We start from the raw sequence: 57,671 nt of genomic DNA on the forward strand, positions 1-57,671 counted from the left end.
GTGCTGCTCGTGATCGTGGGTGCGATCCGCAAACGCACGAGCTGATCGCAGATCCGCGGATCCAGTACGGCACGGCCGCTCATCTCGATGAGCGGCCGTTTTCTTTTGGCGAACCGCGACTGGCGGATTGCCGACTCATTGATGCTTCAACCAGGCATCGAGCATACGCCGACGATGGCCGTCAAGACTGGCCCGTCACATGGCCACGAACGTTGCCCGCTGCGAGTTCTACACGTTTTCGACGCAACCGGCGCGCTCGTATCCGATATCGCGGCCGTGCAAGCCTGCTCGCATCGACATGCGTCACATCGCTGATCGTGACATCGGAATACGCCCTCTTCCATTCGTCGTGGAATCGAATCCGTCGAACGACAACGGCATGCACCGATCCGGATCGGCAAAACCTCTTGAAGACTCTCTCGAACCCGTGCGCCACACGGGCGTCGAGCGCTTCACGCAAGCATCGCCGCCTCCGAAATAGATATGTGTTTTAGTACTAGTACTAAAACAAATCAATTCAAGTTCGAATTCGTCATATTCCACAAAATATGGGGTTATTCGACAATTCGTTCTGAATTCAGCCTCGTGCAGACCTCACTTCCCCTCCGGTCGGAATAAAGAGAATCGAAGCGGGCGATTTCAACCTCCCTCTACGTTAAGTATATTTAACAGTTAGGTATTCAAATGAACAAAACCATCATTTCAGCCGCACTGGCAGCAGCAAGCATCGTCGCAATGGCGCCGGCAGCACACGCGTTCGACGGCACGATCGACTTCACCGGTTCGATCGTTGCGACGACCTGCACGATCAACGGCGGCGGTAGCGCCAACAACTTCACGGTGGCCCTGCCACCCGTGTCGACCGACGCACTGAAAGCAGCGGGTTCGACGGCCGGCCGCACGCCGTTCCAGCTGAAATTGACGAATTGCCAGCCGGATACCGGCAAGGTTGCGACCTTCTTCGAAGCAGGTCCGACGATCAATACGGCTACCGGCCGCCTCATGGTCGACGCCGGTGGCGCCGAAGGCGTGGAAATCGGGCTGCTGAACGATTCGTTCCAGCACATCGCGGCAGGTGCGGCATACAACTCGCAGAACTCCCAGGTCGTGGACATCACGGGCGGCGCCGCCACGCTGAACTACTACGCGCAGTACGAATCGCTCGGCACCGCGTTGAAGGCCGGCCCCGCGAATTCGCGCGTGCAGTACACGATGAGCTATCAGTAAAGCGTAGCGTTCGGCGGTCGCTAAGTCAGGGCCGCCGTTCGACCGATGTTGGCTTGTCAAGCCGTCTCCGTGGTTCGCGAGTCGGCTTCGCAAGACAACGCATCGATCTATATCGAATTGGAGAAGGGATTCACATGAAATACCTCTGCCGAAAACTATTCGCCGCCACCGCCATCGCGGCCAGCCTGTTCGCCGCGAATGCACACGCAAGCATCGTGATCGCCGGCACGCGCGTGATCTTCCCCGCCAACGAGCGCGAAGTCACGATCAAGCTCACCAACGACGGACAGACGCCGGCCCTGGTTCAAACCTGGATCGACAAGGGCGACGCGAACACATCGCCGGAAAAGATCGACGCACCCTTTACGGTGACGCCTTCCATGTTCCGCCTCGATCCCGGCAACGGCCAGACCTTGCGACTGATCTACACGAAGGAGCCGCTCGCGCAGGACAAGGAGACGATGTTCTGGCTGAACGTGCTGGAAGTGCCGCCCAAGGCGGAAAACGGGGAAGACGCGAGTCGATTGCAGTTGGCGTTTCGCACGCGCATCAAGGTATTTTTTCGGCCGCAGAACCTGCCGGGCAAGGCGGACGACGCACCCGTGCAGACGAAATGGCAGGTGGTCCGCGACGGCAAGGGCTATGCACTGAAGGCCAGCAACCCGACGCCGTATTTCGTCAACCTGGGCAGCGTCACGCTTCGGACGGGCGGCAAGGAACTCGATGCCGGCGCCGGTTATATCAAGCCCGGCGACTCCGCGCTGTTTCCGGTCCAGGGCCTGACGGCTGGCGCGGAACCCGGCGCCGAGGTTGCCTATACGAGCATCAACGACTGGGGCGGCGGCATCAAGGCCACGCAGCCCGTGTCGTCCGGCAAACGCGCGCCCTGACAACACCGCGATCGCATCGCGTTTCCAGGCACCCGGCCCGCTGAAGTAATCGGTGGCGCGTTCGCGCCTTCTGCCGGCCGACTGCCCTTCCAAGGTTTGCCCGAATTCGTGCCTCCGACGAGGCCGCGACCGGAGGCCGATAAAGCCTCTGGCGGCATCCCTTCGCCCTGATTTTTGCCCCGACACATATCGACGGGCGCCTCGGAGTGTCATGCATGATTTCGAAACGGTCGAACCACGCTGCCTGCAGCACTGCGCCTCGCATCAAACCGCTGTGCGCGCTCCTGCTGTCGACGTTCGCCGCGTACCAGCTGGACGCGCAGGCCAACGACGCGCCCACTCGACCGACGAAGCTGGCTCAGGTCGAATTCGATCAGCATTTCTTCCCGCAGGGCGGCAGTCAAAGCGTGGACGTATCCCGCTTCGAAAAGGGCAATACCGTCTTGCCCGGCACGTACAGCGTCGACATCTACGTCAATCAGAACCGCGTCGCCCGAGGCGACGTGCCGTTCAAGGCCGTCGAGACGAACGTGGACGCGCAAGCCTGTTTCGACGCGAAGCTGCTCGAGCGCGTCGGCGTCGCCTGGAAGAAGCTGACTCCGGAACTGCTGGCCAGGATCTCGGGCGATGGCGCGTGCTTGCCGATCGACGAACTGGTCGACGGAGCGACGAGCCGCTTCGATTTCGGCGAGCAGCGTCTCGACCTGAGCATTCCGCAGGTTTCGCTCGCCCGCAACGCGCGCGGCTACGTGAGCCCCGAGCTGTGGGATTCGGGTATCAACGCGGCGATGCTGGGCTACAACTTCAATCTGTACGGCACCCACAACAGCGGCCAGGGCGGCGGCACGCAGACGCAGGGCTATCTCGGCGTAAACGGCGGCGTGAACCTGGGGAACTGGCACTTCCGCCACGACGGGTCGTTCATGTTCGACTCGCGCGGCAACCGTCAGTATCAGGACATCAACACCTACGTGCAGCGCGACCTGTCGTCGCTCGCCTCGCAATTGACGCTCGGCGAGGCCTACACCACCGGGGAGCTGTTCGACTCCACCGCGTTTCGCGGCGTGCGCGTGGCGACCGACGACCGCATGCTGCCCGACTCGCTGCGCGGGTACGCACCGACCGTGCGCGGCGTCGCGAACAGCAACGCGAAGGTCACGATTCGCCAGAACGGCATGGTCATCTATGAAACCAGTGTCGCGCCCGGCGCGTTCGAGATCAACGACCTGTACGCGACAGGCTATGGCGGCGACCTGGACGTTTCCGTCCAGGAGGCGGACGGCAGCACGCATTCGTTCTCGGTCGCGTATGCGGCCGTGCCGTTGTCGCTGCGCCCGGGCGTCAGCCGCTACAGCTTCGTCGTCGGCGCGCTGCGCGACACGCAGCTTTCGTCTCATCCGCTGTTCGCGCAAGGCACATGGCAACGCGGCTTGACGAATCTGCTGACCGGCTATGGCGGCGTCACGGTGTCGGCGGGCTATGTATCGGCGATGGTCGGCGGCGCGTTCAATACGCCGCTCGGCGCAATCGGCGCCGACGTCACGCAGGCAAGCACCGCGCTGCACGGGCGAGGCCGCCTCAGCGGCGCCAGCTTCCGCTTGAGCTACATGAAGGATATCGCGCAGACCGGCACCAACGTCGCGATCGCCGCGTACCGTTACTCGACCGGCGGCTTCCTCGGGCTGAACGACGCCATGCGCGCGCGCGATTTCGCCGCGCAAAACCTGTCGATCGAAAACGTGTGGCGCCAGCGCAGCCGTGCGTCGGTCACCATGAGCCAGCGGCTCGGCGATCGTTGGGGGCAATTGAACCTGACGGCGTCCACCGTCAATTACTGGAACCGCAGCGGATCGGATGTCAATTACAGCATCGGCTACAACAACACGTTCCGGAACGTCGGTTACAGCATTTCGGCCAATCGTCAGCGCAATGCCATTGGGACGGCGAACACGCTGTACTACGCGAGCGTCACGATTCCGCTGGGCAAGGCGAACCCGATGACGGTAACCGGGAATGTCACCCATGAGACCGGCGGCCGCACGCAGGCGCAAACCATGCTGTCGGGCTCGATTGGTACCGACAACAACCTGTCCTACGGCATCACCGCGAATCATGCGTCCGGCGGGATGGGCAGTTCGACCACCGGTGGCAGCGTAAACATGCTGTATCGCAGCCCGTATGCCGAGTTCAGCGGCACCGTCGGCACCGGTACCGGCTATTCGCAAGGGTCGATCGGCATTCGCGGCGCGATGGTCGCGCATCCGGGCGGCGTGACGTTGTCGCAGCCGCTGTCGGACACGATCGGCATCATCGAGGCGCCAGATGCCGAAGGTGCCCGCGTGCTCAATGCGTCGGGCGTGCGCGTGAACGGCAGCGGGTATGCGGTGGTGCCCTACCTTACGCCGTACAGCATGAACACCGTCGAAATCGATCCGAAGGGCTTGTCGACCGACGTCGAGCTTCAGGTGAGCAGCCAGCAGATTGCACCACGTGCCGGGTCCGTGGCGCTGCTGAAGTTTGCAACGGTATCGGGCCGCTCGGCACTGATTCGCGCGGCGCGATCCGACGGCACGCCGTTGCCGTTCGGCGCACAGGTGCTGGACGAGCATGGCACCCCGATCGGCTCAGTTGGCCAGGCAAGCAAGATCTTCGCGCGCGGATTGCAGGACCAGGGCGAGCTGACCGTCAAATGGGGCGAAGACGCTTCTTCGATTTGTAGCATCGCCTACGCACTGCCTGTGCGCGAGAAGGGTCGCAAGTCACGAGACTTGCTGCAGGTGGAAGGGACCTGCGCGGCTGAAGCGTTGCACGCTTCCCATGCACCCAACAGTAAAGCAGCAGCGTATTGGCTCGAGAATTGACTTCATGCGATCGAGTCAGCGATTCCCTGTTCGAATAACCCGACTCCATGACGCGCATGACAAGCGGCCGAGCGCAACGCTCCTTGCCGTGCGTGCATGGAGCAAGCATCGCAATACTTTACCGACGATGCCATCGCCATTATTGGAGAAAACCATGTTGAAATTTCTCGCTCTCGCGCGCCCCGATCCAGCACTCTTAATTTCAAAAATACATTTTAGATTTGCAATTGAGGCCAGAAAATACAAAATCAATAAAAAACGCCCAATTTATCTCTTTAATGATCACAAAAAAACAAGAAACCAAAAAAAATTTCTTTCTTTCTTTATTGCGTTGATTGCATCCGGGTCGTCCACAGCGTGGGCAGAATGCACGATACGCCAAACGGACGGAGCTGTGGTCCCGTATCTGAGAGTGGTCCTTCCCGCCTGGAATCCCCCGCCGTTCGACCCCACCGTTCCAGTCGGAACGGTGCTCTTTCGGGGTGTCGGAGGCGGGTCGGGGCTGGGGGGAATCGTGCGTTGTTCTGATGTACTGGGCACGGGAACTTACACCGGAACAGGCCCGGTGGGTAAGTACAGCACTTACGAAACCGGTATTTCCGGTGTGGGCGTTCGCATTCGAGGAGGCATCAACGTCAACGATTGGTGGCCGCAAAAAGGTTACTGGAACGTCAAGGAAAATGACTACGTTCCAGCATCGGAAATCACTATCGAATTGGTCAAAACAGGCCCTATCACCGCCGCAGGCTCAATGACCGGTGAAATCGGAAGGACTACGCTGGTCGATCAGAACCTGGTGGTTCGCCGCGTCTTTATTAATGGCTCGTTGAACATCCAACCACTGGTACCGACGTGCAAGGTTACGACGCCTTCGATCGCAGTATCGATGGGTAAAGTGATGACAAAAACGCTGACCGGCGTCGGTACGACTACGAGCGCCAGACCGTTCAACATCCAGTTGCGGTGCTCGGGAGGCACTTCAGGTTCGACTACCCGGATGTACACCACGTTGACCGATGCGAGCAATCCGGCCAATGTCTCCAACATGTTGTCTCTCGGTCCCGACTCCACCGCTTCAGGGGTAAGTATTCAGGTATTGCACGGCGACAACGACAAGTTGATCAGCTACGGCCCGGATTCGTCGCAAGCCGGTAATCCGAATCAATGGTTTGTCGGTGAATTCGGCAACGTCGACGTGACGATTCCGTTGAAAGCGCGCTATGTCCAGACGGCATCGGATGTCAAAGCGGGAACCGCAAACGGCAGGGCGACCTTTACGATGAGTTACCAATAGAGACATGCGGCCGATCTGTATATCCTGAAGGCCGCGCGGGATAATGCTTGACGTCTGGCCGCCCGACTTGACGACACTCTCGATGGTGAACGTCACCAAGGCGCGGCTGATCATCGTGGCGGGGCAGCACTCCGACTACTTTCGCGATGGCCGCCATCGGCGGCGTACCCCCGCGTGCACCCGCCTCCGCCTCGACAAGCCGCCGCTGGAAAGTAGCGGCTTTTTCTTTTTTGGCGAACGACACACGTGACTGTCGCTTCGTTGGCTCCGCACCGATGCATCGGTAAAACCAAGCACCCAACGGCGGTCTTCCTGCGCCCTGCCACCACCGGCAATACCCTGCCTTGCGCTCTCACAAATTTGAGATAAATTGATTGGAGGAATACGCGGTCGTTTGCGTATTCCCGCTATTTCCGGATTTTCACTCAAGAGGTTCGATGAAGTTGCCGTTTACGCATACAGCACCGCAGCGTTGACGGACTGCCATTCGAGCGGCCCCGCTGCGACGCGCTTCCTCTCTGGAGCCTGTCATGAAGCATCGCCTGTTCGCCGCCTCGTTCGCCCTGGCTGCCTCGCTTCTGGCCACGTCGTCTTCATTTGCCGCCGGCACGTCCGGCATCATCTACTTCACCGGCATGATCGTCGAGCCGCCCTGCTCGTTCGCGCTCGACGCGGCCGGCACCGCGCCCGCGCACGTGCGCGCCGACTGCCCGCGCCCCGCGACCGGTCAGATCGCGTTCGTCGATGCGGCGAGCATGCAGGCCGTGAAGACCACGACCTTTACCCAGGCTTCTCGCGCAATCGTTTTACCGAACCGTCCGGGCAACGACCACGCGCCGATGATCGCGGTCGTCACGTATCAGTAACGCCCGGCGCCGGTGCGGCATCGAGCGGTTTCGCGCCGCGGTCGGACGTGTGCGATCGCCGGTCAATCGCGATGGCAGGCGATCCAGTCGCTGAACGCGCGGATCTTCTGCTGGCTGCCGAGGTTCTCGGGGTAGACGAAGAAGTAGCGTGCGCCCGTTTCGAGCACGATGTCGAACGGCCGTTCGAGCCGGCGCGCGCTGACGTCGTCGTCGACGAGCGTCACGTCGCCGATCGCGACGCCGAAGCCCTGCATCGCCGCGTTCGTCGCGAGATCGAGCGTGTCGAACGTCGGCCCGCGCGCGGGATCCACACGACGCTCGCCCGCATGATCGAGCCATGCGCGCCAGTCGCGATGGTCGCGCGTCGGATGCAGCAGCGTATGGCGCGCGAGATCGCCGGTTGCGTCGAGCGGCGACGCCTGCCGCAGTTCGGGCGCGCATACGGGTGTCAGCCGTTCGTCGAACAGCGGCAGCGCGACGACGCCCGGGCCCGGCGACGTCCCGTAGACGATTGCCGCATCGAACGGCTCGCTCGAAAAATCGACGATGTGCTGCCACGCGGTCGTGATCTGCACGTGGAGATCGGGATGCTCGCCCTGGAAGCGCATGATGCGCGGCAGCATCCAGCGGATCACGCAGGTCGGCACCTTCAGCGCGAGATCGGTGCGCTGCCGCGTGAGCTTCATCGAGATGTCCTCGATGCGCGCGAAGCTCTCGTCGACCACCGGCAACAACTGCTCGCCCTCGGCCGTCAGCGTGAGGCCCTTCGCATGCCGCTTGAACAGCGGAAAACCGTAATGCGCCTCGAGCGTCTGGATCTGCCGGCTCACGGCGCCCTGAGTGAGACACAACTGTTCGGCCGCACGCGTGAAGCTGCGGTGGCGGGCCACCGTCGAGAAGATCTGCAGCGCGTGCAGGGGCGGAAGTCGGCGCATGGCGAACGGAAAACAGGAAACGGCGAGGAAAACGGCGCGGAAGGGCCGCGCGCCGACGCCGGCGCGCGCTGTTCGACACGATAAGCCAAACGCCGGCATTGCGCGAGATGCTGGATGCTCAGGCCGTCGCGGTCAGCGCGCCTGCCGCGATGCGCGCCGCCGCTGCGACGACATCCGCGCGCGCGGCGGCGGCGGCCTCCGGCTGCGTGAACGACACGGCCATCACGATCGGTGCGCGCGACGGCGGCCACAGCACCGCGATGTCCGTCGTCGTACCGAAGCCGCCGGTGCCGGCCTTGTCGGCAACGCGCCAGCCGGGCGGCACGCCCGCCGCGATGCCGGTCGCCCCGCGTGCGCCGCCGACCATCCATTCCGTCAGTTGCGCGCGCTGCGGCTCGCGCAGCGCGTCGCCGAGCAGCAACCGCTGCAGCGTGTCGACCATTGCGACCGGCGTCGACGTGTCGCGCTCGTCGCCGGGCGTCGCCTTGTTCAGTTCGGGTTCCCAGTGATCGAGGCGGAAGGTGGTGTCGCCGCTTTCGCGCGCGAACGCCGTGACGGCCTGCGGGCCGCCGAGCACGCCCATCAGCAGGTTGCCCGCGCCCTTGTCGCTCGACTGCAGCATCGCCGCGCACAGCTGCGCGATCGTCATGCCGGTGTCGACGTGGCTTTCCGTAATCGGCGAGCCGGACACGATTTCATAGCGGCGGTACAGGATGCGGCGCGGCAGCAGCGATGCGTCGAGCGAACCGCGCGCGAGCATCGCGGCGGCCGCCATGACCGCATACGTGCCGCACAGTGGGAAGCGCTCGCGCGCATGGTGCGCGATGCGCACGCCGTTCGACGTATCGAGCGCGGCGACGCCGAGCCGCCCGTTCGATGCTTTTTCGAGCGCGGCGAGTTCGGCTTGTGCGGTGTGGGCGCGCCCCTGGTCGGCGACCGGCGCGGACGTGCATGCGGCAACGAACGGCGCGGCAACGGCGGCGAGCAACAGCGAGCGGCGTGTCGGAGAGTATTCCATGAATGCGATCTGTTCTGTCGGAAACGGTGGCTCGAAGCAACGCGGCCGCGCCTCGGCGACGCGCGACCGCTCACGCCGACGGCCGGCCCGCGACGGCATTCGCCGCGCATCCCCGAAAGACGCCCGTCGGCCCCGCGCGAAGGCGGGATTCGAATGAACAGACCCTAGCGTAGCAGCGACCGCCGTCGCGTTCCAGCGAAACGGCCGCGCTTCACCCTTGCAACGAAGGCAGATACGGCATCGGATTCACCGGCTTGCCGTCGCGTCGCACCTCGAACAGCAGCGCGACGCGCGAATTGTCGAGATCGCCCATCTCGGCGATCGCATCGCCCTGATGCACGATGTCGCCGGTCTTCACGAGCAACTTGCGGTTGTGCGCATAGGCAGTCAGGAAATCGGCGTTGTGCTGGACGATGATCAGGCTGCCGTAATCGTTCAGGCCGGTGCCCGCATACATCACGCGGCCGTCGGCTGCGGCGCGAACCGGGTCGCCCGGTCGGCCGGCGATCTGAATGCCGCGGTTCTGCCCGGGCCGGAACCCTTCGACGATCTTGCCCGTTGCGGGCCACTTGAGCGCGACGCGGCCTGCATGACGCCTGGTTTCCTTGACGACCTCGCGATCGCTCGCGGTCGACGCGGCGGCTTGCGAATTGGCCTGCGCGGCGGCCTGGTTACCCACCGCCCCATTGCCCGCCACGGCCTGCGTGTCCGCCGCGCGCGCGGGCGGCAGCGGCTGCTGCCTGACGATGCGCAGCACCTGCCCCATACGCAGCCTGCCGTTGGCGGTCAGCTTGTTCCATGTGCGCAAGTCGGCCACGCTGCAACCGTTCGCGGATGCGATGCCCGTCAGCGTGTCGCCGCGTTTCACGACGTACTTTTGCGCGACGAGAATCGGCGCAGGCGGCATCGTGACGGCCGACGGCGCGGCAGGCGGGCTCGAATCGGAAGGCTGCCCCGCCAGCGTGTCGCTCGGCGGAACGGACGGGTTACTTGCACAACCGGCCATGACGAGCACAGCGGCCAGGCCCGACAGCCACGCCGCCTTGCGGTGAATCTCGCGCGTTTTCATGGACGATCCGACTCCGGTTTGACAATCTTTCAAGCATCTCAAAAACGGAACGGCCGACGTGTAACCGGATGCAAACAATGATGACAAACGATCACGGACCGGATGCCGGCCGGCATTCGCTACCGGTAATACGGTCCGATCCGGAAAAACTTGATGGTCTTTTCGCTGAAAAACGGAAGAATTTTCGTTGTTAAAAACTATGACTGGAATGTTTCAATAGGCATGAGCACGACATTCACCGCAACCATGCGACGAATTCGGCACACGCCCATGCGATGCCGATGCACAGGAACAGCAGGTGCAACGCGATCTTGAACGACACGCCCCAGGACGAATCGGTCTGCATGACAGGCTCCCCCGATGGATGTGCGTCCATCATCGGCCATCGATCGCGCCCCGAAAATGCGGAAGCGGCGAACCGGGTCTCAGGCGGCCCCTGAGACCGGCGCGGCGGTTCCTGCTAACTTATCGACCACTCTCACCCATCGCTTCGCCCATCATGCGCTTCGACCTGACCGACCTGCGGCTTTTCCTCAATATCTGCGAAGCCGGCACGATCACGAGCGGCGCCGAACGAACGCACATCACGCTGCAGGCGGCGAGCGAACGCATTCGCGGGATGGAGGACGAACTCGGCGTGCCGCTGCTGCACCGGACCAAGTCGGGCGCGCAGGCGACCGATGCGGGCCGCGCGCTCGAACATCACGCACGCACCGTGCTGCAGCAGATCGATCACATGCGCGGGGAGCTGCAGCAATACGGCCAGGGGCTGCGCGGCCATATCCGGCTGCTGTGCAACACCGCGTCGCTGAGCGAATACCTGCCGGACGCACTGGCCAAGTACCTGCCGCACCACCCGAAACTGTCGATCAGCGTCGAGGAGCGCTCGAGCCAGGAGATCGTGCATGCGATCCGCAACAAGACGGCCGAGGTCGGCATCGTCGCCGATTCGGTCGGGCTCGGCGGACTCGAACAGAAGCCGTTCCGCGAAGACTGGCTGATCGTCGTCGCGCCGGCCGCGCATCCGCTCGCGTCGCGCGACAAGGTCGCGTTCGACGACATCGCCGGCGAAGACTTCATCGGCCTCACCGACGGCAGCGCGCTGCAAGTGCATCTGGCCGACCAGGCGCGCGCGCTCGGCAAACGGATCCGCTATCGCGTGCAGTTGAAGAGCTTCGACGCGATCTGCCGCGTGATCGCGAGCGGCGTGGGCATCGGCATCGTGTCGCGGCACGCGGCCGAGCGCGCGATGCAGACGATGGACGTGCGGCTCGTCGAACTGTCCGATCCGTGGAGCCATCGGAAACTGACGCTCTGCGCGCGGTCGTTCGACGCACTGCCGAAGTACACGCGCGAGTTCGTCGCGTTTTTGTCGGGCGACGCGCCGCCGCGGTGACGCGCGCCGCACTCGACTCGCCCCATCGACATACGGAGACATCGCCATGACCGATATCGATCTCGCAACCCGTTATCGCGCGTATATCGACTGCCTGAACCGGCAGGACTGGGCGACGCTCGGCGAGTACGTGTCCGGCGACGTGATCCACAACGACCGGCCGCTCGGCCTCGCCGGTTACCGCGCGATGCTGGAACAGGATTTCCGCGACATCCCCGATCTCCGTTTCGAGATCCGGTTGCTCGCGTGCGACCCGCCGCACGTCGCGTGCCGCCTGCGCTTCGCGTGTTCGCCGAAAGGGACGTTCATGGGGCTCGCCGTCGACGGCCGCAAGGTCACGTTCGCCGAAAACGTGTTCTACGAGTTTCACGAAGGCAAGATCCGCCAGGTGTGGTCGGTGATCGACAAGGCGGCGATCGAAAAGCAGCTTTGAACGTCGTCGAAGCGGGGGCGTCGCCCGCGGCGGCCGGTGGGCAGCGGCGGCTCAATGCATTTCGATTCTTATGGATAACGTTTTCCCTCGTCATTCATCGAGAACCCCTTGCCATGCGATGCGCGCTTCCGCCGCTTCCAAGCCGGTTCATCGCGCGCGGTGAACACGAGATCATCAAGAAAAATCCCGACGATTTCGTGTAATCCCGATTCCATTCCGCCTCCTCCGCTCCCGCCATTCGGGTTTCTACCGGCGTCTCCGACGAGAAAGTTCATTGACATCACGCCGATCGATGCCTAAATTTGGAAAACGTTTTCCAATATCGAAGTGCGACGCCGGTCTCGGCCCGCGCAGGGGAAACGCTTGCCCGCTCGATTTGTGATTCAGGCCGTCCGTCTTCAGGGATCAGGGTTGCAAGGCGGAAGCCAGGTACGGGCATCGAGCGCGGCATCGGCCACACGTGCCCGTCCTTCACCACTATTCAAAACCGGAGACACCATGTATCAGCGCAGCAGATTCGCGCTCGGCGCCGCGCTCAGCGCCCTTTCCGTCGTGCTCGTCAGCGCGTGCGGCGGCAACGACGTGACCGATACGCCGCCGTCGCCCCCGCCGTCGTCCCCGCCGTCCACCCCGCCCGCGCTCGCATCGAACTCGCTGCAGGCGCTCGTCTATGGCGCGCCCGACACCAGCGTGCCGGCCGGCACGAACGTTCCGCTCACGATGATGGGGCAGATGCGTGCGCTGTTCGATCTGATCCGGAAATCGCCCGACTTCACGCAGGTCGTGATGGATCTCGGCGACGGCACGCCCGTCCACGTGCTCGACACGAATACCGGCGACAAATTCCTGCCCGGCAAGCTCGCGCTCGGCCTGTCGTACATCCTGATCGACATGAAGTCGAAGAACGACCCGCAATACGCGAGCTACCTCGCGACGTACCAGACGATCACGACCGCGATGATGGCGCAGTCGGGCAGCAACTACACGTATGCGAACACGTCGTGGGGCGAGTACTACTACCTCGTCGCGCTGAACAACCTGAAGGCGCACGGGATGCTCAACGAAGTCTTCAGCGATGCGATGCTCGCGACGCTGCAGCAGCGCCTCACCTTCTGCGACATGTTCGGCCCCGACGCGAGCGGCAAGACCACGACGTGCCCGGCCGCCGGCACGCCGATCGACATCGCGTCGCTCAACACCGCGCAGAACTACTATGCGGTGTCCTACGGAATCGCCGGACTGCGCCAGAAGCTCGGCTGGAGCAGCCCGTCGTTCGCGTCGAAGACCGATCCGGCGGTCGCGACGATGAGCGCGCGCGACGCGCTGCTGTACACGCTGACGAACCACATCCGCAACGACTCGTCGGGTGGCTTCTCCGACGAAGCATCGAACACGCACACGACCTACTACGATCAGGCGCGCTTCGACCGCTACAGCACGTTGCTGATCGGCGAAGTGGTCGAGCGCACGTTCGAAATGGGCAACGAAGCGAATCTCACGCCGGAACTGAAGGGTTATCTGCGCAAGTCGGTCGACCTGATCCTGCCGCAGCTGAACGCCGACGGCCAGGGCTTCAACTACGGCCGCTCGATCGGCCCGTACGGCGATTCCGCGTTCATGGAGGTACTGACGGCCGCGGCCAATGCCGGCGTGCTGACCGATCGCGAGAAACAGGTTGCGTATGCATTCATCTACCAGGCCGCGCGTCGTTTCGACACGTACTGGTACGACCCGTCGCTGCCGACGCCATCGGTCAACATGTGGGTCAAGGGCCGCGGCACCGACGCGTATCGCGGCAAGCCGCGCGTGATGGGCGAGAACTTCAGCCTGCTGCACCAGTACCTGTACGTGAACGCGTGGTGGAACAAGCTCGGCTTCGGCGGTCAGGCGCCGATGGCCGACGCGGACTACCGCGCGTGGCTCGACGCGCTGCCGCACTACACGCTCACCTGGTACAACCAGCCGGGCGACGCCGCGCATCCGTACAGCGCCGCGCTGCTCACCGTGCGCGACGGCCGGCGCGTGATCAACCTGAACCTCAGCCAGGCGCCCGACTACAACTCGTATACGCCGTATTACCCGGTGCCGTTCTCCGACAAGCTGATCTACGGCACGACCGACCTCGGCTATGCGCTGCTGCTCCCGCAGGTGACGTACAACGCGAAGACCTACATCCCCGTCACGTACTACAAGAACCTGAACGTGCAGCAAAGCAACGGCCAGGTGATCGTGTCCTTCGATACGACGAAGTTCCGCCTTGCGTCGAAGAACGCCGCTTACACGACGGATCTCGACCTGCAGGTGCACACGGTGCTGACGTTCGCGCATGGCATGGTCTCGCGCAGCGATACGCTCAGTTCGGGCACGCTCGCGGGCACCCTCGCGGTCGAAACGGACTTCACGTCGTTCGCGGATTTCGCGTCGACGCGGGCCAACGGGGACGGCGTGTCGGTGACGTACGCGAACAGCGCCGCGACCGGCTATGCGGCATCCGGGTTCGACAACTGCGCGCTGTCCGCCTTCGACACCGCAAACGGCACGACGAATCCGCTGTCGACGACGCCGATCGGGCAGTTGCATTCGAACTTCGCCTGCACGACGAAGCCGTTCGCACTCGGCGCGGGCGCGACCCGCACGGTCGGATGGACGCTGAGGTACGCCGATCCGGCGTAAGCGGCGCGACCGCGATCCCGAAGCCGGTTGCCGAAACCGGCTTCGGGATCATTCGGCGGCCGCACGCGCGCTCACCACCAGCCCGACCCCGCCATATACGCGCCGAGCGCAATCAGCCCGCCGAAGAAGCAGCGCTTGAACGTCTTCTCGCTCATCACGCGCCGCGCGTATTGCCCGCCGGCCATTCCAGCCAGGGCGGGCACGAGCGCGAGCGCCGACGCGCCGAGATCGACCGTCTGCAGTGCGCCCGTCATGCGCAACTGCAGGCCGAGCACGATCGTCGACGCGGTGAACGACAGCCCGAGCGCCTGAATCAGATCGTCCTTCGACAGCCGCAGCGCCTGCAGGTACGGCACGGCCGGTACGACGAACACGCCGGTCGCGGCCGTCACGACGCCCGTCAGGTAGCCGACCACGGCTGACAGCCATTTTTCGTGACGGCCCGGCGCAGGCAACCGCGCAGCCGCCAGCCCCCACAGCCCGTAAAGCACGAGGACCACGCCGAGCGCCGCATGCGTCCACGTGCTGCCGGCCGCGAGCGCCGGCAGCCCGCCCGCCAGCGTGCCGACCGTCAGGCCCGCGAGCAGCGGCCACAGCCGGCGCAGCAACGCGCCGAACGACGGGCCGAGCCCCAACTGCCATACGTTGGTGACGAACGACGGCACGAGCAGCAGGCTCGCCGCGGCCGACGGCGGCATCGCGAGCGTCAGCAGCCCCATCGCGATCGTCGGCAGCCCGAGTCCGATCATGCCCTTGACCGCGCCGGCCAGCAGGAAAACCAGCACGACGATCGTCAGCGTATGAGTTTGCATGGCAGGCATTCCGTCCGGTGAGTACGGCGCCGATGGTGCCTGCCCGTCATGCCGCCCGCCATCTGGTTTTGCCTGAGGCTGGCTCGCCCCCGTCGGACGGTTTTTTCGGGCCGGTCGATCCGGCCCCGAGATTCACCCCCGGCCCTGCTCGCTGTCGAGGTGCGCCATCTGAGCGGCCGGATAGCGCTCGCCGGCAGCCGCCCCGGCGGGAACCGCCGCTTCGATGCGAGTCAGATCATTGACCGTTAGTTGCAATTCTGTCGCCAGCAAACCGTCCTGCAGTTGCGTGCGCTTGCGCGCGCCGACCAGCGGCACGATGTCGGCACCGCGCGACAGCGCCCATGCGATTGCGATCTGCGCCGGATTGCTGCCCTTCTCGTCGGCGATCGCGCGCAGCGCATCGACGAGCGCGAGGTTGTGCGCGAGGTTCTCGCCCTGGAAGCGCGGGCTTGCCGCGCGGAAATCGCGCTCGCCCTGCCGCGCCGCGCTCCAGCGCCCGCCCAGCAGCCCGCGCGACAGCACGCCATAGGCCGTCACGCCGATGCCGAGCTCGCGGCATACGGGCAGAATCTCGGCCTCGATCCCGCGCGACAGCAACGAGTATTCGATCTGCAGATCGGCGATCGGCGCGACGGCGGCCGCGCGGCGGATCGTGTCCGCGCCGGCCTCCGACAGGCCGATATGACGCACGTACCCGGCCTTCACGAGATCGGCGATCGCGCCCACCGTCTCCTCGATCGGCACGGCCGGATCGACGCGTGCCGGGCGGTAGATGTCGAGGTAGTCGGTGCCGAGCCGCTTCAGCGAGTACGCGACGAAGTTCCGGATCGCCGCGGGCCGCGCGTCGTAGCCGGCAAACCCGCCGGCCGGATCGCGCAGTGCGCCGAATTTCACGCTGAGCCGCACCTGATCGCGCACACGGCCGCGCAACGCGTCGCGGATCAGCATCTCGTTGTCGCCCATGCCGTAGAAGTCGCCGGTATCGAGCAGCGTGATCCCGTGGTCGAGCGCCGCGTGCAGCGTCGCGATGCTTTCGTCGCGATCGGCCGGCCCGTACAAATCCGACATCCCCATGCAGCCGAGCCCGATCGCCGATACCTGCGGGCCGGTGCGGCCCAGTTGACGCATGTCCATGTCCGTTTCCTTCGAATGGTGAGTGGATGAAACGGATTCTGGACGCGCGACGCCGCGCGATAAACGCGAAACGCTCCACCAAACCATTCGACGCTGATTAACAATGGAGCCTTTCCCTTTCCCGCCGAGGCCCTCGCCCGCATGGACCATCTGCAAGCAATGCGCATCTTCGCGCGCGTCGCCCATCTCGGCAGCTTCACGAAAGCGGCCGAGCAACTCCAACTGCCGCGCCCGACGGTCAGCAACGCCGTCCAGTATCTGGAAAAGCACCTGAAGATCCGCCTGTTGCAACGCACGACGCGGCGCGTCGCGCTGACCGCCGAGGGCGCGACCTATTACGAGCGCTGCGTGCAGTTGCTGGCCGATCTCGACGATGCGGAAACGCTGTTCGAGGATGCCGGCGCGTCGCCGCGCGGCGTGATCCGCGTCGACCTGCCCGAACGTTTCGCGCTGAACCGGGTGATTCCGGCGCTGCCGGATTTTCACGCGCGCTACCCCGATCTGCGCGTCGCGATCAGCACGACCGATCGCTTCGTCGATCTCGTCGCGGACGGCATCGACTGCGCGGTGCGCGTCGGCGTGCTGTCCGACACGTCGCTCGTCGCGCGGCGCGTCGGCGAGATGGCCCAGATCAACTGCGCGTCGCCCGCCTATCTCGCGCGCCACGGCACGCCGCGCTCGCCGGACGAGCTGCCGGACCACGTTGCGGTCGGCTATTTCTCGACCCGGACGGGCCGCGAGCTGGACTGGGAATATGCGGACATGGATTCGGGCGAGATGCACACGGTGAAGATGCGCAGCGTCGTGTCGGTCAACAGCTCGCAGGCGTATCTCGCGTGCTGCGTCGCGGGCCTCGGGCTGATCCAGGCGCCGCGCGACGGGCTCGCGCCGCTGCTCGCCGACGGTTCGCTGGTCGAGGTGCTGCCGGAATGGAATGCCGGGCCGCTGCCCGTGTCGGTAGTGTTTCCGTACGGCCGGCATCTCGCGCCGCGCGTGCGGATCTTCGTCGACTGGCTCGCGGAAACGCTCGGCGGCCGCGCGGATTGACGGCGGCCGTGCCGGGGCTGCCCCTTCGCCCCGGCCCCGGCGCCGCCGCCCGGTCAGAACTTGTGGCGGATCGCGGCGCGCACCGAGAACTGGTTCGACGACGCCGACGGGCCGTCGGTCCCGACGACATAGCCGCCGTCGGCCGCCGTGCCCGTCTTGTCGCCGCCCACCTTCTGCCACGCGCCCTGCAGGTACACGTCGGTGCGCTTCGACAGGCTGTAGTCAGCCATCAGGCCGACCGTGTGGTACTTCGGCTTGAACGAGCCGGCCGCGGCATCGTATTTGCCGTCCGTGTACACGTACTGCGCGCCGAGGTAGAAATCGGACGTGAGCTGGTACTTGCCGTTGATCTCGAAGTTCTGGAACTTGGTCGCGGTCAGCCCGAGGCCGGCGAACGTCGACGCCGGCAGGTAGACCGTCGACACGGGATTCTTCACGTCGGTCTTCGTATAGACGATGCCGACCGTGGCCGGGCCGAACGTGTAGTTGACGCCGCCGCCGAAGATGCGCAGCCGATCGGCGACGAAGTTCGCGTCGTCGGCCGCGATCGCGCCCGCGCTGCCGACGCCCGGGTTGTTCGCCTGCAGGTACGCGGCCGCGACCTGCAGCCCGGCCAGCGAATACTGCGCGCCGATGCTGTACTGGCGGTTGTTCGAGAAACCGGTGCCGTTGCTGAAGCTGTACGTGCCGCCGAACGTCAGGCCGTTCCAGTCGGGGCTCGCGTACTTGACCGTGTTGTTGACGCGGAACGAGTTGTCCGTGTTGTCGTTGTCGAACGGGTGCGAGAACAGCGTGCCGCCCCAGTTGCCGTTCGCGGTCAGCGGCGCGAGATAGTCGACGACGGAATCGTACTGGCGGCCGAGCGTCAGCGTGCCGAAGCGCGACTCGGAAAGCCCGACGAACGCCTGACGGCCGAACATGCGGCCGCCCTGGCCGAGCCGGCCGTTGTTCACGTCGAACCCGTTTTCCAGCGTGAAGATCGCCTTCAGCCCGCCGCCGAGATCCTCGCTGCCCTTCAGGCCCCACCGGCTGCCCTGCGCATAGCCGCTCGCGAGCTGGTAATTCGTCTTTCCGACCCCATTGACGTTGACGTTGTTCGTGTAATTGAAGCCTTCGTCGATCACGCCGTACAGCGTCACGCTGCTCTCGGCAAAGGCCGGCGCGGCGAATGCAGCGAGCGCGGCGGCAAAAATGACGTGCTTCCTCATGACGGATCTCCGGAGCCGAGGGCCGGGCAGGCCGAACGCCCGGCGAATGTTTGGTCTGTGTATGGGTGGCCCGCAGGGCGGACGACGCGGTGTGCGGCCGCGTGAGGACAAAATGGTGTCACGACGCAAACCTGCCGTCCATCGGGTGCGGGTCGTCGCGCGCAAAGCGTTGCGCTCGTCCAACTGCCCCGTTGCGCGGATAGCCTGACCGGGCTTATCGGCAGCGGCAGACAGGCAGGCCATCCGCGTAAACCCGATGGGCGTCGCATCGGTGGCACAATGCGCATCCGTTCGTCATTTCTTCACGAAGTCATGCTTCACCCCGATTCATGCGCGGCGCGCGCCGGCCGTGCCCGCGGCCCGCGCCGGAAGGCGCGCCGATGACCGCGCCGGCCCGCGCCGGCCGCTACGCCGAGCTCGATTTCTTCCGCGGCCTCGTGCTGCTCGTCATCGTCGTCGACCACATCGGCGGCAGCATTCTGTCGCGCGTCACGCTGCACGCGTACGCGCTGTGCGATGCGGCCGAGGTATTCGTGTTCCTCGGCGGCTTTGCAACTGCCATTGCGTACAACTCGCTCGCCGAGCGGCACGACGAGGCCGCCGCGCGCCAGCGTTTCATCCGGCGTGCATTCGAGATCTACCGCGCGTTCCTCGTGACGGCCGGCCTGATGCTGCTGATCACGGCCGTGCTGAATGCGTTCGCGATCGACGGCCCGAACATGCCGACCAACGATCTCGACGGGCTGCTGCACAAGCCGCTCGCCGCGCTGCGCGACATCCTGCTGTTCCGCCGCCAGCCGTATCTTGCGTCGGTGCTGCCGATGTACGCGTTCTTCGCGCTGCTCGTCCCGCTCGCGCTGCCGCTCGCGCGCACGCAGCCATGGCTGATGCTCGCGTTCAGCGGATCGCTGTGGTACGCGGCGCCGCACGTCGCGCGCTTCCTGCCGACCGTCGAAGGCGCGCCGTGGGATTTCAATCCGTTCGCGTGGCAATTCCTGTTCGTGCTCGGCGTGATCGCACGCTGCCAGCCCGTCTACCAGACGCTCTCGCCCCGGCCGCAAGGCTGGCTGCTGACGGCCGCGTCGCTCGCGATCGTCGCGGCCGGCGCGTACTACCGGCTGCGCATCGAGCCGTTCCCCACCGATCCGTCGATCAAGCAGAACCTCGGCGTGCTGCGGCTCGTGAACTTCCTCGCGATCGCGTGGCTCGCCGCCAAGCTCGTGCACCTCGGCTGGATGAAGAAGGTCGCGCACGCGATGCCTTGGATCGGCACGATCGGCCGGCAGGGGCTGCTGTGCTTCGTCGCGGGCACCGGCATCTCGCTCGCGGTCGATTCGCTGCTCTACCAGGCGACCGAAGGCTATCTCGACGTGCCGCTGGGCCTGACCGCCGACGCCGTCGCGATGGGCCTGCTGTATCTCGTCGCCAAGCTCTACGGGCCGCTCGTCGCGCGGCTGTCGTTCCGTTCGCGGCAATGACGCGCCGCGCCGTCATGCGCCGCTGCTACGATAGCCGGCGCCTCTCCTGAAACGATTCGCCATGCGCCGACTCGCCCTTCCGTTCGCCATCGCCCAGCTCGCCGGCGCCATCGCCACCGCCCATGCCGCGCCGCCGGCGGCGCCTGCTGCGGCCGTATCGACCGCGCCGCCGGCCGTCCAGACCGCGACGACGCCGTCCTCCGCGCCGGAGCCGTCCGTCAATCCGGGCAGCAGCGTCGTGCTGCGCACGTTCCGCTCGGCGTCGCTGAAGCGCGACTGGTCGTACACCGTCTACCTGCCGCCCGGCTACAACGCGGAAGGCGCCCGCTACCCGGTGATGTACCTGCTGCACGGCAACGCGGGCAACGCGAACGACTGGATCACGCAGGGCCGGCTGCAGGCGACCGCCGACACGCTGATCGAGCGCCACGACATCCCGCCCGTCGTGATCGTGATGCCGCAGGGCGGCACCGACTGGTACGTCGACCGCAAGGAGAAAATGCAGAGCGCGTTCCTCAACGACCTGCTGCCCGAAGTCGAAGCGCACTTCGCGGTGTCGAACCAGCGCGCGGGCCGCGCGATCGGCGGCGTGTCGATGGGCGGCTTCGGCGCGCTGCGCTTCTCGCTGCTCGAGCCGGGCCTGTTCTGCGGCGCGATGCTGCTGAGCCCTGCGATCTATGCGAACGAGCCGCCGCTCAATTCCGCCGCGCGCTACGTCGGCGTGTTCGGCGACCGGCAGTTCGATTCGCGCGTGTGGCACGAGCTGAACTATCCGGCGCTGCTGCGCGGCTATTTCGCGCGCAACTGGCGTGTGCCGATGTTCATCGCGGCCGGCGACGACGACCTCACGATCCAGGCGGAATCGAGCGTGCTGTACACGCATCTGCGCCGTGCGCAAAACCCGGCCGAGCTGCGCATCGTCGACGGCGGGCATACGTGGGACGTCTGGCGCGGATTGCTCGGGCAGGGGTTGAAGTATGCGCTGGAGTGCGTGAAGTGACGGCCGGCGGGCGCGGCAGGAAAGCCGCGCCCGGGCGGAAGAAATGGTCGCCGCCGCCGTCTCGTCGAGCACGTTTCACGATGTCGCCCGAATCCGGGCATCGCGCATTTCGACTACAGTGCCGAAGTGGCGACGGCATCGACCGGCCACCTCTCCCGTCACTCAACCCGCAGGGTATCCCGCCATGTCTGACTCGAAGAAATTCGCCGCCGTCACGGGCGCCGGCTCCGGCATCGGTCGCGCCGCGGCCATCGCGCTCGCCCGGGCCGGCTTCACCGTCGCGCTGCTCGGACGCACGGAGGCGTCGCTGCGCGACACGCAGGACGCCATCCGCGCCGGCGGCGGCGACGCCGACGTGTTTCCCGTCGACGTCACCGACGAAGCCTCGGTCGATCACGCGTTCGCGCAGGTCGCGCAACGGTTCGGCCGGCTCGATGTGCTGTTCAACAACGCCGGCCGCAACGCCCCGGTCGTTTCCCTCGACGAATACGAACTCGACGTGTGGAACAGCGTCGTCGCGACGAACCTGACCGGCGTCTTTCTGTGTGCGCGGGCCGCGTGGCGGCTGATGAAAACGCAGACGCCGCAGGGCGGCCGAATCATCAACAACGGCTCGATCTCGGCACACGCGCCGCGCCCCGATACGATCGCGTACACGGCCACCAAGCACGCGGTCACCGGGATCACGAAGTCGCTCGCGCTGGACGGCCGCCGGTACAACATCGCGTGCGGCCAGATCGACATCGGCAACGCGGCCACCGCGCTCACCGAACGGATGACGCAAGGCGTCCCGCAAGCGGACGGCAGCGTGGCGCCCGAGGCGCGGATGGACGTCGCGCATGTCGCGAATGCGGTCGTCCAGATGGCGAATCTGCCGCTCGACGCGAACATCCTCAACATGACGATCATGGCGACCGCGATGCCGTTCGTCGGGCGCGGATAGTGCGTGGTGCGCGCCCGCGCCGGACGGCGGCGTTCACGCACGGGCTGCTGCCGAACCGGTCCGTGGCGACGGCGCCGAATGCCCGCGCGTTCACGACGCACATTCAGTGAGGCAGGCTAATCGCTTGCTGCTCGTCCTCGAGCAACTGCGTCAGCGAACCATGCAACCGCTCGAGGCTGCGCGGCGGTAGTGCGAAGCCTGCCCAGCCGAGCCCGCTATGACGCAGCAACAGCACCGCGCCGCCCTCCAGCGGATGGCGCTCGGCATACCAGCAAGGATCCATCTCCGTCACGAATTGCTGCGCGTGCGGCGGACGTTCCGGCACCGCGGGCCGCATCGACGCGCGCAACAGGCTCAAGTACTGGATGACTGCGTCCACGTCTTCCGGATCGAGCACTGCCGCGCCCCGCTCGATCGACATCAACACGACGAGCTTGCCGTGCTCTTCGATCATCTTGATGCTCAACGGTTGTGCCATTTCTGTGGTCCTTGCCGCGGTTACGTGATCCCATTATCGATCTCGGTACACGTCTGCCGCCTGAAGATTCGTGATCCGCGCATGAATCTTTTTTTAGAAATCTTTTAGAAAATGCGCCGCGCCATCGCCCGTCGAGGCTCCGCCGCTTTCTAAACGAAATTTCATCCGGCCAGCACTGTTTTTTTAGCGTCCCGCACCCGCGTGCCTTCCATAATGAATTCGCTGCCCGCCCCGGCAGGCGCCGCGCGATGCGTCGACGTAGCCCGCTGAAGACGGACGCGCCACCCGTATTTCCGGCAAATCCATTCCTCGCCGATCATGAACCAACTGCAAGCGATGCGTGTGTTCACGCGTGTGGTCGAATTATCGAGCTTCAGCCTCGCCGCACGTCAGCTCGGCATGTCGGCCGCCGCGGTCACGCGCAGCGTCGGCATGCTCGAGGCACATCTGAACATGCGCCTGTTGAACCGGACCACGCGCAGCCTGTCGCTCACCGAGACGGGCCGCGAATATCTCGACGGCTGCCGCGCGATCATCGAGAAGCTCGACGAGATCGAATCGAATCTCGCGCAGGTCAATCGCGACCCGCACGGTACACTGCGCATCGCCGCATCGGCAACCTCGGTTGCGGCCGGGCTGGGCGCACTGCTTGCCACGTATCGCCTCGCGCATCCGCGCGTGCGATTCGACGTGACGACCTTCGATATCCAGGTCGACATGGTGGAAGGCGGCTACGACGTATGCTTCTGCGACGATCACCGCCTCGTCAACTCGACTTTCGTGTCGCGCACCTTGACGATCGTTCGCGACGTGATCGTCGCTTCTCCCGACTACCTCGCGCGCCACGGCACGCCCGTCGAGCCGGCCGAACTGAATACGCACTGCCTGCTGACCGTGTCGAATGGCGCCGCGCGCAACTGGGCGTTCTCGGACGTCGACGGGTGCTCTCGCATCGATACCGGCAATGCGCTGGCGTCGACCAGCAACACGATGGTGCGGATCGCGGCGCTCAATCACATGGGCATCGCGCAATTGCCGCATCCGCTCGTTGCCGACGATCTCGCACGCGGCACCTTGGTGCCGATTCTCGAACGCTACGACGTGAACGGCGGGCCGCGCTGCGTATCGATCCTCTACCCGAGCCGCAATTATCTGTCCACGAAAGTGCGCAGCTTCATCGACTACGCGGTCGATCACTATCGCACGCCAGAGCGCACGGCCATGCAGCTTGCCGCGGCCTGATTCCGCCGATCGCGTACGCCATGGCTCACATCCTGACGATCGAAGACGATCCGCTGATCGCGGATCACATCGCGCACACGCTGCGTGCCGAAGGCCACCGGATCGACATCGCGCGCACCGGCCGCGACGGCATGGCCCGGGCGATGAGCGCGAACTACGACGTCGTCACGCTCGATCGCATGCTGCCCGACCTCGACGGGCTGACGATCCTCGCAACGATGCGAGGCGTCGGCCTCGATACGCCGGTACTCGTGATGAGTTCGATGGCCGACGTCGACCAGCGTATCCAGGGGCTGCGCGCAGGCGGCGACGACTACCTCGTCAAGCCGTTCTCGCTCGAAGAAATGTGCGCGCGCATCGACGTGCTGATTCGCCGGCGGCCGCGCGGCACGCACGTCGAGACGGTGCTGCGCGCCGGCGAGCTGGCGCTCGATCTGGTGCGGCGACGCGCCACGCTGGGCGCGCGCGAGCTCGCGCTGCTGCCGACCGAGTCCCGCGTACTCGAATTCATGATGCGCAACGCCGGCCGCGTGCTCACACGCACGATGATCTTCGAGGCCGTGTGGGGCTGCCGCTTCGATCCCGGTACGAACCTGATCGACGTGCACATCGGCCGCCTGCGCAAGAAGGTGAACCGGCCAGGCGCGGCGCCGCTGATCCGCACGATCCGAGGCTCGGGCTACATGCTCGGTTGAATCCGCCCGCTACTTAAAACTTGTTTCATCTTTTTTGCGACCCGTTGTTAGGGGCTGCTCCGCAGAATGCGGTCGTCGGATACGCATCGGTGTTTTCCCGAAGGCGCGCACATCCGGCTCTTCTTCACGACGCTTTTGAACGGAGCAGCATCTCATGCTGAAAATTGTCCGGCTCGCGCTCACGCGGCCCTATACGTTCGTCGTACTGGCGCTGCTGATCCTGATCGCGGGCCCGCTCGCTGCAGTCCGAACACCGATCGACATCTTCCCGGACATCCGCATCCCGGTGATCAGCGTCGTCTGGAACTACGCCGGATTGCAGCCGGACGACATGTCCGGGCGCGTGATCACCTACTACGAGCGCACGCTCGGCACGACGGTCAACGACGTCCAGCATATCGAGTCGCAATCGTTCCGCGGCTACGGCATCGTGAAGATCTTCTTCCAGCCGACCGTCGATATCCGCACGGCGACCGCGCAGGTCACCTCGATCTCGCAGACCGTGCTCAAGCAGATGCCGCCCGGCACCACGCCGCCGCAGATCCTCAACTACAACGCGTCGACCGTGCCCGTGCTGCAGATCGCGCTGACCAGCGACACGCTCGACGAACAGAAGCTGGGCGATTACGCGGTCAACTTCATTCGGCCGCAGTTGCTGTCGGTGCCGGGCGTCGCGATTCCGACGCCGTACGGCGGCAAGACACGCGAAGTACAGATCGACCTCGACCCGCAGGCGTTGCAGTCGAAAGGGCTGTCGGCGCAGGACGTCGCGCACGCGCTTGCGCAGCAGAATCAGATCATCCCGGCCGGCACGCAGAAGATCGGCCGCTTCGAATACAACATCAAGCTCAACAACAGCCCGCTCGCGCTCGACGCGTTGAACGACCTGCCGATCAAGTCGGTCGGCGGCACGACGATTTACATCCGCGACGTCGCCCACGTGCGCGACGGCTACCCGCCGCAGGGCAACATCGTGCGCGTGGACGGCCACCGCGCGGTGTTGATGAGCATCCTGAAGAACGGCTCGGCATCGACGCTCGACATCATCGCGGGCGTGAAGGCGAAGCTGCCGCTCGTCGAACAGACGCTGCCGCCGGGCCTGAAGCTCGTCACGATGGGCGACCAGTCGACCTTCGTGAACGGCGCCGTCAGCGGCGTGGCGCGCGAAGGCATCATCGCGGCCGCGCTGACCTCGCTGATGATCCTGCTGTTCCTCGGCTCGTGGCGCTCGACGCTGATCATCGCCGCGTCGATCCCGCTGGCCGTGCTCTCGGCGATCGCGCTGCTCGCGGCCACCGGCGAAACGCTGAACGTGATGACGCTCGGCGGCCTCGCGCTCGCGGTCGGGATCCTCGTCGACGATGCGACGGTGACGATCGAGAACGTGAACTGGCACCTCGAACAGGGCAAGGACACGCGCACCGCGATCGTCGACGGCGCGAAACAGATCGTGATGCCGGCGCTCGTCTCGCTGATGTGCATCTGCATCGTGTTCGTGCCGATGCTGATGCTCGACGGCATCTCGCGCTTTCTGTTCGTGCCGATGGCCAAGGCGGTGATCTTCTCGATGGTGTCGTCGTTCGTGCTGTCGCGCACCTTCGTGCCGATGCTCGCGCAATATCTGCTCAAGCCGCATGCGTCGGCCGGTCACGCATCGGGCGAACTGGCCGCGGTGATGGACCCGCACGCGGGCCGCACCGGCGCGCATGACGTCCCGCCGTCGCGCAATCCGCTGGTGCGGTTCCAGCGTGCGTTCGAGCGCCGCTTCGAGTCCGTGCGCGCGTCGTACCGGATCCTGCTGGGCCTCGCGCTCACGCGCCGCAAGCCGTTCGTCGCCGCCTTCCTCTGCATCGTGGCCGCGTCCTTCCTGCTCGCACCGTCGCTCGGCCGCAATTTCTTCCCGACCATCGATTCCGGCGAGATCGCGCTGCACGTGCGCGCGCCGGTCGGCACGCGTGTCGAGGAAACCGCCGCCGAGCTCGACCGCATCGAAAACACGATTCGTAGCGTGATCCCGCCCGCGCAATTGCGCGAAGTGATCGACAACATCGGCTTGCCGAACAGCGGGATCAACCTGACCTACAACAACAGCGGCACGCTCGGGCCGCAGGACGGCGACATCCTGATCTCGCTGTCGCGCGATCACGCGCCGACCGCCGACTACGTGCGCACGCTGCGCGAACGCCTGCCGCGCGCCTATCCGGGCACCACGTTCTCGTTCCTGCCCGCCGACATCGTCAGCCAGATTCTCAACTTCGGCGCACCGGCCCCGGTCGACCTGCAGGTGGCCGGCCCCAACCAGCAGGCCAACCTCGCTTATGCGCGCGAGCTGTACCGCAAGCTGCGCCTGATCGCGGGGGTCGCCGACCCGCGCATCCAGCAGGCCAGCACCTATCCGCAGTTCACGGTGACGGTCGACCGCACGCACGCCGACCAGCTCGGTATCACCGAGCAGGACGTGACGAACTCGGTGGTCGCGACGCTCGCCGGCACCAGCCAGGTCGACCCGACCTACTGGCTCAACCCGCGCAACGGCGTGTCCTATCCGATCGTCGCGCAAACGCCGCAGTACAGGATGACCACGCTGTCGGCGCTGCAGAACCTGCCGGTCACGGGCGCGAACGGCCAGTCCCAGCTGCTGGGCGGCCTGGCCACGATCACGCGGGGTGTCGGCAACGCGGTGGTGTCGCACTACAACATCGAACCGCTGTTCGATATCTACGCGACCACCCAGGGGCGCGACCTCGGCGCGGTCGCGGCCGACATCGACGATATCGTCAAGGCCACCGCGAAAGATGTGCCCAAGGGCTCGACCGTCACGCTGCGCGGCCAGGTGCAGACCATGAACGGCGCGTTCGCCGGCCTGCTGCTCGGCCTCGTGGGCGCGATCGTGCTGATCTACCTGCTGATCGTCGTGAACTTCCACTCGTGGGCCGACGCATTCGTGATCGTCTCGGCGCTGCCGGCGGCGCTGGCCGGCATCGTGTGGATGTTGTTCACCACGCATACGCCGCTGTCGGTGCCGGCGCTGACCGGCGCGATCCTGTGCATGGGCGTGGCCACCGCCAACTCGATCCTCGTCGTCAGTTTCGCGCGCGAGCGCCTGGCGGAAACGGGCAATGCGCTGGCCTCCGCGCTCGAAGCCGGTTTCACGCGTTTCCGCCCGGTGCTGATGACCGCGCTCGCGATGATCATCGGCATGGCGCCGATGGCGCTCGGCCTCGGCGACGGCGGCGAGCAGAACGCGCCGCTCGGCCGCGCCGTGATCGGCGGCCTCGCGTGCGCGACGATCGCGACACTGTTCTTCGTGCCCGTCGTGTTCAGCCTCGTGCATCGGCGCGACGCGCTGAAGCACGACGCGCCCCGCGCTTCCTCCCCTTCCGCGTCCGGAGCTTCCCATGTCCACTGAGATCGATATCAAGTCGCCGAAACGGCTGCCCAACCTCAAGCTCGTCGCCACGATCACCGCGCTGATCGCGGTCGGCATCGTGGCGACCGGCATCGTCGGCCGCGCGCACGCGAAACAGGAAATGACCCGGTGGTCCGCCGAACGAGCGGTGCCGACCGTGGTCGCGTACACGCCATCGACCGGCGGAGACGGCGCAACGCTCGTGCTGCCCGGCCACCTGTCCGCGTTCGAAAGCGCGCCGATCCACGCGCAGGTGTCGGGCTACCTGCATGCGTGGTACGCCGATATCGGCGCGCACGTGAAGTCGGGGCAGTTGCTCGGGCTGATCGATACGCCCGAACTCGACCAGCAACTGCAGCAGGCGCGCGCCGACCTGCAGAGCGCGCTCGCCAACGAGAAGCTTGCCGCGTCCACGGCCGCGCGCTGGACCAGGATGCTCGCGCAGGATTCGGTGTCGCAGCAGGAAACCGACGAGAAGACCAGCGACCTCGCGGCCAAGCAGGCGATCGTCGCCGCGAACGAGGCCAACGTGCGACGCCTCGACGCGCTCGAGGCGTTCAAGCGCATCGTCGCGCCATTCGACGGCGTCGTCACCGCGCGCAAGACCGACATCGGCCAGTTGATCTCGGCCGGCGGCGGCGCCGGCCCGGAGCTGTTTGCCGTGTCCGACGTCCACCGGATGCGCGTCTACGTGAGCGTGCCGCAGAGCGAGGCCGCCGCGATCCGGCCCGGCATGACGGCCACGCTGACCGTGCCGGAACATCCGGGCGAGACCTTCCGTGCGACGCTCGCCGACACCGACGACTCGATCGCCGATTCGACCGGCACACTGCTCGTGCAGTTGATGGTCGACAACCCTGCAGGCAAGCTGATTCCCGGCGAATACACCGAAGTGCATTTCGCGCTGCCGGCCGGCAGCACCCATGTGTTGACGATTCCGGCCAGCTCGTTGATCTTCCGGCAGGCCGGCCTCCAGGTCGCCGTGGTCGGCAAGGACAATCGCGCGGTGTTCAAACCCGTGACGATCGCGACCGACCTCGGTACGCACGTGCAGATCGCGACCGGCCTCGCACCGGACGATCGCGTGATCGACAACCCGCCCGACTCGCTCTCGGCCGGCGACCCGGTCAGGCTCGCGGCACCGGCCCGCGCCGTCGCGTCGGCCGCGCGCGATACGGAGCGTGCGCATGGCTAACCGGCTTCGGCTCAGCGCGCTGCTCGCCGGCGTCGCGTTCTTGTCCGCGTGCTCGTTCGCACCCGCCTATCGTGTGCCGCAGACGGCGCTGCCGGCCAGCTTCAAGGAAGCGGACGGCTGGCAGGCCGCGAAACCGGCCGACCGCATCGCGCGCGACGGCTGGTGGAAGGCGTTCCGCGATCCCGTGCTCGACCGGCTCGAAGCGCAGGTAAGCGTGGCCAACCCCGACGTGGCCGCAGCCGTGGCCCGCCACGACGAGGCGGCCGCGCTGTTCGATCAGGCGCGCTCGGGGCTGTTCCCGACCATCGGCCTCGGCGCGCAGGTCTCGAGCAACCGTCAATCGGCCACGCGGCCGCTGCGCGGCTCGAACCAGCCGAACGTCTATGGCGCCAACACGCTCGACGCCGGCTTCGACTACGACCTCGACTTGTGGGGGAAAGTCCGCAACGAGGTCGCGGCCGGGCGCGCCGACGCCCAGGCCAGCGCCGACGATCTCGCGTCGGTGCGGCTGAGCCTGCAGGCGAGCCTCGCCAGCGCGTACTTCAGCCTGCGCGGGCTCGATCAGCAACAACGGCTGCTGACCGACACGATCGACACCTACCAGCGCGCGCTGCGCCTGACGATGAGCCGGCACGCAGGCGGCATCGCGTCCGACCTCGACGTCTCGCGCGCGCGAACGCAGCTCGATTCGGCCCGCGCGTCGGCCGAGGACGTACGCGCGCGGCGCGCGCTCTACGAACACTCGATCGCGACGCTCGCGGGCGTGCCGGCGTCGTCGTTCTCGCTGACGCCGAACCTGAACGTGGCGTATCTGCCGACGATCCCGCCCGGCATTCCCGCGACGCTGCTGCAGCGGCGTCCCGACGTGGCGGCCGCCGAACGGCGCATGGCCGCCGCCAACGCGAAGATCGGCGTGGTACGCGCGGCGTTCTTCCCCGACATCACGCTCGGGCTGGTCGGCGGCTACCAGAGCTCGGGCCTCGGTCACTGGCTCAGCGCGCCGAACGAGATCTGGTCGATCGGGCCCAGCCTCGCGCTGACGCTGTTCGACGGCGGCCGGCGCCAGGCGCTCACCGCCCAGGCGCGCGCGCAGTTGGCCGAGAACGGCGCGAAATACCGCGCAGTGGTGCTCGACGCGTGCCGCCAAGTGGAAGACAACCTCGCACTCGCGCACCACCTCGGCGACGAAGCCGAGCGAGAGCAGGAGGCGCTCGACGCGGCCGAACGCACGTTGCAGCTGTCGATGTCGCGCTATCGGGACGGCGTCGTCAGCTACCTCGACGTGGTGACGGCGCAGGCCACCGAGCTGGATACGAAGGTCGCGATGCTGGAGCTGGACACGCGCCGGCAACTGGCGGCGGTGGGGTTGATCGCCGCGCTAGGCGGCGGGTGGTCGGCGGATGAAGCCGCAGCCGATACGCAAGCGCCGGCCGCGCTGCCGGCTCGTTCAACGAACTGAATCCTTCGCGACATGGACGAGGCGTGTCGCATTTCAAGGCACCCGTCGCGACGACGGGTGCCGTTTTTTTACGTCGGACTTGCGGCTCAGAACTTGTGACGGATGCCAGCTGCGACCACGGCCTGACGATCGTTGCCTGACGCTGCCAGGTTGAAGATCCCGGCGTTGCCGAGCACCGCGACGCCGTCGGCGCCTGTCACACGCTGGTACACGCCTTCCAGATAGAGGTCGGTGCGGCGCGACAGCGCATAGTCGGCCTGCAGCATGAACTGGTTCCACTTCGGCGCGATGCCGCGGCCCGCATCGTCGAAGCGGCCCTGCGTGAACGTATAGGCGCCGCCTAGCGAGAAGGCCGGCGTGACGAAGTAGCGTCCGTTCAGTTCGTAGTTGCTGAAGGTCAGCAACTGGCCGTTCACACGGCCGTATGCGCCGCCCTGCGACAGCTCGCGCGGGTCGTTCAGGATCGTTCTGGTGTAGACCAGGCCGATCGACGCATGGTCGAACGCATAGTGCGCGCCGGCGCCGAACGTGCGCCAGCGGCCGCCGGCCAGCATCGCGTCGCCATCCGAACTGCTCAGCGAACCGCCGGTGTTCTGCGGTGCGTTCACGCCGCCCGGCTGGTTCGACTGCAGGTACGCGACGGCGAGGTCGACCGGGCCGTTCGCATACTGCGCGCCGATGCTGTATGCGTTGTTGTTGCTGAACCCGCCGCCCTGATTGCTGAAGCCGTACGCGCCGCCGAACGTGAAGCCGCCGTAGTTTGCACTGCGGAACTTCACCGCGTTGTTCATCCGCGTGTCATTGGCGAGATTGTCGTTGTCGTACGGATGATCGGCGAGGTTGCCGCCAAATCCCGACCCCGTCGCCGACAGCGGCGCGACGAAGTCGACCAGGAAATCGTATTGGCGGCCGAGCGTGACCGTGCCCCACTGGCGGCTCGCGAGGCCGACCCACGCCTGCCGGCCGAACTCGTCGCCGCCGTTGCCGAACTTGCCGTTTGCGACGTTGAAGCCGTTCTCGAGGGTGAACACGGCGGCCAGGCCGCCGCCGAGATCCTCGCTGCCGCGCAGCCCCCAGCGCGACGTGCTGACGTTGCCGCTCTGCAGGCCGTAGACGGGCCCCGCGCCCGCGGTCGATTTCTGGTTGCTGATGTAGTCCAGGCCCGCGTCGATCGTGCCGTACAGCGTCACGCTGCTCTGCGCATGCGCCGAACTCGCCAGCAGGCACGCGACGGCTGCCGGAATTGCCAGATATTTCTTCATGATGGTTTCGTTGGAGTGGATCGGTCTGCTCGCATCGCCGGCCCGTGCGACATGGCCGCTCGTGCGCGATGCGATGGCGCCCAATTTAGGCAGCAGGCATGACAGCGCCATTATCGAAACGGCCCGAAAAATGAAACCTGCTTCATCTTGACGACATACCGGTTTCACGTCCCCGCGAATGCGTGCCGGCGCATGAATTTCTTTTCACGTTGCGTATGCCGATCCGCTAACGCCCCTCCTCTATGCTTGTCCTCAACCCGTGCGCGACGCCGACATCGACACGCCGCGCCCGGGGAGATGCCCAGTCGATCATCATGAGGACTCCAAACATGAAAACCACCAGCATCGTTGCCGCCGCCATGCTTGCGGCAATCGGCACGCTGTCCGTGCCCGCGTTTGCACTGACCGGCAGTCAGCCGATCCGGATGTCGCCGGCCGCCACCAAGGACGGCACGCCCGGCACGCAGGCCGCCGGCCAGTGGGTGCCGCCCTACGGCCAGCCGATCCACGAGAAGACCCGCGCCGAAGTCCATGCCGAGCTCGTGCAGGCCGAACAGGACGGGCAGCTCAAGTACCTGAACTCCACGCTCTATTCGCATTGATGGGTGCGACCGTGCGGCCGGGCGCGCTGCCCGGCGCACGCCGGCTGTTCCCCGCATTGCCCGCCATCCATGAAGCTGCTTTCCCTGCTCGCCCGTTCTGCCAGTCTCATGCTCCTCGCGATTGCCGCCGGCGCCATGTTGTCCGCCTGTGCCTCCGCGCAGCCCGACGGCCCCGGCCATTGTGTCGGCCCGCCCGACTTCTGCGTGCCCTTCTTCGGCTCGTAAACGCACGACGGGCGCGCTGCCGCCGGCAGGGCGCCCGTCGCGTCGGTTGCGCGGCCGACACCGTGCGTTCATGCGTCCGGCAGCGTCACCTGGTAGCCATAGCGGCTTACCGTATCGATGCGGACGTCGGGCAGATGCCGCGCGAGCTTACGGCGTAGCCGCGACACCACGAGATTGACGCTCGACGGATCGACATCCTCCTTGTCCTGCCATACATACCGGATCAATTGGTCGCGCGGCACCGGCGCGTTCGGATGACGCATCAGGCATTCGAGCAACAGGAACTCCCGGCGCGTCACGGCGAGGCGCAGCTTGCCGTCCTTGAGCTCGCGCGCGAGTGTCCCGACCGCGGACGCACCCGCGATCGAACGGCCCGCATCGCGCGGCCCGGCCAGCCGCTGCAACGCCTCCAGGCGTTCGTGCAGCTCGATGAACGAATACGGTGCGCAGAAACATGCATCGGCGCCCGCGCGCAACATATGGATGCGTTCGCGCGCCGACGCCTCGCCGATCAGCACCACGAGCGCGGCGCCGCCGCCGTCGGCAACGAAACGCGGCAGCATCCCGAGCAACGCGGCATCGCTGCCGGGCTCGAACGCGGTCGCGACGATCGCGTCGAAAGCCTCCTGCGACGCGAGGAACAGGCCGTCGCGCAGATCGTCGGCGCGCTGCACGCTGTGCCCGCTTTCCAGCAGCGCCTTGTGCAGCCACGACGCTTCCGGATGCGGCGAAGTCGCGAGCAGGATGCGCATCGTCAGCCGGCCTCGCGGTTGCAATATGCGATCGCGTGCAGCGTCGTCCGGACGGCCATCATCCCAGCGACCTCGGCCAGCATTCGATCGTCACGCGCGTGCCGGGTGCGGCATTGCCGATCCGCAGCGTGAAATCGTGCACGTTGACGACCGTCGACACGATGCTCAGGCCGAGGCCAGCCCCGCCGAGATGCCCGGTGCGGCGGCTGCGGTAGCGATACCGCAGCACCGCGTCGCGCTCGTCGGCTGCGATGCCCGGGCCGTTGTCGATCACGTCGATGCGCGGACCGGACGGCGTGTCATGAAGCTCCAGGCGTACCGTATCGCCCGCCGTCGTGTACTTGAGCGCGTTGTCGAGCAAGTTGCTCAGCGCCTCGAACAACAGCGCGCGATCGCCGTGAATCCGCGCCACCGGCTCGACGGACTGCACGAACTGGATCGCGCGGCTATCCGCGAGCGGTTCGAACAACTGCCCGACGTCCACGACCAGATCCTCCAGCGACAGCTCCGCAAATCCGCCGCGCCGCTGCAAGGAGCCGATTTCGGCGATACGCAGCATCGCCCGGAAACGATCGAGCAACACGTCGGTCTCGTTGCGTGCACGCGAGACGAGACGCTCCAGCACGGCATCGTCGAGCCGCTCCGCGCGCTGCGCCGCCTGCGCGAGCAGCGTGTGCACGTGTGCGAGCGGTGTCCGCAAGTCATGCGCGATGCCGTCGCAGACACCCTTTACCTCGTTCATGAGCCGCTCGATCTCCTCGAGCATATGGTTGACGAGATGGGACAGCAGATCGATCTCGTCGTGTCCGCCCACCGGCAGCCGCTGGCCGAGATCGCCCTGCGCAATGCACTGCGTGATGCGCCGGACTTCCTTCAGACGCCGCATTTGCCGCACGCTGAGCATCAAGCCGCCCACGACGCCCGTGCCAAGACAGAGCAGCCCGCCGCCGACCAGCGCCTGGATGATCGCCGCGCGGATTCGCAGGATGTGCGTGAGGTCGCGTCCGAGCACCAGCACGTCGCCGTTTGCGCGCCGCTCCGCCATCGTGCGGACGACCGGCGGCACCTGGTCTCCCGCGATCGGCATCGTGTGATCGAGCGTCACGCCGCTGCGGTTCGGCTGCAGGCCGGCGGGCAACGCCAGCACATCGCCGGCAATATGCCTGCCGTCCGCGGTAAAGAGCCCGTAGTAGTTGGTATGCATCCGCTCGTGCTCGATCCGGTGCAGGATCGCGGCAGCAAGCTGGTCGTCCTGTATCGAATCGAAATAGATCATCTGCCAATCGATCACCGTGTCGGTTTCCCGTTCCATGTCGTGCGTGATCACCGATGCGATGAAACCGAGCAGCAGCATGACCGACACGGAGAACGTGACGGCATAGACCGACACCAGCCGAAACGTACTCGAGTACCAGCGTCGCGCGGGTGCCGGCTGGACCTGTTGTGCGGCGCACGCCACGGTTGCCGGTTCAGCCAAGGCGATACCCCGCGCCGCGTACCGTCTGGATCATCTGCTTCGCATCGGGGGGATCGATCTTCTTGCGCAACCGGCCCATGTGCACTTCGATCAGGTTCGTGCCGGGATCGAAGTGATAGCCCCATACGGCCTCGAACAACATCGTCCGCGTAATGGTTTGCCCGGCATTGCGCATCATGTATTCGAGCACGCGATACTCGGTCGGCAACAGCACGATTTCTTCGCCGTCGCGAAACGCCTTGCGCGAGATCAGGTCGAGCTTGAGGGGGCCGACGACCAGCGTCGTGTCGAACGGAGCCGGCGCGGCCTGGCTCCGGCGCAGCAGCACCTCCAGGCGCGCGGCCATTTCCTCGGGATCGAACGGCTTGGTCAGGTAGTCGTCGCCCCCCGCACGCAGCCCGCGCACCCGTTCGTCGACATCGCCGAGCGCGCTCAGCATCAGCACGGGTGTGCGCACCCCGACGCTGCGCATCGTGGTCAGGATCGTGAGGCCATCGACGACCGGCAGCATCCGGTCGAGCGTGATCACGTCGAACTCGTTGCCGAGCGCGCGCGCCATGCCATCGCGCCCGTTCGCCACCCATTCGACCGTAAAGCCGCGCCCCTCCAGCTCCCTGACTATCTCGTTCGCGGTGATTTCGTCGTCTTCGATCGTGAGGACGTGCGCGATGGCCGTACGCTCCTCGGCCAGCGTGTCAGGCAAGTTGAGTTCGTTGCCCGGGGAAGCGGATGATGCCATGTACGATTCTCGTCTTCGTCGAAGGGACGTATGCGCGTCGATACCCGACGACCGACCGCGCTCGTGCAGAGCTTATGCGCGCACGCATAAAAGATGCACATCGGCTTCGTGAAGAAAGTTTCACATCCGGCAGCATGGCGTCCAGACCGTCTTCGATCCTGGCCGATGCGTCGTCGCAACGGAGGCCGGGAACGACGCGGCATGCGGGCCTTTGCGACACGATGCCGTACCGCGACCATCAGTGCACACCGGCCGGCGCGACCGGCTGCGAACCGAGCGATGCTACGCGCGATCAGCACTGGGGAGATCGTGTGCCCGATCCGTCCGTACGATGCGACGCGAGATCGCGTGCGGCATCGATCGCGCGATCTGTCCGTTCGGCTTTCGCATGCGCGAGCGTCACGTCGGCGATCGCGAGCCCGGTTCCCTGCACCTTCGCGAACGCCGGCAGCGACGCACACATCAGCGCGACCAGTCCAGTCATCATGACCGTTGATTTCATTGCATTACCTCAGGCGTGTACCGCGCGGCGCACGGCATCGATCGATTCGTTGCTCGACGATACGCCGCAGCACCTAACCATCCGGAAACACGCACATGAAGGATTCTTTAAATTCCCATGCGACAGCCGATGCATGGACGGATCCGCGCTTGCCTAAAACATCTTTCATCATCGCGCTGCCGTTTAGATAGCCCACCGTGCCTAATCTTCGTCTCGCGGCCGACGCAGGCATTCTGCCGTTCGGCCTCTACCCAACGCTATCCAGGAGCCGAAGATGAATCATCCCGTCCGTTACCTCGTCTGCGCCGCCATGCTCGCATCGAGCGTCTGCGCGCATGCCGAGACGAAGCTCACGTCGGCGCAATGCCATGACTATCCGTTCGTGCATACGAAAGGCCCGGTCTCCCACCGGCAGCTCGTCAACGAACTGAACGAGCTGGAATCCGTCGGTTACAACCCGTCGTCCGGCGACGAGAGCAGCTATCCGGACGACATCGATTCGGCACAGGCGCGCCTGATGCAGAAGTATCAGCACGATTGCGCCGGTGCGGCCAACACCGTCGCGTCGAACGGCAACTGAATCGTCTGCGGCAACCGTTCTCCGAGTTTGCGCGCGAGCCTCGCGGCCGCGCGCGTTTTTTTTGGTTGATGCGACTCGATCGTCGACGGCACACGCGACCGTTTCCTCGTGCGCTTTGCCCCGACATTCCGTTTCGATATGTCGACTTTTCACGCGAATAAAAACTTCATGTCAACCGGCGAAAAACAGAAAACAACACATCGCCAAGCGTTCGATATGCCAGGCGACTCCATGGCACCCCATCTTTGCGCGTGAACGTCCATCGCCGTATGACACTTTCGAATACTGAAAGATAGTCTTTCCATGCACGTTGCGGCGCCCGCTTTTCCTCTGCCTACACTGCCTCGTCCGCCGAGATCGCATTTCGGGACGACATCGACGTCGGCGCCATCCGTGCCGACTACCCAACCACACCATCAGAGCAACGAAATGAAACGTCAATCGATGAAACCGTGCTGGTTCGCATTCGCGCCGGCGCTCCTGCTCGCCGGTGCGGCGCACGCACAGCAGAGCATCACGCTATACGGGCTGATCGACGAAGGCCTCAACTTCACGAGCAACGCAGGCGGCCATCGCGCATGGCAGATGTCGAGCGGAGACACATTCGGCAGCCGATGGGGCTTGAAAGGCAGTGAAGACCTGGGCGGCGGCGACAAGGCCATCTTTCAGCTCGAAAACGGCTTCAACGTGAACAGCGGCAAGCTCGGTCAGGATTCGAGCATGTTCGGCCGCCAGGCGTTCGTGGGCCTGTCGTCTTCACGGTATGGCACGCTCACGCTCGGACGCCAGTACGACACCAGCGTCGACGCGCTCGGCTTCGGCGGTATCACGGCGGCCGGCAACTGGGCGGGCGACATCGCTACCCACCCGTTCGACAACGACAATACGGACTGGGATTTCCGCGTCGACAATGCCGTCAAGTATGTCACTCCGACATACCGCGGACTTACGGCGGAAGCGATGTACGGCTTCAGCAACCAGCCCGGCGGCTTCTCGAACAACCGCGTCTGGGGCGCCACGCTGAACTACCAGAGCGGCAACCTGACGGCGGCGGCGTCCTACCTGAAGCTCGACAATCCGGGGCTCGCCGCGGGCGGCGCGGTCAGCAGTGGCGATCTCTTCAACGGGTCGTCGCAGCAGGACATCGGCGTAGCGGCTTCCTACCAGTTTACCCACGTACTCGTTGGCGCCGCGTGGTCCCATGTCGATGTCTACAACCCCGCCAGTAATGCATGGATCGACAATTCCACCCTGCAGAACGGTGCGACGTGGAATGCGTGGAAATTCGACAACTTCGAACTCAATGCTCAGTACTACTTCACTCATGCCCTATGGCTGGGAGCGTCCTATACGTTCACCATGGCGCATCTGTATACGTCCGACACGAAATATGTCCCCAAGTGGCACCAGATCGGCATGATGCTCGACTATGACCTGAGCAAGCGCACTTCGCTGTATCTGCAAGGTGCGTGGCAGCATGTCGTCAGCGCTCGTACCGGCACCGGCTTTGACGAAGCCCAGATCGTGGACGCATCGGCTGACGCGTCGTCCGGGCCGAACCAGATGGTTTATCGCATCGGCATGTTGCATCGTTTCTAGCCCGCGAGACGCCCGCACCGGAACCCGCTCCCCGCGGCGTCGGTGCGGGCGCCGGCATGTCGATCGGCATTCGATGCGAATCATCGTCATGAATTCGCTCGATTACACGCGGGCACACGTGCTCAGTCTTCGTGCGGGATGCCTTCGATCGGACACTCCGGTGTGCCGGGCGTAGCGCGCGTGAGCGCTTCGACACGGCGACGCATGGCATCGCCGGGCCGGCGTCCGCGTCGCATGAATGCCCGGTGGGGCTACCCGATGTCCATCACTGCCTTGCCCGACTGGCGGCGCTCCTCGAGCGCAGCATGCGCTTCTTCGACGTTGTCCAGCGTGTAGCGCCCGTTGATTTCCACATGCAACGCACCCTGTGCGACGGCGGCGAACACGTCGTCGGCGCGGCGCTGCACGGTGATCGCGTCGGCGAGATGATCGGCGAGCCGCGGGCGTGTCAGGAAAAGCGAGCCGGCTTCGCCGAGTTCGTAGGGATCGAGATCGCGGATCGGGCCGGTCACCGAGCCGTAGTTGACGACCAGCCCGCGCACCCGGGTCGCACGGAAGCTGTCGCGCAAAGTGGTCTTGCCGACGGCATCGAACACCACATCCACGCCGCGACCGTCGGTCAGTTCGCGGATGCGGTCCGCGAAGCCGCCGTTCTCGTAGAGCAGCACGTGATCCGCCCCGCGCGCACGCGCGATCGCGGCTTTGTCGGCCGTGCTCGTCGTGGCGAACACTTCGACGCCCCGCCGCTTCGCCAACTGCACCAGCAATTGGCCGATACCGCCCGAGGCCGCATGGACGAGGCAGGTCATGCCGGCTTCGAGCTTCCCGACGTCGTCGAGCAGATAATGCGCGGTCGAACCCTGAAAGATCGCTGCTGCGGCGAGATCGTACGCAATGTCGTCCGGGATGCGTGCGAGCCGCGCGGCGGGTACGACTGCATACTGGGCGTATGCCCCCCAGACGATGCACCACGCGACGCGATCGCCGGTGCGCACGGATGTGACGCCCGCCCCCACCTCGACGACCTCCCCTGCGCCTTCCATGCCGAGCGTGCACGGAATCCGCACGGGATAGGTACGCGAATCGCGGTACTTCCCCTGTCGCGTATGAACGTCCATGAAGTTGATGCCGGCCGCGACCACACGCACCAGCACTTCGCCCGCGCCCGGCTTCGGCACGTCGATATCCACTCGACGCAGCACGTCGGGGCCGCCGTATTCATGAATCTGAATGGCTCGCATGAGCATGTCTCCTTCGTTCGATCACGTTTGCACGACAGGCGCGTCTTGTCGCGGCGCATCGACGAAACGGTGCGTCGACGTGGGGCGGCACGACATCGGCATCGACGTCGGCGACGACTGCGCGCACGGCATTCAGGCCTGCATCTCGTGTTCCCACCATCCGCGCGTGTTCACGTCCGCAGCGTCGGCGAGCGCTTCCAGCCCGGCGATTTCGTCGGCGGCAAGCGCGATGCGGCTGGCTCGAACCAGGCCATCGACATGATCGGGCTTCGTCACGCCGACGATCGGCGTCGTTCCCTTGGCGATGGCCCAGGCCGTCGCGACATCGGACGCTGCTGCCCCGCGCGTCCGACCGATCGCGGCGAGTGCGTCCGTCAGCGCTTTCAGCCGAGGCAGCATGCGATTGTAGGTCCGCGCCCGGTTGCTGCCTTCCGGCAAAGGATGCGCCGGACCGTACTTGCCGCTCAACGCGCCCTGCTCGAGCACCATATAGGCGAAGAACGGGATGCCGCGATTGCGGCAATAGTCGAGGATGCCGGCGCGTTCGGAATCGCGATAGAGGAGACTGTAGTGGTTCTGGATGGCTTCGACCCGAAACCCGGCTTCGCCGAGAATCCGGTCGGCGTGTTCGATTTCGCTCAGGTCGTGATTCGAGACGCCGACGTGCCTGATCTTCCCGTTCTCGAGCAACGGAATCAGGTGCGGCGTCCATCGCGCCACATCGGCCGGATTGTGAATCCAGTAGAGGTCGATGTAATCCGTACCGAGGCGGGCCAGACTCTGCTCCAGCATGTCCGCCACCGGATAATCGGCGCCGGTTCCCGCGGCCTGCGGGGTGAATTTCGTGGAAAGCCGGTAGTCGCTGCGCGCGAAGCGCTTCAGCACTTCGCCGAGTAAGGTCTCCGAACGGCCCATGCCGTACACCATGGCGGTGTCCCAGAAGCCGAATCCGGCCGCATGGGCCTTGTCGGCGACTTCTTCCAGGCCGGCCCGGGTGAGGCTGCTGCCGAAGTAGCCATCGCCTGCCTCGCCGCTGTCGCCCCAGGCCCACGTGCCCAGCGCGATCGTGGATGTCATCGTATTGTCAGTTGTCATGTCGGATCCCTGTTCGTCTGGCGACCGGGTTTGCCGTGCCCCGGCTGCCAGGAACACTATGCTGTACCGCGCCGCCGAACCGTGAGCCCGATACCCCGAAATAGCTGCACGATCCTCCAGAATCGGGTTCGCATTGCCGCCCTCCCGCGTGGCATGCGATAGTCGGACGCATGGAAATACTGACCGAAATCGCTTCCGTCATTGCCCGGCACATCTCGACGGATGGCTTCCAGGCCACCCCGATCGAGCGCGTGACGCTCGTTCGATCGTCCACGGTGACGATGCCGATGCCGAACGTCTACCGGCCGCAACTCTGCCTCGTCGCGCAGGGGCACAAGGAGGTCACGCTGGGCGAGCGCATCTTCAAATACGCGCCGGGGCGCTACGGGGTCGTGACCTACGACCTGCCGGCAACGGGCCGCGTGGTCGACGCGACGCCCGACAAACCGTACCTGTGCCTGTACCTCGATTTCGATCCGGTCATGCTGGCGGATCTGGCACTGCGCGTGCCACCGCCGCCGGACGCGCCCTTCCCGCCGATCGGCAAGACGGTGTCCGACGCCGGCGCCGGCCTGCTCGACGCGGCGCTGCGCTTGTTGCGCCTGCTCGACGATCCGGCCGGGCTGCCGGTGCTCGGGCCGCTTGCCGAGCAGGAGATCCTCTATCACCTGCTCGCCGGCCCCGACGGCGCCAGGATGCGTCACATTACTGCCAGCCAGGGCCGGCTGGCTCAGGTCGGTCGCGCCATCGCATGGCTCGGCAAGCATTTCCGGGAACGGTTCAGCATCGAGCGGCTTGCCGCGGAAGCCGGCATGAGTCCGTCGAGCCTGCACGAGCATTTTCGCGCCGTGACGGCGATGACGCCGTTGCAGTTTCAGAAGCAACTCAGGCTGCAGCAAGCGCGCAGCCTGATGCTGGTGCACGACATCGACGTCACGACCGCCGCCTTCCGCGTGGGTTACGAGAGCACATCGCAGTTCAGCCGCGAATATCGCCGTCATTTTGGAGAATCGCCGGCACGCGACATCGCTCGCTTGCGCGCTTCGGCGGATTCGGCAGTGGTCACTTGAGTCGGGATGGCTTCGCACGCCGCGCACCGGGCAAGAATGGAAGCGGCGCGCCGCAACCCGGGATGATCGCGCCGGCGAATTCGTGTGCCATACGCACGAATTGACAGCCCCGATCGGTGCACTGAAACTGAGCATCCCTTTCCATCGCGGCGATCACCGGAATGAATTTCGAGATATCGGACTTGCGGGCCTTCGTGGCGACGGCCGACCTCGGCAGCTTTCGCGCGGCGGCCGACACACTGCATCTGTCGGCGTCCGCGCTATCGCGCCGGATCGAAAAACTCGAGGAGGTGCTGGGCGTCAGACTGTTCGAGCGAACGACGCGGAAGATGGACCTGACGATCGTCGGTCGCGGGTTTCTCGAGCGCGCTCACCGCATCCTCAACGAAGTCGACAACTCGATGCTCGAGTTCGACGATCTTGCACGCAAGATGACCGGCGAACTCACGGTCGCGTGCGTGCCGTCGGCGGTGCGCTACTTCCTTCCGGAAACCATTGCGACCTATCATCAGCGTTACCCGGGCATTCGCCTTCGTCTCATCGACGAGCCGTCGTCGATGGTTTTCCTCGCCGTCGCCCGTGGGGAAGCCGATTTCGGCCTGACTTACGTCGGCACCGAAGAGCCCGACATCGAATTCACGCCACTGCTCGACGACCCGTTCGTTCTCGCGTGCCCGCGCAGTCATCCGCTTGCAAAACGCAAATCCGTCGCCTGGGCGGAGCTCGCCAGCCTCGAGTATCTGGCCATCGCACAAGGCAGCGGCAATCGCGCGGTCATAGACGAAGCGCTGGCAGGCGTCGCCGACCGGCCCAAATGGTTCTGCGAGGTACGCCATGTACCCGCGCTCGTGAGCCTGATCGAAGCGGGGCTGGGTGTCGGTGTCGTGCCTCGGCTCGCGATGCCCCGCGGCCCGCACAAGGTACTCGCCAGCGTCGCGCTCGTCGATCCGCCGATCCGGCGAACGCTGGGTGTCATCCAGCGGCGCGGCCGCGGTCTGTCCTCCGCAGGCCGCTTCTTCCTTCAGCTGTTGACGGAGATGCGAGCGCCCGGTATGCCGCCCGCAAACGCTGCCGCATAGGCGAAGCGCCGGCCCCGATTCGAGACGGCCCGGCAAGGTCTTCGCGAGTAGGCCGGGGGTTGGATTCGATTCGTGCGTACGACGCACCAATCGAACGAAAATATGCGTTTGTTGGGTGAACCGCTCCTGCACGATCATGTGCGAAACGCAAGCGTCGTGCCGTGCGCAGCCGCTTGAACCGCACAGCGTCCAAATCGAAGGAGACAACGCATTCCATGACCCAGCCCACTCCCACCCATGGCATCGTCAGCAAGGCCCATCTGACCGAGCTGACCGTCGAAGCACTCTGCGCGCTCGGCCTGACGCGCGCCGACGCGACGGACACCGCCACGATCCTCGTGCTTGCCGATCTGTTCGGTTTGCGCACGCACGGCACGAGCCGCATCGAGTCGTACGGCGCGCGACTGCGCATCGGCGGCATCAATCCCGTGCCTTCGATCACCGCCGAACAGGTGGCGCCGGCGCTTCACCGCCTCGACGGCGACAACGGCATCGGCCCGCTCGTCGGCTATCGCGCGCTCGATCTGGCGATGACCGCTGCACGCGAACATGGCATCGCCTGTGTGTTCGTGCGCGGCAGCAACCACTTCGGCCCCGTCTCTCCGTATTCGTACCTCGCCGCGATGCAGGGCTTCGCCAGCATCATCGGCAGTAACGCGACGACGACGATCGCGCCGTGGGGCGGCACCGACGCTCGCCTGGGCAACAGCCCCGTCGGCTTTGGCGTCCCGAACCCGAACGGCCGTCCGTTCATGCTCGACATGGCGATCAGCGTCGCGGCACGGGCGAAGATTCGCAACGCGCTCAAGCGCGGCGAACCGATTCCCGGCGATTGGGCAACCGATGCACACGGCAAACCGACCACCGATCCGAAAGCCGCGCTCGATGGCTTTCTGCTGCCGATCGGCGGCCACAAGGGCTACGGCCTCGCGCTGGTGGTCGATCTGTTCGCGGGACTGCTTTCCGGCGCGGCCTATCTCACGCACGTCAAGTCGTGGGAAGACGATCCTGAACAACCGCAGAATCTCGGCCACTTCTTCATCCTCGTCGATACGGCCAAGCTCGGCAGCACCGAATGGCTCGCCACGCATATGGCCGACCATGCGGCGATCCTGCACGGCTCCAAACCCGCCGATCCGGACGCGCCCGTGATCGTGCCCGGTGAGATCGAACTCGGCCGCCTGGAGCGCCAGATGGCGGAGGGCATCGATATCGGCGCTGCCCAGCTCGCCATGCTGGAAGCGATCGCGCATCCGCGGCGCTGAACGCGTCGTTCGCGAGCGTGGCCCGCCACGCTCGCGCCGTTCCGAACACACGGCGCGGCGGCGAACCGACCAGGCGGCGGACCGGATGGCGCGTACGAGCGCCCGGCCGTCAAGCACATAACAAGCTCCAGGGAGCGACAGGTGACAAACATTCGATGGCGCATCGTCCTGCTGTTGTTCATCGCAGGCTTCATCAACTATCTCGACCGTGCGGCGCTGTCCGTCGCCGCGCCCGCCGTCATGCGGGAACTGCATATGTCGCCGAGCAGGCTCGGGCTGCTGTTTTCGACGTTCTTCATCGGCTATGCGGTATTCAATTTCATCGGCGGATGGGCAGCGGACCGCTGGGGCGGCAAACGGGTTTTCTCGGGCGCAGTCCTGACGTGGTCGTTGCTATGCGGCGCGACCGGCCTTGCCGGCGGCTTCGGATCGCTGCTGGCCGTGCGCACCCTGTTCGGCATGGCCGAAGGTCCGCTCGCGACGACGATCAACAAGATCGTGAACAACTGGTTTCCGCACAAGGAATCGGCGACCGCGTTCGGCTTCGCGAATTGCGGCCTGCCGCTGGGCGGCGCGGTGGCGGGACCGGTAGTCGGCCTGCTGACGGCCGCTTACGGCTGGCGCGTCGCATTCGCCGGAATCGCGTGTTTCGGCCTGCTCTGGCTGGTGTTCTGGGTGTTCATGGCGACGGACAAGCCGTACCAGCATGCACGCGTCTCCGCTGAAGAACGCCGGCTGATCGAATCCGATCGAAGCGTCGCCGAAAGCCCTTCCGACCTGCGGCCCCTCGGTTTCTACCTCAGGCAGCCCGCCATTCTCGCGGCGATGATTTCGTACTTCGGTTACAGCTACATCCTGTTTTTCTTTCTCACGTGGTTCCCGACCTTTCTGACGATGGACCGTCACCTGAGCCTCAAAAGCATGAGTCTCGCGACGGTGCTGCCCTGGCTGCTGGGGTTCGTCGGCTACGGACTGAGCGGCGTGCTGTCGGACCTGATCTTTCGCCGGACGGGCAATGCCCTGCTTGCGCGCAAGCGGGTATTGATCGCCTGTCTCGGCACGGCAGGCGTGTGCGTCACGCTGGCCGGCGCCGTGACCACGACGCTCGGTGCGCTGCTGTTGATGGCCGTTGCGGTGTTTGCCCTTTATCTGAGCGGCAGCGCCTATTGGGCGCTGATCCAGGACACGATCCCCGGCCCGAAACTCGGCAGTGTCGGCGGATGCGTACATGCGATTGCAAACTGCGCAGGCATCGTCGGCCCGGCTGCAACCGGCTTTCTCGTGCAGGAAAGCCATACGTTCCTCAGCGCGTTCTTTCTCGCGGGCGGTATCGCGCTGGCCAGCGTGCTCGCCGTGGCGATACTGCTGAGGCCTCGCGCGCCGGCGCCACGCGCATCGAGCGATGCGCGGGTCTGTGGCTGAAGGCCCCGCGCCCACCCATGAACGTCAGTTCTTCTTACCATCGACATGAAACCCGATCCATCCGTCATTCGCGCATTCACCCCTGCCGGCAAGCTGCGGGCATCCATCAATCTCGGGAATCCCATTCTCGCGGGCAAGGACACCTCGGGCGCCCCGACCGGCGTGTCGGTCGACCTGGCGCGCGCCTTTGCCGCAACGCTCGGTGTCGCGCTCGAACTGGTGGTCTTCGATACGGCGGGCAAGTCCGTTCAGGCGGTCAGCGACGAGCGGGCAGACGTCGGCTTCTTCGCCATCGATCCACGGCGAGGAGAAACCATCGCGTTTACCGATCCGTACGTTCTGATCGAAGGCTATTACATGGTGCGCGATGCATCGCCGATTCGCACCAACGACGACGTCGACCGGCCGTCGATCCGCGTGGCCGTTGGCGAGGGAAGCGCTTACGACTTGTTCCTGACGCGCGAATTGAAGCATGCGCGGATCGTTCGTGCGCCGACGTCTCCGACCGTTGTCCGCACCTTCCTCGACCAGGGTCTGGAAGTCGCCGCCGGCGTCAAGCAACAGCTCGAGGCAGACGCACGTCGAGCCCCCGGCCTGCGCATGCTCGACGAGCGATTCATGGTGATCCGTCAGGCGATGGGCTTGCCGAAGCGCCGCGGTGCGGCGGCAGCCGAGACGTTGCGCGCCTTCGTCGAGGAAGCGAAGACATCCGGGTTCGTCGCCGAGGCACTCGCGCGGCACGGGATTACCGGCGCGTCGGTTGCACCTGCTGCATAGGCCGATACGGCCCACGCGTCGCGGCCTGGCGTCAGTCCGGCACGCGCGCAGTCGATCGGGTCCGGACCACGCCGACGGCGACGAGCGCGCCGCCCAGTATCGCCATGCCGATCGACGTCAGCGTCACGACGAGTGCAACGCGCCCGTGATCGGAGAAGAGCCCGACGAGCAGCCCGGCAAGCGGCTGTGTCGCGTTGTTCAGCAGGACGATGACGCCCGTCGTCTTGCCGTAGTCCCGAGGGGGGATGATCGCCTGCCGTGCGCTGCGGATATACACGTTGAACATCTTGTCGAAGCCGATGACCATCAGGAAACCGGCAACGTACATCGCAATCGAACCCGACGTGCCCATCACGAGGCCGCCTGCCGCAATCGCAACGAAGGCGACGATGCCGAGCCGCACGCGCGATACCTCGATACGCGCGACGAACAACAGGATCGCGACCGTCGCGATGGCGCCCGCGACCTGCAGCCCGGCATAGAAACCGCCTGACTGCCGAAACGTACCGGTCACCATTGCGGCCGACGTCGCAAGTGTCGTCCCGATCACGAGGTTTTCCGCCGCCGCGAGCAGGACCAGCCGCAAGAGCCCCGGCAGCGTGACGACATGCGTCAGCGCCACGCCGAACGGCGCATACCATGGCCCCGCCGCGCGTTCGGGAGGCGCCACGCGCGCCGTGCTGGTCCGTTGCCATACGAACATCGCCATATCCGCCGCGACAAACAGCAACGCCGCGCAAGCGACGGCCCACTCCCAGGTGCGCCATCCCAGTAGCGCCGCCGCGACGATCGGCCCGAGCACGACACCCGACTGATCGGCGAGCTGCGTATGGGCCAGCACTTTCTCGAAACGCTGCCGCGGAAAAATCTGTGGCAGCAGCACCTCCCGGGCGACGAGACCTTGGCTCGTGAGTGCACCGCATACGGCGGACAGCGCGATCAACCAGCCGATTCCGCTCCAGGCAACATAGCCGACGATGCCGATCAGGCAAGCGACGGCCCGGCTGGTCTGGCTCACTCGCAACACACGAATTGGCGACACGCGGTCGCTCAGTGCGCCGCAGATCGGAAAGGCGATGAATCGCGGAACCGTTTCGACGAAAAACGCGAGGCCGGACCATGTCGCTTTCTGAGTGACCTGAAAGACGACGAGCGGCACCAGAAAGAGCAGCATCTGGTCTGCCAGACGCGACAGAAAGAGAGAACCTAGAAAGGCCGGCTGCTCGACACGCATTGCGCGTATGCCTCTGCAAGATTGATCGGAAGGTGCCCGCTGGGTACGCCTGCTTCGCCGGACGCTCGGTACGTCGATCCGGACGCGCCGCCGATGTTGCGCGGCTCGGAGCGGACCCGCCGACAAGCACGAGATCCTCGCCCTTGCCGCCATTCAACCACGCGCTCCGTCCGGTTGCAAACCGCAACCGGACGGTCGACAGGCCGATCGACCTCAATTGCTGAAGATCGGACCGCGAGCGGCGCCATTGACGTAAATCCGGCCGTATGTGTTCCAGTCGCCGGCCATCACGCCGGAGTCGAGTGCGAGGCTTTCGACGCCGTGGAAGTCGCCCTCGCCCGCGCCGAAACCGATGCCGTCGGTGATGGGCGTCCATGTCGAGTCAGTCGCGTTCCAGCGGTACGCGCCGCCGACGTCGGTGCGTGCGTACAGCAGGCTCGCGTTGGTCGGATGATAGATCAGGCCGGTGACGTAGCCGCCCCCGCCCCACTTGACGCTGGTCCAGCTGGCCGCCGGCAGGTTGCTGCCGCTGCCGTTTCCGCCGGTCTGGTCACGCTTGGCGGCGACATCGGCCCCCAGGCTGGACGTGCCTGTCGTGCTGTCGGATCCGCCACCGCAGCCCCATAACGTACACGCCATCGCCGCGACGGCGATCCGTCGTCGAGAAAACACGGTCATCGGAGATATCCTTGAAGGAAGAGGTTCATCGCAGGGCCCGCCATGGGCCCGCGCAATCAATTCGCCATGAGCGATGCAATCTGCGCAGCGCCGAGCGCACCGCGATAGATGCGGAAATCGTCGATCAGGCCGTTGAACGTGGCGTCGGCACTGTATTGCGATTTGCCCAGCCAGTTCTGCGTGGTACCGCCAAGGCGGAACGGCGCCTGGAACATCGCCGTGTTGGTGCTGACGGGCGTACCGTCCACGTAGATCGTGCCGGTCGACCCCGACAGCGTGACGGCCACATGCACCCATCGCTTGCTCGGCAGCTCGGCGGGGGCGTCGATGACCTGTTCCGGAGGGCCGTCACCGGGGCCGTTGGCCGTCATGGCGAAGCGCATGCCGGCCCAGCCGTTGCGCGACTGCCCGCGCGGCGTGAACATCATGTAGCGGTGGAAGCCCGTGCCGAAGTCGAACAGGCGTGCCCACGTCTGCGAGCCGTTCCAGAACACCCAGCTGGCGATGGTGAAGTCCGACACATCGGTCAGCACATCGTCGGGCAACGCCACATCCGCGCCCGAGCCGTTGAGCGAGACCGCGTTGCCGTTGCGCCCCGTTGCCCACGTTGCGCCGTTGAGCGTGCCATTGCGCCCGTTGCCCGAACGATCGGCGGCCGTGATGCCGCTGCCTTCATCGAAGGCGAGATGCGCAAGCAGCTGCTGCGCCGTGATCACTTTCACTTCGTTGGAGTGCGCCGATTCGCCCGCAATCGTTTGCGCTGTCACGACATAAAAATACGTGCCGGCACCGGCTGGCATGTCGGTATAGGTCAGCAGATCGGTGATCCCGCTCTGGATGGTGCTGTACGGTCCACCGGCAATGGTCGCGCGCTTGACGTCGTAGCTCGTGGCATTGCTGCTGCCCCACCACGACAGCACCACCTTGCCCGCGCTGGCGTAGCCGGTCAGGCCGGTCGGCGTGGCGGCAGCGGGGCCGGGGTCGAGCGTGCAGGTGAGCGTGCCGTAGCCGAGCTGGTCGAAGCCGCCACTGTTGGGGCCGTAGTTGCCGCCACCGCCTTCCGGTGCCACGAGTTCGGCTGCGCGCTTGGTGTAAGGCGCCGCCAGGCCCTTGCGGTTGATGTAGTGGTTGGCCACCAGCGCCCAGCAGGGCCGCCCCAGCGCGCTGCCTTGCCCGCCGGCGGCGAACTGCGTCTGGATGACGCCGGCGCTGTTCTGGTACGTGACGAAAGGTACCGTGTAGAACGCGCCGTCTGCCTGCTTCAGGTTCGCCTTGGCCACGTATTCGGCGCCCGCCAGAAAGCGGTTGTTGTCGTAGCCGTACAGGTCGATGCCCTGATTCCACGCCATTTCGCAAATGGCGCCCGTCAGTGCAATGCCCAGCACACTGTGCCCCTGGTCCCGGCCGGCTTCCTGCCATTGCCCGAGGTTGCCGGGATGCATGTAGTACACGGCCTGGCGGATACAGCCGTTACTGCCACCGGTCTTGAAATGGGTGACGGCCTCGTCGACGAGCCCGGCATCGTCGCACAGCACGCCAATGGCGAGGACGCACGCGACGTTGGCCAGTCCCCAGTTGGCCCAGTAGTGCGTGTCCATCGCGGTGTCGATACGGGTCAGGAAAGCATGGCTGACCGGGTAGAAGACATTGCGCATCATCGCCTGAAACGCGGCGAGGCCGGCCGGGCTCCAACCGCTGTAGCTGCGCATGATTTCGGCTACGTTGGCGAACTCGTAGCCATAGATGCCGGCAGCGAGTGCCACGTCGCTGCCGCCGAGCGTCGTCAGCGTCGAGGCCCATCGGTCCAGATACTCCACTGCCTTGTCGGCGTAGCGCTTGTCGCCCGACACCTTCCAACGCAGCGCGTCGCCATAAGCGGCGGCGATGTCGTTGTAGAGGGCGCCGTAGTTCTGACCATGCGTCGGATCGTTGCCGCGATAGATGCCGACCTGCGGGTTAGGCTCGTTCGTCAGGCGCGTGTGACCGTTGGCAGCGAGCACGTTCCAGCTGTCGATCCACGGGGAAGCGTGCGCGCCGACTTTCGCGCGCATGCGTTCGAAATCCGCGTCGGTATGCAGCAAGCCCGGATGCGTGAAGGTGCGGGTTTGGGCAGTGCCTGCCGACGTCGCACCTGCGTCGATACCGTCCGAAGTCGGGGCCACGGCGGACGCTTGGCCGCCGCTGTTTGCCGATGCACGCTCACCGCCTGTAACCGCGTTCCCTCCGTCGCCGCCGCATCCGGCCAGAAGCGTTGCACCGAGCCCCATCACGAAATGGCGTCGTGCAACATTGTCGATGTCGCCGAGTGCGACGATTTCTCCGGATAGCATCGTCGATGCTCCCTTGTCTCGCATGTCTGGATCCCCTGTTTTTAGCTATCGTCAACGCGACGAAAATGTACTATCCGTTCCGTATCCATCAGGAACGGGGTGCATTCTATCCAGTGTGATAGGGATCCAATCAAGCGGAAAATAACAAATTCACCGATGACACGCACTTGTCACATCGGTGATGCAGGGATCGAGGAATGTGCGAAGCGGTCGGGTACAGCCGCAGAACTGAGCAAAGGTCGTCATCGCTTGCGAAGTACGAATGTCGCTTCATCGGCCGACGCCGACGCGAAACCTGAAAACTTTCACGGAATCCTTTCTATTCGTTGAACGAAATAAAATCGTCACCGACCGTGATGTCGTGAAAAGCGGTGTCAACTCCCCTGCAGTGCCGGCACCGCCTCCCTACCGCCCCAAAACCCGCTCCACCAGCCTCACGAAATAACTCGCCCCCACCGACAGCAACGCATCGTTGAAGTCATAGCTGGCGTTATGCAGCAGGCAAGGCTCGCCGCCATGCCCGTACACGCGATGATCGCCCGTCCCGTTCCGGAGAAACGCATAACAACCCGGCTTCTCGCGCAGCATGAACGAGAAATCCTCCGCCGCCATGGTCGGCTCGACGGTTGCTCACCTGCGCGTCGCCCACCAGCTCACGCATCACCGTCACCGCCGTCTGCTCGGCGTCGTTCACGGTCGCCGGATACTGGCGCTGGAAATCCACGTCGCTCTCGCAATCGAAGGCTGCGGCCGTCGCGGCCACCACGGCGCGCATGCGCGTCTCGATCAGATCGAGCGTCGCATGCCCTCATGGGCACATGACCCGAACCAGACGCCCTCACGCATCCGCATCCGGAATCCGCGCCGACTGAATCACCACCAGCGTATCGCCCGCCTCGATCCTGCACGGCGGATCCTCGTAAAACGAATGGATCTTCCCGCAGCGATCGAGCCCGACCACGATCGCGCCCGGCACGACGTTCGTCATGCAGCCGATTTCATGCGGCAACGCCTCGCGCTCCAGCAGCGTCGCGCGACCGCGCGTCGACAGCATGTCGTTCACGAACGGCACGATGTAGCGGCTATGGACCGCGTCCGCCAGCAACAGCGCGCCGATCTTCGTCGACGACACGATCACGTCCGCGCCGGCCTGCCGCAGTTGCCGCTGGTACAGGTTTTCCTGGATCCGCACGACGATCTTCGTATCGGGCGCGATGCTGCGCACCGACAGCGTCAGCAGGATCGCGGTCGGATCGTCGGTCACCGAGATGATCACGGCCTTCGCCGCGCGCACCTGCGCCTGCTGCAACAGATCCTCGTGCGCCGGATCGCCGAGCAATCCCGTCACTCCGAGCGACGTCGCCGCTTCGAGGGCCTGCTGTTGCGAATCGATCACGATGATCGTGGCCGGATCGACGCCGCTCTCCAGCAACTCGCGCACCGCGATCGACCCCGACAGGCCATACCCGCACACGACGATGTGATCGGACAGTTGCTTCTGCAGGCGTTTCATGCGGAATTCCTCGACGACGCGCTGGATCACGAACTGATACGCCGTGCCCAGGAAAATGAACCAGATGCCGATGCGGATCGGCACGATGAAGAATGCATCGAGCAGGCGCGCCCGCGCCGTGACGGGCACGATATCGCCATAGCCGACCGTCGCGACCGTGACCATCGTGAAGTACACGAGATCGGCCACGGTCATCGGCGTGCTCTTGGTCGAATCGCGCAGGCCGTCGCGATCGAGATACAGCACGAGAAACGCAAGCGTGCACAACAGCACGACCGCGCCGAGGCGGAACAGCAGCGTGCGCCGCGGCGACGTCGCGGGACGCGTGAACAGCGTGCGTGCGCGCGGCGCCTGCCACGGATCGCGGGCGCGACGCAGACGCAAGCGCAACGAGCGGCGCTGATCGGATGGCGTTGCCAACGGGAAATCTCCTGAAGGATGCGGGCTCGATTCTACGACGGGAACGCGTGTGCGCGGCCGGTCACAGCATGCTGCGCGGCCGCACCATCGTCCCGTCGACGAAACGCCGCGCGCGAAACGCCGAGAGGTCGAGCGACGGCGCGCCCGTGTCGATCCATTCGGCGAGCAGCCGGCCGACGATCGGCCCCATCGCGAAACCATGCCCGCAGAACCCGGTCGCGATCGCGAGCCCCGCCGGCGTGCCGGGCGCATCGATCACCGGAATGCCGTCGGGCAGCACGTCGATCAGGCCGGCCCATGCCTCGACGACCTGCGCATCCTTCAGCGCGGGAAAGATCGCCTTGAGCTTCGCGAGCGCGCGCGGCGCATGTGCGCGATTCGGCTGGGGCTGCGGATCGCGCGGCTCGATCGGCCCGGTCGAGCCGTTGATGCGTGCGAGCACGTCGCGCCATGCGGACGCACCCAGATGCAGCCGGAATTTGTCGCGCTGCGACCAGAATTCCGGCCAGAAGAGACTCAAGCCGCGCAGATGGCCGAGCGTCAGGTCGACGTCGACCTGCATGTCGTCGGCGAGATTGATCGCACCGTTCTTGCGCTGCCGGATGCCGAGACCATGGCCCCACACCGTCGCCGCGGACACCGGCGGAACCACGTTGGTGCGCATGCAGGTGCCTCGCACGGCCTGCTGCGGCAGCCGGATGCCGACGCCGTCGAGCAGCCGGAAACTGGTCGCGCCGGCCGCGCAGATCACGCGACGCGTGCGGATCGTGCCGCGCTCGGTCGCCACGCCGACGACCGCGCCGCCGACCGTCTCGATCGCGGTCACACCGCAGCCTTCGAAGAAACGCGCGCCGGCCTCGGTCGCGCGCGCCGCGAATGCGGCGGCCACGCGACGCGGCTCGGCCTGCCCGTCGGTTGCCGTATACAAGCCGCCGAGGGTACGCGCGTGCGTCGACAGCCCCTGCACGCGCTCGTCGATCTGGGCGCGCGTCAGCGTGCGCGTGTCGAGCCCGTGCTCGCGCGCGACGGCGAGCCACGCCTGGAACGAGGCCCAGTCGTCTTCGTTGTCCGCCATGTAGAGGCAGCCGCCCTGCCGCCATTCGAGATCGAAGCCGAGCGCCTGCTCCAGGCCTTCCCATATCCGCATGCCGGCCATCATCAGCGGCACTTCGGCCGATTCGCGCCCCTGCTGTCGCACGAAGCCCCACGCGCGCGTCGATTGCTGCCCGGCGATGCGCGACTTGTCGAGCACGACGGCTTTCAGGCCGCGCAGGCCGAGGTAGTAGGCAGCCGCGCAGCCCATGATGCCGGCGCCGGCGACAACGACGTCGGCTTCGGATGGAAACGCCGTATCGGCGTGGCTCAATGCGTCGTGCAGCGGATAGGTGGTGGTCATTGTTTTCTGTCGGAGGTCGATGCATGCCCGGCGAAGCTTATCGCGGCGACGGCGTCACATGAAGCGATAAATTTCGGAAAACCGTCATTCGGCCATCCCTTCGGGTCCGTCATCGCATTGACGCCGACCGCGGTGGCGCGGCCTGCCGAAGCCATGGAGCCTGAGCCGGAGCCGGAGCCGCATGTTGCGCCGACGATTGCCATCGCTCGAGCGTCGATACCGGCACCGGTGGAATCGTCGGCCGATGCCGGCTCTCCGACACCCGGCGCCGTTGCGGAAATTCCATCCGACAATGCGAGGTCGCCGAGCGCAACGCGAACTGCTGCGCCGAGAGGAGCTCGGCGCCCGACCCGATCGCCTTCTCGCCCATCCGGCTTTTTATCGATAAGGACTACAAATGTAACGACAGGCAATGCCCGATCAATGCCGGAGCTGTTCGCGCTGGATCAGCTTCGGCGGCTGCTGTCCGTCGAGCGGGACGACGGCGAGCCGTTCGCGTATATGCCGACGTAGCGCGAACGCGCAATCGATGTGCGTCGGCTCGGCGGCGTCGACGGCGACATGTCGAGCGCTCGATAAACCACGCGGCCGTTTCAATCGGGACTTAGCGGTCAGCGCGGCTGGAAGCCGCCGCCACGCCGGCGTCCTCAGTGCGAATAGCGCGTTTGAGTGCCTGCGGTGCGGTCGAACGGCTGCAGCCTCGCAAGCTGCTCGATCGACATCGTGACGACTTCGAGAACATGCCGCGCGATTTCGTCGTCGGCCATGCCCGCGTTGATGTACCGCTCGATGCTCATCGTGCGGGGCGGATAGCTGCCGGTTTCGTCATCGACGATGTCGATCCTGGCTGTACGCTGCTCGGGCGACAGCACGATCTGGACAGTTTTGCCGTGAACGACGGTCTGCATGCACAAAGTGGACATTCGCAGTCTCCGATTGCGTTGGCTTCGGACGATCGATACCTCACAACAGGAGTCGTCAATCTACAAATTTCCGGACGCATTCGCAATATTCAGGCACGAATTCCCCGTCGTTCGAGGCGCAGCACCGCCGGTCGACCCGATGCCCGCATTGCACGGGCATGCGCTGCGCTACGCATAGCGGCTCAGCCATTCTTCGGAGAATTGTCTCGCGTACGCGACCGCTTCGGCTTCGGTGTCGAATTCGCCCAGCTTGCGGAACGCAGCCTCACGGCTGAAACCCACTTTCGTGACCTCGACCTGCGCGGCGTATTTGCCGGCCTCCGTCATGCGCGGCTCGCAGTTCATTTCGTATCCGCGCATCAAGAATTTCTTCTGCATCGGTTCAACACGTTTTTTGAAACGGCGGAATCGTAGCACGCAGCTGCGCCGGCCTGAAAAGTGTATCCGCGTCGGTCTCACTAGAGGAAACCGTCGATGGATCGCCTTCCAGGAACTTCGACGATCCGTCACGCGATATCCTGAAAAAATGGGGCGGATACGTCGGTCCGGCGCGTCCGCGCCCTGCGTTGGTGCATCGTGCGGCGATTACCTGCCGCCTCGTGTGGAATCGCATTGCGGCCGACAGGAATGCGGACCGGAAGGTGTCGAACGCGTCATCACAGGCATGCGCCGCGTCAAGCCGGGCGTAACTTCATGACACACCTTTCACACAAACGCACCTTTCACCATACTGAATGACGACCATTTTGCGGTAAAGTTATCTTTTCCGTGCGTGGCCGGTCGGCTCGCCATTGGACGTCATGAAGACTGTCCGCCGAGACTGCCGCAAGGCGTCGTTCTGAACGTCACGATCCGTTCCCGTAGCATGACCACTGAAGCAATCACCACGGATTCCCTCGCGGTTGCCGAGCGCGTGCGCGAGCTGATGACCCGCAACGGCATCGGCAAGCGCCAGCAGACCACCGAGCTGTGCCGCATCCTCGACCTGAGTTTCTCGCAAGGCCACCGCAAACTGCGCGGCAGCAGCCCCTGGACGCTCGCGCAGATCAAGAAAGTCGCCGAAGCGTACGGCGAACCGGCCGCGCAGTTGTTCGGCGCGCAAACGCTCGACCCCGGCATGGTCGGCGCCTATTCCCAGGAAGCCGTCCTGTATGCGGGCGTCGCCGAGATTCCGTGCACCGCCTGGATCGGCGCGCCGCTCGAAGCCGGTGCGCGCCCCGAGTTCGTCGCGTACGAACAGAACGGCCGCTGGCGCGTGCTGCGCCACACCGGCGTGCTGTACCAGAACGCGTACGACGTGCACAAGATAGAGATCTACCCGCGCCGCGCGGAGAGCGACAAGCTCGTCGTCGCGGTGATCGATCCCGATCGCGTCAGCGCGACCGAGCTGTGCCGCTATCTCGAACGGCAGGGTTTCGCGACGGCCGCGTTCGACGGGCTCGCAGCATTCGTCGACGCGCTGCAGGGCCAGGCCTTCGACGCGGTCCTGACCGAATGGCTGTTCGACGACGGGACGGCCGCGACCGCGATCAAGGCCGTGCGCACGTCCGACAATCCGGGCGCGCCGATTTTCGTGCTGACGGGCGACCTGCTCACCGGCCGCGCGAGCGAAGCCGACATCAGCGAAGTGATCCGCGCGTTCGACGTGGTGTGCTACGAAAAACCCGCACGCATGGCGATCCTCAGCGCCGATCTGGCGAAGCGCCTCGCGCGCGGCTGACGTCCGCCGGGCCGGCCGCCCGTCGAATGGCCAACGCATGCGCCGCGGGCATGAACCGGTTCCTCAGTACAATAGCCGCACCCGTTCACGCGCACGCCGGCATCCGCCGCCCGACTCCATGGCCCGCCTCATCCCCGACGACTGGAAAAGCCTCGCCGCGACCGGCGCGGCCGAACGCGAGCGCGAAACGCTCGCCGCGCTCGAACACGCGCTGCCCGACAGCTACACCGTGTATCACGGCGTCCACTGGACGCGCGCCGACCAGGCGTTCTCGGTGTTCGGCGAAGCCGCGTTCGTCGTCGTGAGTCCGGCCGGCCGCGTGCTGCTGATCGAGCAGAAGGCCGGCTTCCTGCGCGAAACGCCGAAAGGGCTCGTGAAGGTCTACCTGCAGAAGGAACGCAATGTCCCGATCCAGCTCGCGCGCACGCAGGAGACGCTGCACCGGCGCCTGACGGCCGCGCTCGGCGCGGGCGTCTACGGCGTCGAGGCGCTGCTGTACTGCCCGGACTATTCGATCCGCGATGCGTCGATCGCCGGCGTCGCGCCCGAGCGTATCGTCGATGCGTCGCGCAAGGCGCAGCTCGCGCAAGTGATCCTGCAGATCCTGCCCGAGGACGACGCGCCCTTTCCGAACGCGCCGAAGCTCCACCATTTCCTCGCGGACGAGCTCGCGCTCACGCCCGACACGAGCGCGCTCGTCGGACAGGCCGGCACGCTCGTCACCCGGCTGTCGGGCGGGCTCGCCGCATGGGCGCGCCAGCTCGCGTTCACGCCGTTCCGGCTGCGCGTCACCGGCACCGCGGGTTCGGGCAAGACACAGCTCGCGGTGCAGGTGATGCGCGATGCGGTCGCGGCCGGCCAGCGTGTGCTCTACGTATGCTTCAACCGGCCGCTCGCCGACTACATCGCGCGCATCGCGCCGCCCGGCGCGAAGATCGCGAACTACCATCAGCTGTGCGACTGGGTCGCGCGCGACGGCGGCTATACGCCCGACTTCCAGGTGCCCGG

Annotated in this window: 52 protein-coding genes and 1 pseudogene (2 of these 53 running past the window's edge); 31 read left to right on the forward strand and 22 right to left on the reverse strand. The window is 65.5% G+C overall.

The annotated features are described in order from the left end of the window. The 7 genes from WS89_RS04320 to WS89_RS04350 all read left to right on the forward strand — a co-directional run. Nucleotides 1–45, forward strand: partial view of a GlsB/YeaQ/YmgE family stress response membrane protein gene (locus WS89_RS04320; RefSeq protein ID WP_059789607.1) — the 3' portion only. The gene continues 210 nt to the left of window position 1, outside the view; the window shows 45 of its 255 coding nt (coding positions 211–255); the start codon falls outside the window, past its left edge; it ends in the stop codon at nt 43–45. 639 nt (nt 46–684) lie between these two features. Beyond that, nucleotides 685–1,227: a fimbrial protein gene (locus WS89_RS04325; RefSeq protein ID WP_059789608.1), complete on the forward strand. Its 543-nt coding sequence runs from the start codon at nt 685–687 to the stop codon at nt 1,225–1,227. Nucleotides 1,228–1,361: 134 nt separating this feature from the next. Then, the gene (locus WS89_RS04330) at nt 1,362–2,117 is read left to right on the forward strand and encodes a fimbrial biogenesis chaperone (protein WP_059789609.1); all 756 of its coding nucleotides are present in this window, start codon (nt 1,362–1,364) and stop codon (nt 2,115–2,117) included. Between the two features lie 215 nt (nt 2,118–2,332). After that, entirely contained in the window at nt 2,333–4,978 is a 2,646-nt protein-coding gene (locus WS89_RS04335; RefSeq protein WP_059789610.1) for a fimbria/pilus outer membrane usher protein, read from the forward strand. 154 nt (nt 4,979–5,132) lie between these two features. Continuing rightward, nucleotides 5,133–6,272, forward strand: coding sequence for a fimbrial protein (locus tag WS89_RS31785; RefSeq protein WP_082741780.1), 1,140 nt, complete (start codon nt 5,133–5,135; stop codon nt 6,270–6,272). An 82-nt stretch (nt 6,273–6,354) separates the two neighbouring features. Continuing rightward, complete coding sequence (locus WS89_RS04345; protein WP_156440511.1) at nt 6,355–6,522, forward strand: hypothetical protein; 168 nt, start codon at nt 6,355–6,357, stop codon at nt 6,520–6,522. Between the two features lie 280 nt (nt 6,523–6,802). Continuing rightward, entirely contained in the window at nt 6,803–7,138 is a 336-nt protein-coding gene (locus tag WS89_RS04350; protein WP_059789613.1) for a hypothetical protein, read from the forward strand. A 62-nt stretch (nt 7,139–7,200) separates the two neighbouring features. Here WS89_RS04350 and WS89_RS04355 read toward each other — a convergent pair whose 3' ends face one another. The 3 genes from WS89_RS04355 to WS89_RS04365 form a co-directional block, all read right to left on the reverse strand. After that, entirely contained in the window at nt 7,201–8,073 is an 873-nt protein-coding gene (locus WS89_RS04355) for a LysR substrate-binding domain-containing protein (RefSeq protein WP_059789614.1), read from the reverse strand. Nucleotides 8,074–8,191: 118 nt separating this feature from the next. Then, nucleotides 8,192–9,091: a class A beta-lactamase gene (gene bla / locus WS89_RS04360; protein WP_059789615.1), complete on the reverse strand. Its 900-nt coding sequence runs from the start codon at nt 9,089–9,091 to the stop codon at nt 8,192–8,194. Nucleotides 9,092–9,302: 211 nt separating this feature from the next. Next, nucleotides 9,303–10,160, reverse strand: coding sequence for a peptidoglycan DD-metalloendopeptidase family protein (locus WS89_RS04365; RefSeq protein WP_059789616.1), 858 nt, complete (start codon nt 10,158–10,160; stop codon nt 9,303–9,305). A gap of 499 nt (nt 10,161–10,659) precedes the next feature. Between WS89_RS04365 and WS89_RS04370 the strand changes: the two genes are divergently transcribed. The 4 genes from WS89_RS04370 (at nt 10,660) to WS89_RS04380 (ending at nt 14,662) form a co-directional block, all read left to right on the forward strand. Further along, entirely contained in the window at nt 10,660–11,556 is an 897-nt protein-coding gene (locus WS89_RS04370) for a LysR family transcriptional regulator (protein WP_059789617.1), read from the forward strand. A gap of 46 nt (nt 11,557–11,602) precedes the next feature. After that, nucleotides 11,603–11,989: an ester cyclase gene (locus WS89_RS04375; protein WP_059789618.1), complete on the forward strand. Its 387-nt coding sequence runs from the start codon at nt 11,603–11,605 to the stop codon at nt 11,987–11,989. Then, nucleotides 11,986–12,192 (forward strand): hypothetical protein, encoded by a 207-nt coding sequence (locus WS89_RS33595; RefSeq protein WP_156440512.1) that lies wholly within the window; start codon nt 11,986–11,988, stop codon nt 12,190–12,192. The genes WS89_RS04375 and WS89_RS33595 overlap by 4 nt, the downstream gene beginning before the upstream one ends. A 295-nt stretch (nt 12,193–12,487) precedes the next feature. Continuing rightward, entirely contained in the window at nt 12,488–14,662 is a 2,175-nt protein-coding gene (locus WS89_RS04380; RefSeq protein ID WP_059789619.1) for a hypothetical protein, read from the forward strand. Between the two features lie 71 nt (nt 14,663–14,733). Here the strand turns inward: WS89_RS04380 and WS89_RS04385 are convergent, their stop codons facing one another. Next, a complete protein-coding gene (locus WS89_RS04385; protein WP_059789620.1) occupies nt 14,734–15,474 on the reverse strand; it encodes a sulfite exporter TauE/SafE family protein in 741 nt (246 codons plus the stop codon). A 132-nt stretch (nt 15,475–15,606) separates the two neighbouring features. Beyond that, nucleotides 15,607–16,608, reverse strand: coding sequence for an aldo/keto reductase (locus WS89_RS04390; RefSeq protein ID WP_059789621.1), 1,002 nt, complete (start codon nt 16,606–16,608; stop codon nt 15,607–15,609). A gap of 141 nt (nt 16,609–16,749) precedes the next feature. Between WS89_RS04390 and WS89_RS04395 the strand changes: the two genes are divergently transcribed. Beyond that, the gene (locus tag WS89_RS04395; protein ID WP_059500294.1) at nt 16,750–17,655 is read left to right on the forward strand and encodes a LysR family transcriptional regulator; all 906 of its coding nucleotides are present in this window, start codon (nt 16,750–16,752) and stop codon (nt 17,653–17,655) included. 53 nt (nt 17,656–17,708) lie between these two features. Here WS89_RS04395 and WS89_RS04400 read toward each other — a convergent pair whose 3' ends face one another. Then, nucleotides 17,709–18,863 (reverse strand): porin, encoded by a 1,155-nt coding sequence (locus tag WS89_RS04400; RefSeq protein WP_059500293.1) that lies wholly within the window; start codon nt 18,861–18,863, stop codon nt 17,709–17,711. A gap of 380 nt (nt 18,864–19,243) precedes the next feature. Between WS89_RS04400 and WS89_RS04405 the strand changes: the two genes are divergently transcribed. The 3 genes from WS89_RS04405 to WS89_RS04415 all read left to right on the forward strand — a co-directional run bounded on the left by WS89_RS04405 (nt 19,244) and on the right by WS89_RS04415 (nt 22,284). Further along, nucleotides 19,244–20,341: an OpgC domain-containing protein gene (locus tag WS89_RS04405; RefSeq protein ID WP_059500368.1), complete on the forward strand. Its 1,098-nt coding sequence runs from the start codon at nt 19,244–19,246 to the stop codon at nt 20,339–20,341. Between the two features lie 61 nt (nt 20,342–20,402). Further along, nucleotides 20,403–21,341 (forward strand): alpha/beta hydrolase, encoded by a 939-nt coding sequence (locus WS89_RS04410; protein ID WP_059789622.1) that lies wholly within the window; start codon nt 20,403–20,405, stop codon nt 21,339–21,341. A gap of 184 nt (nt 21,342–21,525) precedes the next feature. Next, nucleotides 21,526–22,284, forward strand: a complete 759-nt coding sequence (locus WS89_RS04415) for an SDR family oxidoreductase (RefSeq protein ID WP_059789623.1) — start codon at nt 21,526–21,528, stop codon at nt 22,282–22,284. Nucleotides 22,285–22,387: 103 nt separating this feature from the next. Here WS89_RS04415 and WS89_RS04420 read toward each other — a convergent pair whose 3' ends face one another. Then, the gene (locus tag WS89_RS04420) at nt 22,388–22,762 is read right to left on the reverse strand and encodes a hypothetical protein (protein WP_059500290.1); all 375 of its coding nucleotides are present in this window, start codon (nt 22,760–22,762) and stop codon (nt 22,388–22,390) included. A gap of 318 nt (nt 22,763–23,080) precedes the next feature. Here WS89_RS04420 and WS89_RS04425 point away from each other — a divergent pair, with 318 nt between their 5' ends. The 5 genes from WS89_RS04425 to WS89_RS04445 all read left to right on the forward strand — a co-directional run bounded on the left by WS89_RS04425 (nt 23,081) and on the right by WS89_RS04445 (nt 30,762). Then, on the forward strand, nt 23,081–24,004 hold the full coding sequence (locus WS89_RS04425; protein ID WP_059789624.1) for a LysR family transcriptional regulator: 924 nt from the start codon (nt 23,081–23,083) through the stop codon (nt 24,002–24,004). Nucleotides 24,005–24,024: 20 nt separating this feature from the next. Further along, nucleotides 24,025–24,699: a response regulator transcription factor gene (locus tag WS89_RS04430; protein WP_059500288.1), complete on the forward strand. Its 675-nt coding sequence runs from the start codon at nt 24,025–24,027 to the stop codon at nt 24,697–24,699. Between the two features lie 154 nt (nt 24,700–24,853). Next, nucleotides 24,854–28,108 carry an efflux RND transporter permease subunit gene (locus tag WS89_RS04435; protein WP_059789625.1) on the forward strand — a complete coding sequence of 1,085 codons (3,255 nt, stop codon included), beginning with the start codon at nt 24,854–24,856 and terminating at the stop codon, nt 28,106–28,108. Next, nucleotides 28,098–29,303, forward strand: a complete 1,206-nt coding sequence (locus WS89_RS04440; protein WP_059789626.1) for an efflux RND transporter periplasmic adaptor subunit — start codon at nt 28,098–28,100, stop codon at nt 29,301–29,303. Before WS89_RS04435 ends, WS89_RS04440 begins: the two co-directional genes overlap by 11 nt. Beyond that, the gene (locus tag WS89_RS04445) at nt 29,296–30,762 is read left to right on the forward strand and encodes an efflux transporter outer membrane subunit (protein WP_059789627.1); all 1,467 of its coding nucleotides are present in this window, start codon (nt 29,296–29,298) and stop codon (nt 30,760–30,762) included. The genes WS89_RS04440 and WS89_RS04445 overlap by 8 nt, the downstream gene beginning before the upstream one ends. Nucleotides 30,763–30,848: 86 nt before the next feature. Here the strand turns inward: WS89_RS04445 and WS89_RS04450 are convergent, their stop codons facing one another. After that, nucleotides 30,849–32,024, reverse strand: coding sequence for a porin (locus WS89_RS04450; protein WP_059789737.1), 1,176 nt, complete (start codon nt 32,022–32,024; stop codon nt 30,849–30,851). Nucleotides 32,025–32,353: 329 nt separating this feature from the next. Between WS89_RS04450 and WS89_RS04455 the strand changes: the two genes are divergently transcribed. Beyond that, nucleotides 32,354–32,626, forward strand: a complete 273-nt coding sequence (locus WS89_RS04455; protein ID WP_059500284.1) for a DUF4148 domain-containing protein — start codon at nt 32,354–32,356, stop codon at nt 32,624–32,626. Nucleotides 32,627–32,695: 69 nt separating this feature from the next. Further along, on the forward strand, nt 32,696–32,851 hold the full coding sequence (locus WS89_RS34170; protein WP_179949844.1) for a hypothetical protein: 156 nt from the start codon (nt 32,696–32,698) through the stop codon (nt 32,849–32,851). Nucleotides 32,852–32,919: 68 nt separating this feature from the next. On the opposite strand, the gene WS89_RS04460 is transcribed toward WS89_RS34170, so the two are convergent. The 4 genes from WS89_RS04460 to WS89_RS04475 all read right to left on the reverse strand — a co-directional run bounded on the left by WS89_RS04460 (nt 32,920) and on the right by WS89_RS04475 (nt 36,306). Next, nucleotides 32,920–33,603 carry a response regulator transcription factor gene (locus tag WS89_RS04460; RefSeq protein WP_059789628.1) on the reverse strand — a complete coding sequence of 228 codons (684 nt, stop codon included), beginning with the start codon at nt 33,601–33,603 and terminating at the stop codon, nt 32,920–32,922. A 58-nt stretch (nt 33,604–33,661) separates the two neighbouring features. Further along, entirely contained in the window at nt 33,662–35,080 is a 1,419-nt protein-coding gene (locus tag WS89_RS04465) for a sensor histidine kinase (protein WP_059789629.1), read from the reverse strand. Then, nucleotides 35,073–35,750 carry a response regulator transcription factor gene (locus tag WS89_RS04470; protein WP_034206160.1) on the reverse strand — a complete coding sequence of 226 codons (678 nt, stop codon included), beginning with the start codon at nt 35,748–35,750 and terminating at the stop codon, nt 35,073–35,075. Before WS89_RS04470 ends, WS89_RS04465 begins: the two co-directional genes overlap by 8 nt. Before the next feature lie 361 nt (nt 35,751–36,111). Further along, the gene (locus tag WS89_RS04475; RefSeq protein ID WP_257128113.1) at nt 36,112–36,306 is read right to left on the reverse strand and encodes a hypothetical protein; all 195 of its coding nucleotides are present in this window, start codon (nt 36,304–36,306) and stop codon (nt 36,112–36,114) included. A 289-nt stretch (nt 36,307–36,595) separates the two neighbouring features. Between WS89_RS04475 and WS89_RS04480 the strand changes: the two genes are divergently transcribed. Next, entirely contained in the window at nt 36,596–36,901 is a 306-nt protein-coding gene (locus WS89_RS04480) for a DUF4148 domain-containing protein (RefSeq protein WP_059500280.1), read from the forward strand. A gap of 429 nt (nt 36,902–37,330) precedes the next feature. Continuing rightward, entirely contained in the window at nt 37,331–38,500 is a 1,170-nt protein-coding gene (locus WS89_RS04485) for a porin (protein ID WP_059789631.1), read from the forward strand. Between the two features lie 251 nt (nt 38,501–38,751). On the opposite strand, the gene WS89_RS04490 is transcribed toward WS89_RS04485, so the two are convergent. Continuing rightward, a complete protein-coding gene (locus tag WS89_RS04490) occupies nt 38,752–39,741 on the reverse strand; it encodes a quinone oxidoreductase family protein (RefSeq protein ID WP_059789738.1) in 990 nt (329 codons plus the stop codon). A gap of 132 nt (nt 39,742–39,873) precedes the next feature. Continuing rightward, nucleotides 39,874–40,836, reverse strand: coding sequence for an aldo/keto reductase (locus tag WS89_RS04495; RefSeq protein ID WP_059789632.1), 963 nt, complete (start codon nt 40,834–40,836; stop codon nt 39,874–39,876). A gap of 170 nt (nt 40,837–41,006) precedes the next feature. Between WS89_RS04495 and WS89_RS04500 the strand changes: the two genes are divergently transcribed. The 5 genes from WS89_RS04500 (at nt 41,007) to WS89_RS04520 (ending at nt 46,449) form a co-directional block, all read left to right on the forward strand. After that, a complete protein-coding gene (locus WS89_RS04500; RefSeq protein WP_059789633.1) occupies nt 41,007–41,906 on the forward strand; it encodes an AraC family transcriptional regulator in 900 nt (299 codons plus the stop codon). A 161-nt stretch (nt 41,907–42,067) separates the two neighbouring features. Further along, nucleotides 42,068–42,985: a LysR family transcriptional regulator gene (locus WS89_RS04505; RefSeq protein WP_059789634.1), complete on the forward strand. Its 918-nt coding sequence runs from the start codon at nt 42,068–42,070 to the stop codon at nt 42,983–42,985. Between the two features lie 215 nt (nt 42,986–43,200). Continuing rightward, entirely contained in the window at nt 43,201–44,250 is a 1,050-nt protein-coding gene (locus tag WS89_RS04510; RefSeq protein ID WP_059789635.1) for an Ldh family oxidoreductase, read from the forward strand. Between the two features lie 141 nt (nt 44,251–44,391). Beyond that, entirely contained in the window at nt 44,392–45,672 is a 1,281-nt protein-coding gene (locus tag WS89_RS04515; protein WP_059789636.1) for an MFS transporter, read from the forward strand. A 45-nt stretch (nt 45,673–45,717) separates the two neighbouring features. Next, the gene (locus tag WS89_RS04520) at nt 45,718–46,449 is read left to right on the forward strand and encodes an ABC transporter substrate-binding protein (protein ID WP_059789637.1); all 732 of its coding nucleotides are present in this window, start codon (nt 45,718–45,720) and stop codon (nt 46,447–46,449) included. 31 nt (nt 46,450–46,480) lie between these two features. Here the strand turns inward: WS89_RS04520 and WS89_RS04525 are convergent, their stop codons facing one another. The 8 genes and pseudogenes from WS89_RS04525 to WS89_RS04560 form a co-directional block, all read right to left on the reverse strand. Next, complete coding sequence (locus tag WS89_RS04525; RefSeq protein ID WP_059789638.1) at nt 46,481–47,683, reverse strand: MFS transporter; 1,203 nt, start codon at nt 47,681–47,683, stop codon at nt 46,481–46,483. A gap of 213 nt (nt 47,684–47,896) precedes the next feature. After that, nucleotides 47,897–48,361: a hypothetical protein gene (locus tag WS89_RS04530; protein ID WP_257128114.1), complete on the reverse strand. Its 465-nt coding sequence runs from the start codon at nt 48,359–48,361 to the stop codon at nt 47,897–47,899. A gap of 56 nt (nt 48,362–48,417) precedes the next feature. Further along, nucleotides 48,418–50,691, reverse strand: a complete 2,274-nt coding sequence (locus WS89_RS04535; RefSeq protein WP_059789640.1) for a LamG-like jellyroll fold domain-containing protein — start codon at nt 50,689–50,691, stop codon at nt 48,418–48,420. 405 nt (nt 50,692–51,096) lie between these two features. Then, a pseudogene (locus WS89_RS31795) lies at nt 51,097–51,493 on the reverse strand (M20/M25/M40 family metallo-hydrolase); the annotation flags it as partial. 36 nt (nt 51,494–51,529) lie between these two features. Beyond that, nucleotides 51,530–52,624: a potassium channel family protein gene (locus WS89_RS04545; protein ID WP_059500269.1), complete on the reverse strand. Its 1,095-nt coding sequence runs from the start codon at nt 52,622–52,624 to the stop codon at nt 51,530–51,532. A 61-nt stretch (nt 52,625–52,685) separates the two neighbouring features. Further along, nucleotides 52,686–54,020: an NAD(P)/FAD-dependent oxidoreductase gene (locus tag WS89_RS04550; protein ID WP_059789642.1), complete on the reverse strand. Its 1,335-nt coding sequence runs from the start codon at nt 54,018–54,020 to the stop codon at nt 52,686–52,688. Nucleotides 54,021–54,667: 647 nt separating this feature from the next. After that, complete coding sequence (locus tag WS89_RS04555) at nt 54,668–54,943, reverse strand: hypothetical protein (protein ID WP_059500267.1); 276 nt, start codon at nt 54,941–54,943, stop codon at nt 54,668–54,670. Nucleotides 54,944–55,111: 168 nt separating this feature from the next. Beyond that, nucleotides 55,112–55,321: a hypothetical protein gene (locus WS89_RS04560; protein ID WP_059500266.1), complete on the reverse strand. Its 210-nt coding sequence runs from the start codon at nt 55,319–55,321 to the stop codon at nt 55,112–55,114. Nucleotides 55,322–55,808: 487 nt separating this feature from the next. On the opposite strand from WS89_RS04560, the gene WS89_RS04565 reads away from it, so the two are divergent. Together WS89_RS04565 and WS89_RS04570 are read left to right on the forward strand one after the other, a co-directional pair. After that, nucleotides 55,809–56,663, forward strand: a complete 855-nt coding sequence (locus WS89_RS04565) for a helix-turn-helix domain-containing protein (RefSeq protein WP_027780902.1) — start codon at nt 55,809–55,811, stop codon at nt 56,661–56,663. A gap of 118 nt (nt 56,664–56,781) precedes the next feature. Further along, on the forward strand, nt 56,782–57,671 hold the 5' portion of the coding sequence (locus WS89_RS04570) for an ATP-binding domain-containing protein (RefSeq protein ID WP_059789643.1). Its footprint extends 778 nt past the window's final position; the window shows 890 of its 1,668 coding nt (coding positions 1–890); the start codon lies at nt 56,782–56,784; its stop codon lies off the right edge, out of view.

It is taken from the genome of Burkholderia sp. MSMB1072, assembly GCF_001524725.1.
Classification (GTDB): domain Bacteria; phylum Pseudomonadota; class Gammaproteobacteria; order Burkholderiales; family Burkholderiaceae; genus Burkholderia.

Excerpts from the sequence above, each read along its gene's own strand:
- WS89_RS04325 (WP_059789608.1), top strand. The coding sequence starts at position 685 with ATGAACAAAACCATCATTTCAGCCGCACTGGCAGCAGCAAGCATCGTC.
- WS89_RS04330 (WP_059789609.1), top strand. The coding sequence starts at position 1,362 with ATGAAATACCTCTGCCGAAAACTATTCGCCGCCACCGCCATCGCGGCC.
- WS89_RS04335 (WP_059789610.1), top strand. The coding sequence starts at position 2,333 with ATGATTTCGAAACGGTCGAACCACGCTGCCTGCAGCACTGCGCCTCGC.
- WS89_RS31785 (WP_082741780.1), top strand. The coding sequence starts at position 5,133 with ATGTTGAAATTTCTCGCTCTCGCGCGCCCCGATCCAGCACTCTTAATT.
- WS89_RS04345 (WP_156440511.1), top strand. The coding sequence starts at position 6,355 with ATGGTGAACGTCACCAAGGCGCGGCTGATCATCGTGGCGGGGCAGCAC.
- WS89_RS04350 (WP_059789613.1), top strand. The coding sequence starts at position 6,803 with ATGAAGCATCGCCTGTTCGCCGCCTCGTTCGCCCTGGCTGCCTCGCTT.
- WS89_RS04355 (WP_059789614.1), bottom strand. The coding sequence starts at position 8,073 with ATGCGCCGACTTCCGCCCCTGCACGCGCTGCAGATCTTCTCGACGGTG.
- bla (WP_059789615.1), bottom strand. The coding sequence starts at position 9,091 with ATGGAATACTCTCCGACACGCCGCTCGCTGTTGCTCGCCGCCGTTGCC.
- WS89_RS04365 (WP_059789616.1), bottom strand. The coding sequence starts at position 10,160 with ATGAAAACGCGCGAGATTCACCGCAAGGCGGCGTGGCTGTCGGGCCTG.
- WS89_RS04370 (WP_059789617.1), top strand. The coding sequence starts at position 10,660 with ATGCGCTTCGACCTGACCGACCTGCGGCTTTTCCTCAATATCTGCGAA.
- WS89_RS04375 (WP_059789618.1), top strand. The coding sequence starts at position 11,603 with ATGACCGATATCGATCTCGCAACCCGTTATCGCGCGTATATCGACTGC.
- WS89_RS04380 (WP_059789619.1), top strand. The coding sequence starts at position 12,488 with ATGTATCAGCGCAGCAGATTCGCGCTCGGCGCCGCGCTCAGCGCCCTT.
- WS89_RS04385 (WP_059789620.1), bottom strand. The coding sequence starts at position 15,474 with ATGCAAACTCATACGCTGACGATCGTCGTGCTGGTTTTCCTGCTGGCC.
- WS89_RS04390 (WP_059789621.1), bottom strand. The coding sequence starts at position 16,608 with ATGGACATGCGTCAACTGGGCCGCACCGGCCCGCAGGTATCGGCGATC.
- WS89_RS04395 (WP_059500294.1), top strand. The coding sequence starts at position 16,750 with ATGGACCATCTGCAAGCAATGCGCATCTTCGCGCGCGTCGCCCATCTC.
- WS89_RS04400 (WP_059500293.1), bottom strand. The coding sequence starts at position 18,863 with ATGAGGAAGCACGTCATTTTTGCCGCCGCGCTCGCTGCATTCGCCGCG.
- WS89_RS04405 (WP_059500368.1), top strand. The coding sequence starts at position 19,244 with ATGACCGCGCCGGCCCGCGCCGGCCGCTACGCCGAGCTCGATTTCTTC.
- WS89_RS04410 (WP_059789622.1), top strand. The coding sequence starts at position 20,403 with ATGCGCCGACTCGCCCTTCCGTTCGCCATCGCCCAGCTCGCCGGCGCC.
- WS89_RS04415 (WP_059789623.1), top strand. The coding sequence starts at position 21,526 with ATGTCTGACTCGAAGAAATTCGCCGCCGTCACGGGCGCCGGCTCCGGC.
- WS89_RS04420 (WP_059500290.1), bottom strand. The coding sequence starts at position 22,762 with ATGGCACAACCGTTGAGCATCAAGATGATCGAAGAGCACGGCAAGCTC.
- WS89_RS04425 (WP_059789624.1), top strand. The coding sequence starts at position 23,081 with ATGAACCAACTGCAAGCGATGCGTGTGTTCACGCGTGTGGTCGAATTA.
- WS89_RS04430 (WP_059500288.1), top strand. The coding sequence starts at position 24,025 with ATGGCTCACATCCTGACGATCGAAGACGATCCGCTGATCGCGGATCAC.
- WS89_RS04435 (WP_059789625.1), top strand. The coding sequence starts at position 24,854 with ATGCTGAAAATTGTCCGGCTCGCGCTCACGCGGCCCTATACGTTCGTC.
- WS89_RS04440 (WP_059789626.1), top strand. The coding sequence starts at position 28,098 with ATGTCCACTGAGATCGATATCAAGTCGCCGAAACGGCTGCCCAACCTC.
- WS89_RS04445 (WP_059789627.1), top strand. The coding sequence starts at position 29,296 with ATGGCTAACCGGCTTCGGCTCAGCGCGCTGCTCGCCGGCGTCGCGTTC.
- WS89_RS04450 (WP_059789737.1), bottom strand. The coding sequence starts at position 32,024 with ATGAAGAAATATCTGGCAATTCCGGCAGCCGTCGCGTGCCTGCTGGCG.
- WS89_RS04455 (WP_059500284.1), top strand. The coding sequence starts at position 32,354 with ATGAAAACCACCAGCATCGTTGCCGCCGCCATGCTTGCGGCAATCGGC.
- WS89_RS34170 (WP_179949844.1), top strand. The coding sequence starts at position 32,696 with ATGAAGCTGCTTTCCCTGCTCGCCCGTTCTGCCAGTCTCATGCTCCTC.
- WS89_RS04460 (WP_059789628.1), bottom strand. The coding sequence starts at position 33,603 with ATGCGCATCCTGCTCGCGACTTCGCCGCATCCGGAAGCGTCGTGGCTG.
- WS89_RS04475 (WP_257128113.1), bottom strand. The coding sequence starts at position 36,306 with ATGATGACTGGACTGGTCGCGCTGATGTGTGCGTCGCTGCCGGCGTTC.
- WS89_RS04480 (WP_059500280.1), top strand. The coding sequence starts at position 36,596 with ATGAATCATCCCGTCCGTTACCTCGTCTGCGCCGCCATGCTCGCATCG.
- WS89_RS04485 (WP_059789631.1), top strand. The coding sequence starts at position 37,331 with ATGAAACGTCAATCGATGAAACCGTGCTGGTTCGCATTCGCGCCGGCG.
- WS89_RS04490 (WP_059789738.1), bottom strand. The coding sequence starts at position 39,741 with ATGCGAGCCATTCAGATTCATGAATACGGCGGCCCCGACGTGCTGCGT.
- WS89_RS04495 (WP_059789632.1), bottom strand. The coding sequence starts at position 40,836 with ATGACAACTGACAATACGATGACATCCACGATCGCGCTGGGCACGTGG.
- WS89_RS04500 (WP_059789633.1), top strand. The coding sequence starts at position 41,007 with ATGGAAATACTGACCGAAATCGCTTCCGTCATTGCCCGGCACATCTCG.
- WS89_RS04505 (WP_059789634.1), top strand. The coding sequence starts at position 42,068 with ATGAATTTCGAGATATCGGACTTGCGGGCCTTCGTGGCGACGGCCGAC.
- WS89_RS04510 (WP_059789635.1), top strand. The coding sequence starts at position 43,201 with ATGACCCAGCCCACTCCCACCCATGGCATCGTCAGCAAGGCCCATCTG.
- WS89_RS04520 (WP_059789637.1), top strand. The coding sequence starts at position 45,718 with ATGAAACCCGATCCATCCGTCATTCGCGCATTCACCCCTGCCGGCAAG.
- WS89_RS04525 (WP_059789638.1), bottom strand. The coding sequence starts at position 47,683 with ATGCGTGTCGAGCAGCCGGCCTTTCTAGGTTCTCTCTTTCTGTCGCGT.
- WS89_RS04530 (WP_257128114.1), bottom strand. The coding sequence starts at position 48,361 with ATGACCGTGTTTTCTCGACGACGGATCGCCGTCGCGGCGATGGCGTGT.
- WS89_RS04535 (WP_059789640.1), bottom strand. The coding sequence starts at position 50,691 with ATGCTATCCGGAGAAATCGTCGCACTCGGCGACATCGACAATGTTGCA.
- WS89_RS04550 (WP_059789642.1), bottom strand. The coding sequence starts at position 54,020 with ATGACCACCACCTATCCGCTGCACGACGCATTGAGCCACGCCGATACG.
- WS89_RS04555 (WP_059500267.1), bottom strand. The coding sequence starts at position 54,943 with ATGTCCACTTTGTGCATGCAGACCGTCGTTCACGGCAAAACTGTCCAG.
- WS89_RS04560 (WP_059500266.1), bottom strand. The coding sequence starts at position 55,321 with ATGCAGAAGAAATTCTTGATGCGCGGATACGAAATGAACTGCGAGCCG.
- WS89_RS04565 (WP_027780902.1), top strand. The coding sequence starts at position 55,809 with ATGACCACTGAAGCAATCACCACGGATTCCCTCGCGGTTGCCGAGCGC.